47 protein-coding genes and 1 other RNA gene (2 of these 48 cut by a window edge) are annotated in these 57,671 nt (G+C 37.1%); 28 read left to right on the top strand and 20 right to left on the bottom strand.

The features are described from left to right. The 12 genes from QM524_RS11375 to trmD all read left to right on the top strand — a co-directional run. Positions 1–94: the 3' end of a four helix bundle protein gene (locus QM524_RS11375; protein ID WP_283344677.1), read on the top strand. Its footprint begins 269 nt before the window's first position; the window shows 94 of its 363 coding nt (coding positions 270–363); the start codon falls outside the window, past its left edge; it ends in the stop codon at positions 92–94. 52 nt (positions 95–146) lie between these two features. Next, complete coding sequence (gene leuD / locus QM524_RS11370; RefSeq protein WP_166577021.1) at positions 147–743, top strand: 3-isopropylmalate dehydratase small subunit; 597 nt, start codon at positions 147–149, stop codon at positions 741–743. A 117-nt stretch (positions 744–860) separates the two neighbouring features. Further along, positions 861–2,357 carry an alpha-isopropylmalate synthase regulatory domain-containing protein gene (locus QM524_RS11365; protein WP_283344676.1) on the top strand — a complete coding sequence of 499 codons (1,497 nt, stop codon included), beginning with the start codon at positions 861–863 and terminating at the stop codon, positions 2,355–2,357. Positions 2,358–2,452: 95 nt separating this feature from the next. Then, a complete protein-coding gene (locus QM524_RS11360) occupies positions 2,453–2,824 on the top strand; it encodes a four helix bundle protein (protein WP_283344675.1) in 372 nt (123 codons plus the stop codon). An 84-nt stretch (positions 2,825–2,908) separates the two neighbouring features. After that, positions 2,909–3,979, top strand: a complete 1,071-nt coding sequence (gene leuB, locus QM524_RS11355) for a 3-isopropylmalate dehydrogenase (RefSeq protein ID WP_095162714.1) — start codon at positions 2,909–2,911, stop codon at positions 3,977–3,979. Between the two features lie 128 nt (positions 3,980–4,107). After that, positions 4,108–4,992: a DUF2279 domain-containing protein gene (locus tag QM524_RS11350; protein WP_283344674.1), complete on the top strand. Its 885-nt coding sequence runs from the start codon at positions 4,108–4,110 to the stop codon at positions 4,990–4,992. 123 nt (positions 4,993–5,115) lie between these two features. Continuing rightward, positions 5,116–6,108 (top strand): Smr/MutS family protein, encoded by a 993-nt coding sequence (locus QM524_RS11345; RefSeq protein ID WP_283344673.1) that lies wholly within the window; start codon positions 5,116–5,118, stop codon positions 6,106–6,108. Positions 6,109–6,145: 37 nt separating this feature from the next. Continuing rightward, on the top strand, positions 6,146–7,558 hold the full coding sequence (locus QM524_RS11340) for a DUF4403 family protein (protein WP_283344672.1): 1,413 nt from the start codon (positions 6,146–6,148) through the stop codon (positions 7,556–7,558). A gap of 72 nt (positions 7,559–7,630) precedes the next feature. Continuing rightward, positions 7,631–8,027: RNase P RNA component class A (gene rnpB / locus QM524_RS11335), an RNA gene on the top strand. A 231-nt stretch (positions 8,028–8,258) separates the two neighbouring features. Then, entirely contained in the window at positions 8,259–8,780 is a 522-nt protein-coding gene (locus QM524_RS11330; RefSeq protein ID WP_283344671.1) for a 30S ribosomal protein S16, read from the top strand. Between the two features lie 129 nt (positions 8,781–8,909). After that, on the top strand, positions 8,910–9,437 hold the full coding sequence (rimM, locus tag QM524_RS11325; RefSeq protein WP_095162722.1) for a ribosome maturation factor RimM: 528 nt from the start codon (positions 8,910–8,912) through the stop codon (positions 9,435–9,437). A gap of 18 nt (positions 9,438–9,455) precedes the next feature. Next, complete coding sequence (gene trmD / locus QM524_RS11320) at positions 9,456–10,142, top strand: tRNA (guanosine(37)-N1)-methyltransferase TrmD (protein WP_095162724.1); 687 nt, start codon at positions 9,456–9,458, stop codon at positions 10,140–10,142. 523 nt (positions 10,143–10,665) lie between these two features. Here the strand turns inward: trmD and QM524_RS11315 are convergent. The 4 genes from QM524_RS11315 to QM524_RS11300 all read right to left on the bottom strand — a co-directional run bounded on the left by QM524_RS11315 (position 10,666) and on the right by QM524_RS11300 (position 15,092). Then, the gene (locus QM524_RS11315; RefSeq protein ID WP_283344670.1) at positions 10,666–10,926 is read right to left on the bottom strand and encodes a hypothetical protein; all 261 of its coding nucleotides are present in this window, start codon (positions 10,924–10,926) and stop codon (positions 10,666–10,668) included. 130 nt (positions 10,927–11,056) lie between these two features. Further along, positions 11,057–12,010: a PPC domain-containing protein gene (locus QM524_RS11310; protein ID WP_095162728.1), complete on the bottom strand. Its 954-nt coding sequence runs from the start codon at positions 12,008–12,010 to the stop codon at positions 11,057–11,059. Between the two features lie 288 nt (positions 12,011–12,298). Beyond that, on the bottom strand, positions 12,299–13,801 hold the full coding sequence (gene treF / locus QM524_RS11305; RefSeq protein WP_283344669.1) for an alpha,alpha-trehalase TreF: 1,503 nt from the start codon (positions 13,799–13,801) through the stop codon (positions 12,299–12,301). A 28-nt stretch (positions 13,802–13,829) separates the two neighbouring features. After that, positions 13,830–15,092, bottom strand: a complete 1,263-nt coding sequence (locus tag QM524_RS11300; protein WP_283344668.1) for an MFS transporter — start codon at positions 15,090–15,092, stop codon at positions 13,830–13,832. Positions 15,093–15,391: 299 nt separating this feature from the next. Here QM524_RS11300 and QM524_RS11295 point away from each other — a divergent pair, with 299 nt between their 5' ends. Continuing rightward, positions 15,392–16,237: an AraC family transcriptional regulator gene (locus tag QM524_RS11295; RefSeq protein ID WP_166577011.1), complete on the top strand. Its 846-nt coding sequence runs from the start codon at positions 15,392–15,394 to the stop codon at positions 16,235–16,237. Positions 16,238–16,241: 4 nt separating this feature from the next. Here the strand turns inward: QM524_RS11295 and QM524_RS11290 are convergent, their stop codons facing one another. Together QM524_RS11290 and QM524_RS11285 are read right to left on the bottom strand one after the other, a co-directional pair. Next, positions 16,242–17,339, bottom strand: coding sequence for a serine hydrolase domain-containing protein (locus tag QM524_RS11290; protein ID WP_283344667.1), 1,098 nt, complete (start codon positions 17,337–17,339; stop codon positions 16,242–16,244). A 3-nt stretch (positions 17,340–17,342) separates the two neighbouring features. After that, positions 17,343–17,567, bottom strand: a complete 225-nt coding sequence (locus tag QM524_RS11285) for a hypothetical protein (RefSeq protein WP_095162737.1) — start codon at positions 17,565–17,567, stop codon at positions 17,343–17,345. Between the two features lie 213 nt (positions 17,568–17,780). Between QM524_RS11285 and QM524_RS11280 the strand changes: the two genes are divergently transcribed. Beyond that, on the top strand, positions 17,781–19,079 hold the full coding sequence (locus QM524_RS11280; protein ID WP_283344666.1) for an acetyl-CoA hydrolase/transferase family protein: 1,299 nt from the start codon (positions 17,781–17,783) through the stop codon (positions 19,077–19,079). A gap of 68 nt (positions 19,080–19,147) precedes the next feature. Here the strand turns inward: QM524_RS11280 and QM524_RS11275 are convergent, their stop codons facing one another. The 3 genes from QM524_RS11275 to QM524_RS11265 all read right to left on the bottom strand — a co-directional run bounded on the left by QM524_RS11275 (position 19,148) and on the right by QM524_RS11265 (position 24,391). Continuing rightward, positions 19,148–20,419, bottom strand: a complete 1,272-nt coding sequence (locus QM524_RS11275) for a sterol desaturase family protein (protein WP_283344665.1) — start codon at positions 20,417–20,419, stop codon at positions 19,148–19,150. Between the two features lie 318 nt (positions 20,420–20,737). Further along, complete coding sequence (locus QM524_RS11270; RefSeq protein ID WP_283344664.1) at positions 20,738–21,490, bottom strand: DUF6515 family protein; 753 nt, start codon at positions 21,488–21,490, stop codon at positions 20,738–20,740. A 468-nt stretch (positions 21,491–21,958) separates the two neighbouring features. Then, on the bottom strand, positions 21,959–24,391 hold the full coding sequence (locus QM524_RS11265; RefSeq protein WP_283344663.1) for a zinc-dependent metalloprotease: 2,433 nt from the start codon (positions 24,389–24,391) through the stop codon (positions 21,959–21,961). A 153-nt stretch (positions 24,392–24,544) separates the two neighbouring features. On the opposite strand from QM524_RS11265, the gene QM524_RS11260 reads away from it, so the two are divergent. The 5 genes from QM524_RS11260 to QM524_RS11240 all read left to right on the top strand — a co-directional run bounded on the left by QM524_RS11260 (position 24,545) and on the right by QM524_RS11240 (position 31,612). Further along, positions 24,545–25,450, top strand: coding sequence for an EamA family transporter (locus QM524_RS11260; RefSeq protein WP_283344662.1), 906 nt, complete (start codon positions 24,545–24,547; stop codon positions 25,448–25,450). 443 nt (positions 25,451–25,893) lie between these two features. Next, positions 25,894–26,814, top strand: a complete 921-nt coding sequence (locus tag QM524_RS11255) for an alpha/beta hydrolase (RefSeq protein WP_283344661.1) — start codon at positions 25,894–25,896, stop codon at positions 26,812–26,814. A 96-nt stretch (positions 26,815–26,910) separates the two neighbouring features. Then, positions 26,911–28,095, top strand: a complete 1,185-nt coding sequence (locus QM524_RS11250; RefSeq protein ID WP_283344660.1) for a class I SAM-dependent methyltransferase — start codon at positions 26,911–26,913, stop codon at positions 28,093–28,095. Positions 28,096–28,273: 178 nt separating this feature from the next. After that, the gene (locus QM524_RS11245; RefSeq protein WP_283344659.1) at positions 28,274–29,863 is read left to right on the top strand and encodes a glycosyltransferase family 39 protein; all 1,590 of its coding nucleotides are present in this window, start codon (positions 28,274–28,276) and stop codon (positions 29,861–29,863) included. 75 nt (positions 29,864–29,938) lie between these two features. Continuing rightward, complete coding sequence (locus QM524_RS11240; protein WP_283344658.1) at positions 29,939–31,612, top strand: hypothetical protein; 1,674 nt, start codon at positions 29,939–29,941, stop codon at positions 31,610–31,612. A gap of 137 nt (positions 31,613–31,749) precedes the next feature. Here QM524_RS11240 and QM524_RS11235 read toward each other — a convergent pair whose 3' ends face one another. The 7 genes from QM524_RS11235 to QM524_RS11205 all read right to left on the bottom strand — a co-directional run bounded on the left by QM524_RS11235 (position 31,750) and on the right by QM524_RS11205 (position 38,608). Further along, complete coding sequence (locus QM524_RS11235) at positions 31,750–32,457, bottom strand: SDR family oxidoreductase (protein WP_283344657.1); 708 nt, start codon at positions 32,455–32,457, stop codon at positions 31,750–31,752. Positions 32,458–32,561: 104 nt separating this feature from the next. Then, positions 32,562–33,818 (bottom strand): serine hydrolase domain-containing protein, encoded by a 1,257-nt coding sequence (locus tag QM524_RS11230; protein WP_283344656.1) that lies wholly within the window; start codon positions 33,816–33,818, stop codon positions 32,562–32,564. Between the two features lie 259 nt (positions 33,819–34,077). Then, entirely contained in the window at positions 34,078–34,362 is a 285-nt protein-coding gene (locus QM524_RS11225; RefSeq protein WP_283344655.1) for a putative quinol monooxygenase, read from the bottom strand. 321 nt (positions 34,363–34,683) lie between these two features. Further along, on the bottom strand, positions 34,684–35,169 hold the full coding sequence (locus QM524_RS11220; RefSeq protein ID WP_283344654.1) for a YchJ family protein: 486 nt from the start codon (positions 35,167–35,169) through the stop codon (positions 34,684–34,686). Between the two features lie 177 nt (positions 35,170–35,346). Further along, positions 35,347–36,801 carry an APC family permease gene (locus tag QM524_RS11215; RefSeq protein ID WP_095163353.1) on the bottom strand — a complete coding sequence of 485 codons (1,455 nt, stop codon included), beginning with the start codon at positions 36,799–36,801 and terminating at the stop codon, positions 35,347–35,349. Positions 36,802–36,962: 161 nt separating this feature from the next. After that, on the bottom strand, positions 36,963–37,784 hold the full coding sequence (locus QM524_RS11210; protein ID WP_283344653.1) for a universal stress protein: 822 nt from the start codon (positions 37,782–37,784) through the stop codon (positions 36,963–36,965). A gap of 71 nt (positions 37,785–37,855) precedes the next feature. Further along, positions 37,856–38,608 carry an LOG family protein gene (locus tag QM524_RS11205; protein ID WP_166576994.1) on the bottom strand — a complete coding sequence of 251 codons (753 nt, stop codon included), beginning with the start codon at positions 38,606–38,608 and terminating at the stop codon, positions 37,856–37,858. Between the two features lie 320 nt (positions 38,609–38,928). Between QM524_RS11205 and QM524_RS11200 the strand changes: the two genes are divergently transcribed. Continuing rightward, on the top strand, positions 38,929–39,510 hold the full coding sequence (locus QM524_RS11200) for a murein L,D-transpeptidase catalytic domain family protein (protein WP_283344652.1): 582 nt from the start codon (positions 38,929–38,931) through the stop codon (positions 39,508–39,510). A gap of 38 nt (positions 39,511–39,548) precedes the next feature. On the opposite strand, the gene QM524_RS11195 is transcribed toward QM524_RS11200, so the two are convergent. The 4 genes from QM524_RS11195 to QM524_RS11180 form a co-directional block, all read right to left on the bottom strand. After that, positions 39,549–40,529, bottom strand: coding sequence for a PDDEXK nuclease domain-containing protein (locus tag QM524_RS11195; RefSeq protein ID WP_283344651.1), 981 nt, complete (start codon positions 40,527–40,529; stop codon positions 39,549–39,551). A gap of 344 nt (positions 40,530–40,873) precedes the next feature. After that, a complete protein-coding gene (locus tag QM524_RS11190; RefSeq protein ID WP_283344650.1) occupies positions 40,874–42,376 on the bottom strand; it encodes a L,D-transpeptidase family protein in 1,503 nt (500 codons plus the stop codon). 157 nt (positions 42,377–42,533) lie between these two features. Next, on the bottom strand, positions 42,534–43,838 hold the full coding sequence (locus QM524_RS11185; RefSeq protein ID WP_283344649.1) for an amidohydrolase family protein: 1,305 nt from the start codon (positions 43,836–43,838) through the stop codon (positions 42,534–42,536). Positions 43,839–43,987: 149 nt separating this feature from the next. Continuing rightward, positions 43,988–47,062 carry an amidohydrolase family protein gene (locus tag QM524_RS11180; protein WP_283344648.1) on the bottom strand — a complete coding sequence of 1,025 codons (3,075 nt, stop codon included), beginning with the start codon at positions 47,060–47,062 and terminating at the stop codon, positions 43,988–43,990. A gap of 324 nt (positions 47,063–47,386) precedes the next feature. On the opposite strand from QM524_RS11180, the gene QM524_RS11175 reads away from it, so the two are divergent. The 8 genes from QM524_RS11175 to QM524_RS11140 form a co-directional block, all read left to right on the top strand. Continuing rightward, a complete protein-coding gene (locus tag QM524_RS11175) occupies positions 47,387–47,968 on the top strand; it encodes an RNA polymerase sigma factor (RefSeq protein ID WP_229241877.1) in 582 nt (193 codons plus the stop codon). A gap of 361 nt (positions 47,969–48,329) precedes the next feature. Then, positions 48,330–48,596 (top strand): hypothetical protein, encoded by a 267-nt coding sequence (locus QM524_RS11170; protein ID WP_166576990.1) that lies wholly within the window; start codon positions 48,330–48,332, stop codon positions 48,594–48,596. A 94-nt stretch (positions 48,597–48,690) separates the two neighbouring features. Further along, entirely contained in the window at positions 48,691–51,714 is a 3,024-nt protein-coding gene (locus tag QM524_RS11165) for a SusC/RagA family TonB-linked outer membrane protein (protein WP_388045840.1), read from the top strand. Positions 51,715–51,772: 58 nt separating this feature from the next. Next, a complete protein-coding gene (locus QM524_RS11160; RefSeq protein WP_283344647.1) occupies positions 51,773–53,452 on the top strand; it encodes a RagB/SusD family nutrient uptake outer membrane protein in 1,680 nt (559 codons plus the stop codon). 290 nt (positions 53,453–53,742) lie between these two features. After that, positions 53,743–54,783: a DUF6807 domain-containing protein gene (locus QM524_RS11155; RefSeq protein WP_283344646.1), complete on the top strand. Its 1,041-nt coding sequence runs from the start codon at positions 53,743–53,745 to the stop codon at positions 54,781–54,783. Between the two features lie 451 nt (positions 54,784–55,234). Next, positions 55,235–55,681, top strand: a complete 447-nt coding sequence (locus tag QM524_RS11150) for a hypothetical protein (protein ID WP_283344645.1) — start codon at positions 55,235–55,237, stop codon at positions 55,679–55,681. 131 nt (positions 55,682–55,812) lie between these two features. Beyond that, positions 55,813–56,481 carry a 3-keto-disaccharide hydrolase gene (locus QM524_RS11145; RefSeq protein WP_283344644.1) on the top strand — a complete coding sequence of 223 codons (669 nt, stop codon included), beginning with the start codon at positions 55,813–55,815 and terminating at the stop codon, positions 56,479–56,481. 707 nt (positions 56,482–57,188) lie between these two features. Beyond that, on the top strand, positions 57,189–57,671 hold the 5' portion of the coding sequence (locus QM524_RS11140; RefSeq protein WP_095162778.1) for a glycosyltransferase family 2 protein. Its footprint extends 240 nt past the window's final position; only the first 483 of its 723 coding nucleotides appear in the window; the start codon lies at positions 57,189–57,191; the stop codon falls past the right edge of the window.

Genomic DNA, 57,671 nt, shown 5'->3' with positions numbered 1-57,671 from the left:
TAAAGAAAAGCATGAACTATTATTTTCAAATCTCACATCGCTGAAAAAACAGATTTTTAGTTTTATTACAAAATTAAATGCTGAAAGGATTTAGATGTTGGCCTTCTACCGAAAGCCGACAGCCCATACCCGACAGCCCTCAAAAAATGGCCTACGATAAATTTCAAATATTAACTTCAACAGCAGTTCCGTTGCCATTGGAAAATGTGGATACGGATCAAATTATCCCTGCTCGCTTCTTGAAAGCGACTAAACGTGAAGGATTCGGAGATAACCTTTTCCGCGACTGGCGTTATAATGGTGACGACTCTCTTAAGCAAGATTTCGTTCTAAACAACCCAACTTACTCAGGTAAAATCTTAGTTGGTGGTCGTAACTTCGGTTCAGGTTCTAGCCGTGAACACGCTGCTTGGGCTATCTATGACTACGGTTTTCGTTGTGTAGTTTCTAGTTTTTTTGCAGATATCTTCAAAGGTAATGCCTTGAATATCGGTATCCTTCCAGTACAAGTTAGCCCAGAGTTTTTGGACAAAATCTTCCAAGCTATCGAAGCAGACCCTAAAGCAGAATTAGTTGTTGACCTTCCAGCTCAGACTATCTCGATTGCTGCCACTGGAGAAAGCGAAAGTTTTGCTATCAACGGTTACAAAAAACACAATATGCTGAACGGTTTTGATGACATCGATTATTTACAATCAATGAAAGAAGAAATCAAAACATTCGCAGAGAAGAGTTTGTACTAATATAGCACATGGCTTTCGGCCATCAGCTATCGGCATCAGCATTAAATTTTTTTGCTGAAAGCCTATAGCTGATGGCCGAAAGCTGTTAGCCATCAGCTAATGAGACATATCGAAATTATGGACACCACTCTCCGCGATGGAGAACAAACCAGTGGTGTATCTTTTTCCGCTCCCGAAAAACTGACAATTGCACAACTTCTGTTACAGGAAGTTAAAGTCGACAGAATTGAGATTGCTTCTGCTAGAGTATCCGAAGGCGAATTCCAAGCTGTAAAAAAAGTTACAGAATGGGCTTCCGAAAATGGATTTATCGATAAAGTAGAAGTATTGACATTTGTCGATGGCGAAACATCAGTAAATTGGATGCTGGAGGCAGGGGCTAAGGTAATGAATTTGCTTACCAAAGGTTCCCTCAATCACCTAACCCACCAACTCAAAAAAACACCTGAGCAACATTTTTCAGATATTGCTAAGGTTATCGAACTCGCTGGTTCAAAAGGTATTGATTGTAATGTTTATCTCGAAGACTGGAGTAACGGAATGCGTAATTCTCAGGAATACGTATTACAATATTTAGATTTTTTGACGAAACAACCTATCAAAAGAGTCCTTTTGCCTGATACCCTTGGGGTTTTGACACCAAGAGAAACCTTCGAGTATATCGATTTGTTGGTGAAGCGCTATCCAAATACGCATTTTGACTTTCATGCACACAACGATTACGATTTGAGTATCGCCAATGTGATGGAAGCCATCAAAGCGGGAGCTCATGGCTTGCATTTGACAGTGAATGGTATGGGCGAGCGAGCTGGCAACGCCCCTCTCTCGAGTGCTATTGCTATTATCAATGACTTTATGAAGGAGGAGGCTACAACTTCTGTTAATGAAAGTTCATTGTATACCATTAGTAAATTGGTTGAAACATTCTCTGGTTTCCGTATTCCTGTGAACAAGCCAATTACTGGAGAGAATGTATTTACGCAAACTGCGGGTATTCATGCAGATGGCGACAACAAAAAGAATCTTTACTTCAATGACTTGATGCCGGAACGTTTTGGTCGTCAACGTAAATATGCATTGGGTAAAACCTCAGGCAAAGCTAATATTGAGAAAAATCTTCAGGAGCTAGGTATTAAATTAGATGATGCCGATCTCAAGAAAATCACTCAACGTATTATTGAACTAGGCGATAGAAAAGAGGTGGTAACGCGTGAAGATTTACCATACATTATTTCCGACGTTCTTGATAGTAATACTATTGAAGAAAAAGTAATTGTCTTGAATTATGTATTGACACATTCTAAAAACCTTAAACCTTCTGCGACAGTTCAAGTACAAGTTCGTGAGAGAATTTATGAGGAAAGTGCTCAAGGAGATGGTCAATATGATGCTTTTATGAATGCCTTAAAAAAGATATACTGTCTCAAAGGTGTTTCATTGCCAAATCTTACCGATTATGCCGTTCGTATTCCTCCAGGTGGAAAAACCGACGCCCTTTGCGAAACTATCATTACATGGGATTACAATGGCAAAGAGTTTAAAACCAGAGGTCTAGATTCAGACCAAACTGTATCCGCAATCAAAGCGACACAGAAGATGTTGAATATAATTTAGTAAGGTTCAAAGTGATTGAGGTACAAAGGCACAAAGTGTGTTGAGTGCGTGGAGTACTATCAATAATATTCTTAAGTTAGCATTTATTCTACACTATGACACAAATAAAAAGTTTTAGGGATTTATTGATTTGGCAAAAATCTATGAATCTTGTAACTGACATTTACCTAGTTACGAGAAATTTTCCTCAGGCAGAAATGTTTGGACTGACTTCTCAATTACGTAGAGCTAGCATTTCTATTCCAAGTAATATAGCTGAAGGTTATGGACGAAATACTTCTAAGGATTATCTTCGATATTTGCAAATTGCACTTGGGTCTTTATACGAAATGCAAACTCAACTTGAGATAGCCAGTAACCTGCATTTTCTCGAGATTTTTGATTTTAATAAGATGATAAGTTTGTGCTTAGAAATAGAAAGAATGTTAACGAGCTTAATCGCAAAAATAAAAGCTAAAATAGCTTGATATATAAATTAAAATTAAAACTAAATAAAGGGATTATCCACTTTGTGCCTATGTGCCTTTGCGACTTTTCCCTATAATTATAAAATGAAAAAGCATATCTTAGTCGTTCCCGGTGATGGCATCGGACAAGAAGTTACCGCTGTAGGTAAAAAAGTATTAGAGAAAATCGCTGAGAAATTCGGTCATGAATTTACTTATGACGAAGCGCTTATCGGTCACGTTGCTATCGAAGCTACAGGAGAGCCACTTCCTGCTGAGACTTTGGAGAAAATGCGTGCTTCTGATGCAATCCTTTTTGGTGCTGTTGGTCACATCAAATATGATAACGATCCACATGCAAAAGTTCGTCCTGAACAAGGATTGTTGAAAATGCGTAAAGAGTTAGGATTGTATGCTAACTTACGTCCTATCAAATTGTTTGATGAGTTATTAGAAGCATCAAGCATCAAGCCTGAAATCTTGAAAGGCGCAGATATCTTGTTCTTCCGTGAGTTAACAGGTGACGTATATTTCGGTAAAAGAGAACGTATCGAAGACGGAAATACAGCGTATGATACGATGATTTATAGCAAATACGAAGTAGAACGTATTGCTCGCAAAGCATTCGAAGCAGCTATGACTCGTGGTAAAAAATTAATGTCAGTTGATAAAGCAAACGTGTTAGAATCTAGCCGTTTGTGGAGAGAAACTGTACAAGCAATTGCTCCAGAGTATCCAGAAGTAGAAGTAACACATCAATTTGTTGACTCTGCTGCGATGATGTTAATCAAAGATCCAAAGCAATTTGACGTAGTCGTAACAGGTAACTTGTTTGGTGACATCTTGACGGATGAAGCTTCTCAAATTGCTGGTTCAATGGGTATGTTGGCATCTGCTTCAGTAGGTGACAGTACAGGTGTATATGAGCCAATTCACGGATCTGCACACGATATTGCTGGAAAAGGCTTAGCTAACCCAATGGCTTCTGTATTGTCAGCAGCATTGTTGTTGGATATCTCTTTCGGCTTGAAAGAAGAAGCAAACGTAGTGATCAACGCAGTAGACCAAGTTCTAAAAGCTGGTTTCCGTACGGGTGACATTGCTACAAAAGATACTCCTAAAGATATGATTTTGGGAACAGATGCAATTGGAGAAGAAATTTTGAATAGAATCTAATTCTAATCAAACATAATCTTTCTAAAAAAGGGGCTGAGTAATCAGTCCCTTTTCTTTTTATAAAAGTTTACTGATTTGGGAGAAAACTAAAAATCCCTGTAGCTTTGTGCATTATTAATGTTGAAACCATGGTTTTTCGCTCTCTCAAATATTTGTTCATTACCTTCTTCCTAGGATATTATCCACTTTTTGCACAGTCGGATACGCTTCATCATCAAAGATTACGGAATTTAATTTTGGCTGAATCAGTTGCTTACACAGGAGCAATTGCAGGACTAAGTTCGGCTTGGTATGGTGAAAAAGCACAAGGCTTTCGCTTTTTTGACGATAATTCAGAATGGCTTCAAATTGATAAATTAGGGCATTTTTATACCAATTATCATTTGACCAGAGTGAACTCTCAAGCCTTCAGATGGGCGGGCTTATCTCAGCAAAAAGCCGCGTTATGGGCTGGGATTTCTAGTTTAACTTTTATGACAACCATCGAAATATTGGATGGTACTCAGCCAGATTATGGCTTTTCTTGGGGCGATATGGCAGCAAATATCCTTGGACCAAGTCTTTATGTCGGGCAGCAATATTTGTGGGGCGAAACCCGAATACAGCCCAAGTGGTCATTTCATAATACCAGTCTTGCTAGTCAAAATCCTAAACTTTTGGGAAAATCCGCAAATGAACAATGGCTCAAAGATTACAACGGACAAACCTACTGGTTTTCTGGAAATATCAGTAGTTTTTTACCAAAACAAAATAAATTTCCAAAATGGCTTAACTTGGCTGTAGGGTATGGTATTCAAGATATGGTCAATGCAGAAGTCGCTAAGAGTCAGCAAAATGGGTTTTTTCCATACCGACAATATTATCTCGCAGTAGATTTTGATTTGAGTCATATAAAAACAAAATCTAAATTCTTAAAAGGTCTTTTATTTCTTGTAGACCAAATCAAAATTCCTGCTCCAACGCTTGAGTTTAGTGCTAAAAAAGGGATGATTTTTCATCCTATCTATTTTTAGCATGAACCAATATTTTAGAAATAGGATTTAAGAGAAAATAACATTTCGTTACCCAAATTGTCTGTAATATTGTATAAAAATAGGTAGCTGAGCTATCATTCAACCAACGAAAACAATTTTAAAATGAATATAGGAGATAGAGTTCGTCTTGTGCACGGGCGTGAAGAAGGAATAATAACTAAAGTCTTACCAAATAATATCGTAGAAGTAGAAATTGAAGACGGTTTTCGTATTCCAGTAAAAAGGAATGAAGCTGTAGTAATTTCGGAATTGGAACAAAAGGTTTTTAAAGCACCAGTTGCATCCTCGCCGACTTTCGAGCCTCAGCGTTCTATTTATGACCGTGTTGGTCCAACAACTTCCGATGTTTTATCGAACAAAGGCATCTATATGGCTTTTGTGCCTGTCAACGACCGTGAACTTTCTCAGTACATCATCAACAATACTGACTGGGATTTGCCGTTTATGCTATCGGTAGGTACTGATCCTCATCATAAAGGCTTGGCTTCAGGGATATTGAAACCCAAAACGCAGCAAAAAGTACAACATGTTTTAGTGCCAGAGTTCGAAAATTGGGGAACCTTTACTTTTCAAGCGTTCTACTATCGCCCTGCATTTATGCAGTTGAAGCAACCCTTGATTAAGTCGATTAAGTTCAGAATTAATACATTTTTTAAGAACAAACAAAAGGCACCAATTCTTAATCAAGATGCCCATTTGTTTCAATTAGATATTGAGGATTCTATAAATCCAGTTAAGATTGAACCAGAAAAGATTGTAGAGAAAATGTTTCAGAAATCATCATCTATGCCCACGCTGGTTATTCCACCCAAGCCAGCCAAAGTGGTAGATTTGCACATCGAAGAATTGTCAGATGACTATTTGTTCATGTCAAACAGACAGATGTTAGAATTACAGTTAAGTACTTTTGAGAAGCAATTTGAGGCTGCGATTGCTAACGGTATGGATGAAATTATTTTTATTCATGGCGTAGGAAATGGTGTATTGAGAAATGAATTACACAAAAAACTTTCTGGACATAAAAACGTCAAATATTTCGAAGATTCACAAAAAGAAAAGTTTGGTTACGGTGCAACCAAAGTGAAAATCAAGTAAGAATTAAAGACATTTTTCATTTAACCCTAATTTCACAATGAAAAAATTGATTGCTGCCTTTGCTCTAGGAGCCCTCATTTTGCAAGGTTGCGCAAGTTCAAATAACACAGGTGCCAGTACCGCAAACCCAACTGCACCGACTGAATCTTATAATGTTAAAGGGAAACAAGTGGAACGCTATTTATCTACCTTAGGAATACCTTTCGAGATTACAATGGCAGACGTATCTCGTCAGATAAATACCAACGTCAAGGATTTGGTATTTGAGGACAATAGCATGGACGACAACAATTATGATAATTTCATGTGTAAAGTCTGGAAGCGAGAAGATATTACGGTAACTGCCCAAAATGAGACTTTTAACTTAACTGTACCACTCAAAGTTTGGGTAAAAGTGGGCTATAAGGTGATGGGTATGCAACTGCCAGCACAAGAGTTACAGTTTGACTTTAATGTAAAATTTGGTTCAAAATTCTCTATCAACCCCAATTGGGAGGCCAATGTACAAAGTTTCCCGATGGGTTATGATTGGGTCAAAAAGCCAACCATTCGCATAGCTGGATACGATATCAATGTTACTTCTTTGGTCGAAAAAGCATTGACCTCCAAACAAGGAACAATCCTGAAGGCCTTGGATGATGCCGTGCGCAAAAATGTGGATATAAAGAAGTATGTTGTCCAAGCTTGGAATACTTCTATGCAACCTTATTTACTCTCAGACAAATATCGTACGTGGTTGAAAGTCAATCCTGTAGAGCTACAAATGACGCCATTGGTTACTACAGGAAATAGCATTAAATCAACCATTGCCATTAAAGCATATACCGAGACAGTTACTGGGGCAAAACCTACAGTTCAGCCAGTAACCTCTGTTCCAGACTTGAAGGTTGTACAGCAAATTCCTGAAGATTTCCAAGTAGGAATTATTGCCGAAATTCCATTTAGTGAAGCTGCTAGACTTACAGCTGATACGCTTGTGGGACAAAACTTTTCATTCAAAGAGGGTAAATATAATGTCGGTGTAACTGCCTTGGATATTTATGGTAGCAACGAAAAAGTAGTGATTAAAGCAGGATTGAAGGGCAGTGTCAATGGCAATATTTATTACAAAGGTATTCCAACATATAATCCCGAAACAAAGTCTGTTTATCTCGACCATTTTGACTACGATTTAGAAACAAAAAATCTATTACATCGTACGGCAAGTTGGATTTTTCAAGGAAAGTTTACCTCTGTAATGAAAAATGCCATGACATTTCAAATTGGAGGTCAAGTGGATGATATGAAGAAACAGATTCAAGCTAATTTGAACAAACAAGTTAGTAAAGGAATTAGCCTGAATGGAAATATTACAGACCTAAATCCCGACAAAGTTTATTTAACACCAAACTCAATTGTCGCTGTAATTTTCGCCAAAGGCAAGTTAAATCTTAAAGTCGATGGATTGTAGTATTTCGTAGCTAGATAGGCTCGTAATTCGAGCATATTGCAAACAATCCATAAATTTAGTTACCTTTGTGGCGAAGTAAGTCGTCTTATCGCCTCTGCTTTATGTAGGGGAGGAAAGTCTGGACAACACAGAGCATCATGCTTCCTAACGGGAAGGCACGGTTTTGGTGACGAAAACGTGACAGCTAGTGCCACAGAAAATTACCGCCTGTAAGGGTAAGGGTGAAAAGGTAGAGTAAGAGCCTACCGCCCGTTTGGTGACAAGCGGGGCAGAGGTAAACCTCATGAGTTGAAAGACCAAATAGGCTGGCGAGAAGAACTTTCGGGTTTGGAAAAAGGGCTGCTCGCCCGATGTCAGTGGGTAGGTTGATAGAGCGTATCGGTGACGATTCGTCGAGATAAATGGTAAGACAGCGCAAAACTGGACATTTTGTGACTGACAGAATCCGGCTTATAGATTTGCTTTAGGTCTTATGACTACTCGGAGCTTGCTTCGAGTAGTTTTTTACTACGTTTTGGCAAAAAAGGTCTTTGTGTGAGGTAATTTTGTATCAACATAATTATCTTATATAATTTTGAATACTTTTTTGAGATTTTTCCCAAAGAACCTTGCTAACTGCGTAATTTTGATTATCTTTGCACTCCAATTTACAAATACCATAACCGAGGGACGGGTTCCTTCACTAAAAAGTAAATAAAAAATGGCTGTTAAAATTAGATTAGCACGTCGTGGACGTAAAAAATTAGCGATTTTCGATATCGTAGTAGCAGATGCTAGAGCTCCTCGTGATGGTCGTTTCATCGAAAAAATCGGTACATACAACCCAAACACAAACCCTGCAAGCATCAATCTTAATGATGATAAAGCTTTACAATGGGTATTGAATGGTGCTCAGCCGACTGATACTGCTCGTGCGATTTTGTCATACAAAGGCGTATTGTTGAAAAAACATTTGCAAGTAGGTGTTAACAAAGGCGCTATTTCTCAAGAAACTGCTGACGCTAAATTCAGTGAGTGGAAGAATGTTAAAGATTCTAAAATCTCTGGAAAAGCTGATTCATTACTTTCTAAGAAAGAAGCTGAGAAAGCTGCTCGTTTAGCTGAAGAAACTAAAGTAAATGCTGCTCGTGCTGAAGCTATTGCAAAGAAAAACGCTGTAGTTGAAGAAGCTCCTGCTGCTGAAGAAGCATCTCAAGAAGCTGCTGAAGAGTCTGCAGAGTAATTCTCAAAAAGACATTACCTATATTAAATGATACAAATCTATTATTATTCTAGATTTGTATCATTTTTTTGTTTATACTGATACTAAGGCCACTTTTAAACAAAGTTGTCCCTACCATAAAATACTACAATGACTAAAGAAGATTGTTTTGAATTAGGTAAAATTACCAAAACTCACGGGGTAAAAGGAGAAGTTATTCTGTGGCTAGATGTTGACTTTCCTGAAGATTATGAGGAAATGGACAGCGTATTTCTTGAAGTAAGAGGTGAATTAGTACCTTTCTTTATGGATTCTTATCAACTGAGAGGAAACCGTGCTATCGTAAAGTTTGAGGATTGTGATACTTTTGAAAAAGCAGAAGAACTATTGAATCTTCAAGCATTTTTACCTTTGGAAGTATTGCCCGAACTAGATGGAGAGCAATTTTATTACCATGAAGTAATAGGTTTTCAGGTGATTGATGAAAAACTAGGGGCACTTGGTCTTGTGCAAACAGTTTATGCGATGCAAGCACAAGACTTATTAGTAATGTCATATCAAAACAAGGAGGTATTAATTCCTGTAGATCCAGAAATCGTTTTAGGTGCGGATAAAGAAGCGCAAACGCTACAAGTAAATCTTCCAGAAGGCTTGCTGGATGTGTATTTGAATGACTAAATCAAACCCTTACTAATCATGCGTATTGATATTATTTCGGTTGTACCCAAGCTAATGGAGAGCTTTTTTGCTCATTCTATTATCAAAAGAGGTGCAGAGGCTGGTCACGTAGAAGTGGTATTACATGACCTTCGTGATTATTCATTGAGTAAGCATCGTCAAGTAGATGATTATGCTTTTGGAGGTGGTGCAGGTATGGTATTAAGTATCGAACCAATTGCAAGATGTATTCGTCATTTACAAAGCCAAAGAACTTACGATGAGGTGATTTATATGACGCCTGATGGTGAGCCTTTTAATCAGCGTATTGCAAATACTCTTTCATTGAAAGGTAATTTGATCTTCCTTTGTGGGCACTATAAAGGTGTTGATCAGCGTGTAAGAGATTTGTTTATTACAAAGGAAATTTCGATTGGAGATTTTGTACTTTCTGGAGGAGAATTGGCTGCTGCTGTTTGTGCAGATGCTATTATTCGTTTGATTCCGGGAGTATTAAATGATGAAACTTCTGCGCTTACCGACTCATTTCAAGATAATTTATTGGCTCCTCCAGTTTATACTCGCCCAGCAGAATTTGAAGGACACCAGATTCCTGAGATATTATTGTCTGGTCACGAGGCGAAAATTATCGAATGGCGCTTTGAACAAGCTCTCGAGCGAACTAAGCAGCGTCGACCTGATTTATTGGATGATTCGGTTTTTTAATTAGCTGAAAAAGTTTAGCACGACTATTGCTATATAGATGATAGAGATTACTACTCAGTAGTAATACTGCCATCGATCTTCATAGAAGACGGATAACTATACTCATCAAAAAGGCTTCTTGGTAAAATCTATTAAATAATTACTAAAAATAAGTATGCTTTTTTGATTCTAACTTTAGGATATGGAGTAAGGATGTGAATGTGTAGAAGTATAAGTTATACCAATCTATCAAAATCTACTAATAATTCCGCATGTAGCATGATTTTTCTATGGTAATTCAAAAAATCATAAATAGGAGTGTATCCAGAAATTTTATAGGGAATTATTTTTATTTCATAGTTATTTAGTATATTGCATCGTAAATAATAGCAATTAGTGATACAGCAAGCATTTTTATGAGCTATATCACAGTTTTTCGAGGAATATAATTTTTTTTATATAAGATACTAAAAATAAACAAAGTAAGGATTATAATTCAGAAAGCTCGATGCTCGTAGTGTCGGGCTTTTTTGTTTGTGTTTTTTTAGGTTTTGCTCAAAAAATAGCTTGCTCCTAAGATGATATATATCATTAAGTAGAACCTATAAAAGTTTCTTTTCTGGATGTACTCAGGATTATTAGGATAAATATTTCCAACTAAACCCTTTAGCTCTTTTAGAAAGTAAGGCTTGATATTGATACTCCAATGATTATCTTGATAAACAATCTTTCTAAATTGACTTCTGTAAATCCCCATAGGTAAACTCCATGCCATCCAAATCCAAAATAAAAAGGTATTTATCATCTTTAAAGGTTGTTTTGCAACGGTTTTAAAATATATACGATTATTTATGTATTTTGGATTTAGCATAAACAAAAAAAAGGTAGAAAATCTACCTTTTTTTTGTTTTATCTCATTTTGGGTATGAAACAGACTAGTTTAAGCTGAAATTTAGCTGGTACAGTTTCTTCTTTTTCTTTTTATCCTCTGTGGAGCTAATATTTAAAGAAACCATATCTTGATCTGTCGAGGTGCTATAGCTAAGGTCAGTAGATGGTTGTTCAAGCCAACTTCTTGTTAAAATTTGAAATTGCTTGACCAATTGTTGAAACTGAGTTTTGACTTCTTCCTCGCTTTCAGACTCAATTAATACCGATTTGTAGCTTGCAGATTGTCCTTCATTTTCTAATACGATAATCCCAGCCTTTCCTGATATTAACTCTGCTTTGGCGTTATATTTATCTTGACCAGTCGCTTTGTCCATTGCTTTCTCCTTACGGGCTACCTTAATTTTTTCTCCAAGAATATCTTTAAACTTATTTTTCTTAGCATTTAGCAAGGCTTTAAAATTCTTAGACAAGGAGGCATCTACTTTCGATTCTAGTGCATTTGGGGCGTAAATCGTCTTCCGAATAGAATATTTTCCTGTCTGACCAGCATCCATTGAGGTTGCCAAGAGTGTATAGACTCCGGTACTTGGAGCCGTGAAGTGAAATTTGTTAAAGCTATTGCCTCCAAATGGGTTAGCATCGTAACTAAACTCAGTATTTACGCTTTTATTTGGGCTTTTTAAACCTAGCATTACTCTAAAATCACTTGACTGGTGTTCTAGAATCATTTCTTCGCCAGCTTTTAATGAGATTTTATAGGAGTCGTAATACTGCTTTTGACCATTTTTATTTGAGGATAAGTCTTTAGGTAATAAACTTGCCACTATATAATCCTCGGCTTGAGTTTGGTTAGGCTTCAGAGGATTTAAGTTTAACAAATTGGTAGAGTCAACAGCAACAGTGGCTTTGGAATTACCTTTTTTAGGAGTTTTCTTTTTCTGGGCAAATGTGGTTACAGATAGTAGCAAAAGACTACTAATAAAGAGTACTTTTTTCATTCTTAAAGTTTTAAAGTTTTTCCAATTTGCAAATAGTGACTTTCTGGACAAAGAAACAAGCAAAAAGTCGCTGATTTAGTCATGATAATCGAATTACAAATTCGATTGATAATTTACTAGCAAAACGGAATAGCAAAAAGTCTATTATAAACAATTATGTATGTGGTATCTCTTGAGGTTTGTAAATTAAACTTTTATACTTTTTGTCAAATAGGGTACGACTTAAATCGCACCCTATTTGACAAAAAGTATACAGAACAAAATGTATCTACAAGTAATTACTCGTGTTTATATGTCACTGAAAAGTTTTAAGAATACTCCATTGGTCCAGCCAAAACCATCTTGATTGGGATATTCGCCGCCTCCACCTAGTAGGGTAGTGTCTACAACATTGTACTTTTCTGTCATTTTGCCAGTTTGGGTGTAGACCTTCTTGTTGGTCAGAAGCCATGCCTCTCTAACTTTGGTAGCCAAAACATCATTATTATACAAACGAAGTCCTTTATAAGCTATCCAATGAAGTGGTGCCCAGCCGTTAGGCGAATCCCATTGCTGACCAGTCTTAAGTGTGGTAGTTAGGAGTCCTCCATCTTTCAAAAATTTAGTCTCTAAACTCATAGCCACCGAGTTAGCTTGTTCTTTTGTAGCAATTTCAAAGAAAAGAGGAAAAGTACTCGCCAATGATTCTACCTGTGTTTGTGTCTGTTGAATGAAATTGTAATCAAAAAAGAGTTGTTTTTGAGGGTTCCAGCATAGTTCCAAAATAGCATTTTTCCGTTTTGCTGCTCGAGTTGCATATTTTTCCTGTTGCTCTTTATCTCCTAGTTTAAGATAAGATTGTTCCAAAACTGTTTCGATATGATAAAGCAAACAATTTAAGTCAGTAGGAATAATTTGCGTGGTAACGATTTGTTCTAAATGCTTACCATCTGCTAGCCATCTACTACTAAAATCCCAACCTGATTCGGCAGCGGCTCTAAGGTCTCTGAATACTTCTGAAGATTTTCGGAGAGATAAGTGGGCTATTTCGATATCTTCTTTGTAAGCTTCAGGTCTAGGCGTATCCATGTCATCATAATAACGATTTAATAGTGCACCTTTAGGACCTTTGACAACGCGTCGATGTGCTTGCCATTCATTTGATAAGGAATCAAATCCACTCATCCAGAAATTATATTCCTTTTCGATAGCAGACAGATATTTTAGATATAAATCATCACTCGAATCTTCTTGGAGCAAAGCTACCATTAAGGTGAAAAAAGGTGGTTGCGAACGGCTGATATAATAAGAACGGTTACCGTTTGGGATATGCCCTAAGGTTTTGATGAGAAAAGAAAAATTATCAACCATATTCTCAATCAAATCGAAGCGTCCACTTACGGAAAGTCCTAACATGGTAAAATAGGAATCCCAGTAGTAAATTTCTTGAAAGCGTCCACCTGGGACTATGTAAGGATAAGGTAATGGAATTAAAGAACCTCCCACTTGGTCGGGTTGTCGTGTAAGAACCGTCCAAAGCCCATCTACATGTTGCTCGATAGGCTTTGCGGAATCACTTGTGTACTCAGTAGATTGATGAGTGGTTAGTATAAAGTTGGACTTGATAAATTCTTTTAAATCAAATTGTAGTAATTGTTTTTGGGCTCGATAAGTATTGAGAATTTGGTCTTTTTCAAACCGAGGTACACAATCGTTAAATGTTTTGGAATCGGGAAAAATCCCACTCAGTTGTACGTCTTCGAATAGCTCTTCGAACGCACTTAACTCCAGATACTCAGCGTGCGTATTCATTTTTAAAGGTATTGTTTATAAAAAATGGTTAATGGCTACCGCCACCTTTGCCAAAGTCAATGGGGTTGCTTTGGTAGCGAGATTGTATTCTTTTGAAAAAAAACAAAAGCGTTATGAGAATCCCCATTGGAATCAATGAGAAATAAAAGGCTGTCTGACCTCCAAAGGCCTCAAAGATATGACCAGTTATAAATGAACCAGTTGTACCGCCTAGCGCTGAGAAAATAACGATAAGGCCAGACATAAGCCCGTGTTGTTTTTGTGGTAAGGTACTTAGAATAATAGAATTGATTGCGGGATAGATAGGCGCGATTAAAAATCCAATGAGAGGAAAGACAAATGCTACTAACGGAGCATTTCCCCAGCCGGTAATGGCTTCATTTCCTAAATTTTGTGCAAGAGGTAATGCTAAAATAACAAGACTACCAGCTGCGATTATACATATAGTTAAGACGAATAACCAAGGGAATTTTCGTAATAAAATTCCAGCAAAAAAGCGACCCAAAGCTGCCGAAGCTGTGAGAATACTTGCCATTTGTACACTCAATGTTGCAGGTAAATGAAGTACTTTATTGTTGAAAGTCGGCAACCAACTCATAATACTTTGCTCGATAAGTACATAGATAAATGCACTTGCCACGAAGACTAGCACCACTGGCACAATTGCCAAACGAAACATTTCGCCAAAAGAACTGCTTTCGCTTTGAGAATCATTATTGGTAGTTTCTGAAACAGGAGTAGTGTACAATAACAAAAAAGCAATAATGGCCAAGCCTGCCAACCAATAATATACTTGTGTCCACGAACTTGAATTAGGATTAGTGTCATCGATAAAAAGACTAAAGATGAAGTTGCCTAGCAAGATACCAATCATAAAGAATGATTCGATAAAGTTCATAAAACTAATGTGCTCTCCTTCGTCTTTTGTGACCAAACCAATAGTGGCATATACGGAAACTTTTATTAAGGCGAATGAGATACCTACAGTGGCAAAAAGTAACTTGGTCATCCAAAAGGTATTCATCAAAGGCATAGCAATGCTTGCTCCTGCTACTAATGCCAAAGCCAATAACATGGCTTTTTTATAACCCAATCGACCAATAAATGACGCCATAACAAACGACATAATAGCGATACTCAAATCCTTGAAAGCTTCTAAAATACCAGCAGAAGATTCGGAAATATGGTAGGTAGATTGTACCTGTAAAATAACCGTACCCACACTGTTGAGTAGCATGGCAAATAAGAAGTAGTTAATAAAAAGGGAGAGTTTGAGTCGCCAGTGAGCCATCGGTGTTATTTGATTGAGAAATAAAAGCGGACTGGAGAGTCCGCTTTCTTAGATAAATTATATAAATGGTTAATGACGTACAAATTTAGCGTGTATTTTTAGCGGATAACTACTCTTTTATTACGCAGTATTAGCACTGTATTAATATTTTTATATATAATTTTGAGAAACAATGAATAATTAGGTTTTATTGCATGCATTCAATCTTCTCCTATTCCTAAAAAAATATTTCATTATGCTTTGGAAATGAGTGCATTAAAGACAAAAAATAAATTTTGTGTAACATTATCACTAAACCAATGAAGACAGGATACGAAAGAATACAGGCAGATGAAGGAAGTTCATTTAGGTTATTACACCAAAAAGTTAAAGCAGAGGATTTTGCTTGGGACTATCATTATCACCCCGAAATAGAGATTGTTTGTGTATATGGTGGTAACGGTCGACGCCACGTGGGCAATCATTTGAGTTATTACCAAGAAGGCGATTTGGTATTAATTGGGTCAAATGTGCCTCATGGAGGCTTTGGTTTTGGTGCAATTGGCGAGCACGAGGAAGTGGTAATCCAGTTTATGCCTGATTTTTTGGGAGAAGGTTTTTTGCACAAACCCGAAATGAAAAATATCAAGAAACTATTAGAGCGAGGCTTACAGGGTATCAAATTTGAAGGTGTCACCAAGCAAACAGTTTCAGAAGAACTACTTAAAATAAAAGAGATACCGCCTTTTCAGCGGATGGTATATTTATTGAATTTATTGGAATTTTTAGCGAATTCAAATGAGTTTGAATTGTTGAATAAAAGAGAAACTCGCTATGATTTTGGCATGCGAGATCAACTTCGATTACGCAAAATTTACCAATTTGTGGAGGAAAACTTTACTACAGAAATAGAAATTCAACAGGTGGCTGAACTAGCCAATTTGACTGTTCCTGCATTTTGTAATTATTTTAAGAAAAACCTCAATCAAACCTTCACAGACTTTGTGAATGAATACAGGGTAAATCATGCTTGTAAATTACTCAATGAGGGGCGTACAGTAGCCGATGCTTGTTTTGAAAGCGGGTTTAATAATGTATCTTATTTTGGACGAGTATTTAAAAAATTAAAACAAGTACAACCATCTCAGTTTGCTTTGCAGAAATAGGGCTCTATCGGGTAAGAGACAAGGCTTTGCGAAAATCGAAAGTGTTGTTTAAAATCTTATGTGTTTTAAGAACTTGCATAATTTTTTCCTCAATAACATGATTATCAGCAAGATTGGTTAGATATACCATTAAGATTTTTTTCTGGGGCAACCATAATACACCATTGCTAAAGCCCGAGGTACTGCCTGAATGATACAGCTCCCAAGTTTTATCTTGCTGGATAAAAAACCATCCCAAGCCATACTTTAAAGGACTATTGGGTAGAGCGTTTGCTTGAACTTTTTGAAGTTCTTCAAATAAATTAAACAAGGTGTTATTAACCAAGGATTCATTCCAAACTTGAAAATCTCTTATATTACTATAAATGCAACCATCTCCTTTGGTTGCGCTTGTAACACTTTGATCTGCTAAAATTACTTGATTGCTCGGGCTAAGTGCATAACCCAAAGCACGAAGGGGCATTTTTGAATAAATATTATAATAGTAAGTATTTTTGAGCTTTAGGGGCTTGAAAATATTTTCTGTCACAAATAATTCGAAAGGCGTGCCTGTAACTATTTCAATAATTTGTGACAACAGACAATAACCAGAATTACTATATCTAAACTCTGTCCCTGGTTCAAAGTAAAGTTTGTTTTCTGTAGCCAATAAACTTACCACATCTGCATCCTTGATTTGTACTTGACGACTAGAAGGAATCAAACTTTCATAGTCTAAAATCCCTGAGCTATGAGTTAGCAAGTGTTTGATTTTGATGCGATTAGAAACTACTCCGTCGAATTGGGGAAAAAATTTACTTATTTTATCATCATAACTTATCAAGCCCTTTTTTTCTAATAACACTATCGCCGCAGCCGTAAACTGTTTGGACATTGAGGCTAGTCGGAAATTGGTGAAAGGAGTGTTAGCGAGTTTTTGAGATATATCAGCGAAGCCAAAACCCTTTTCATAAAGTAGTTTAGTATTCTCAATAATCAAGAATGCACCGCCCGCCTCTTTTCCTGCAAAATGATGAGAAATCGTCGAATCTAAGCTTTTTTTTAACGACTGCCCCAATATATCTTGAGTCAAAAATATACATAGAAGTAGAATAAATCTCATAGGCTATCGCTGTTGTTTAATATTTCGAATTAAGGTTTCACAATATTGAATATCGGGTTCTGGTATTTTTACTTCTCCACGCATGATTTGGTAGAAGTATTCATCAGAAGTTATTCCCAAATGAAGCTTATACATTTCCCTAAAACGATTTCTTTTTCTTCTTGAACCTTGACCAGCAATATTCTTCCAAAGGCGAGTGATATGTAGGGGCATGTAATTGGTTTCCATGTCAAATTTACGGTTTCTTGGTTATTTATTGATAAGAAATTAGCGAATGGGTTTAAAATTAAGCTGTTAGGTAAAGTAAATATCGGAATTGTACAAAAAGTAGCTGATAGAAAAAGGTATTTTAAATGATCAAAGTCATTCTGAAGATCAAACTATTCCTCCAACTTGCCGTCACAAAATTAATTTCTATCCCAACCTCAAAATTACATACTTATGTCGATTACATCTGCTGAACACGCTCTCAAAGTTATTAAATCTGGTGATAAAGTCTATGTGCATAGTGTGGCAGGAGCGCCACAACACCTACTTCAAGAAATGGTGAAATTGGCCGATCACCTTCAAAATGTTGAAATCTATCATTTGCATACCGAAGGCGATGCACCCTATACGAGACCAGAATTTGAAGGGATTTTTCATACTAATGCGTTCTTTATTGGAAAAAATGTTCGCAAAGCTATTGCGGAGGGGAGAGGTAGTTATATCCCTGTTTTCTTGTCTGAAATTCCTCGACTATTTCGCCAAAAAATCATAAATCTTGATGTGGCACTCATTACAGTGTCGACACCTGATAAAAATGGATTTTGTTCATTAGGGACATCTCTTGACGCAACTTTAGCTGCTCTCGAATCTGCCAAAATTGTCATTGCTCAAGTCAATCGCTTTATGCCTAGAACTTTAGGCGATAGTCAAATTCATGTGAGTAAAATTGATTATCTGGTGCCTTTTGATCAACCTTTGCATCAAGTAACGTGGGGAACACCGTCTGATATCGAACAAAGAATTGGAAATAATGTAGCCTCTTTGGTTGAAGATGGCGCAACGCTTCAAATGGGTATTGGAAGTATCCCTAACGCTGTTTTGGCAGCGCTAGAAAATCATAAAGACTTAGGAATTCACACCGAAATGTTCTCAGATGGCATTATTCCATTGGTTGAAAAAGGTGTTATTACAGGTCGTTTTAAGAAAAAACATCAAGGAAAAATAGTGTCGACCTTCCTTTGTGGTACTCAGAAACTATATGATTTTGTGGACGACAATCCTTTGATTAATATGTTGCCTGTCGATTATGTAAATGATACCGCCATTATTCGTCAAAACCCTAAAGTTACTGCTATTAATAGTGCCATTGAAATCGATATTACTGGACAAATCTGTGCAGATAGTATTGGTTACAGAATGTATTCTGGTGTAGGAGGGCAGATGGATTTTATGCGTGGAGCTGGTTTGTCGGAAGGAGGAAAACCTATTATTGCCATGGCGGCAGGGACAAAAGATGGCGATTCTAAAATTGTATCACATTTGAAAGAAGGTGCTGGTGTGGTAACAACACGTGCGCACGTACATTATGTAGTTACCGAATTTGGAATTGCCTATTTGTATGGAAAGAATTTGGTGGAAAGAGCGAAAGAATTAATTAAAGTAGCCCACCCCGACCATCAGGAACGTTTGGAACAAGAGGCTTTTAAACGTTTCAAACATCAATATTCACAAGGGGTATATATGTATGTATAGTTGAGTATTGTCTGTCAGCTTTCGGAAAAGGTATTACTAGCCGAAAGCTCACAAACAATACCTGATAGCTAGTTGGTATAGATTTTCTGTTGAAAAACCTTTTTCTCGGAATACACCAAGTAAGCCGTTATAATGGTTGATAAGACGAAATAGATCCCTACAAAATATCCAACTCCGACCCAATATTGATTCATCCCAAACCAATCTCCCAAATAGGCTATGAGTCCTAATCCGATAATATTTTTAAATAACTCATACCAAAAAGAATGTGGATTTAGGTCCATCATTTCGGTGTAAGCATATACGCTTAGGAAAATAAAGCCTCCGTACACAAAAATCAAAGGCGAACCTATTTGTGCCAAATGCCCAAAGAAATATACAATCAAAGCAAAGGTGAAAAAGAACTGGATAAAAGACCAAGTCGCCAGTTTACTCGAGGTCTCAGGGGTATATTTTTGGAAATGATAAACATCTTCGATTTTAGCCAAAGGAAATTTGTCCTTCACATCTTCTGGGCGCCAGCCAGTTGGCATAAACCAAATTCTAGCCTTGTCTACCCAGCTTTTTGTATGCCAAGCATCTTGTATTAAAATCCAGATATGATGGAAGTTAATTTTGATAGGATTCCACGTTCTTACAGGAACAGTGATGCCATAAACACATGGCACTGAAGGCAACTCTTCTTGAAAGGTGCCAAACATTTTGTCCCAAATGATAAAAATCTGTGAATGGTTTTTATCAATATATTCGGGATTTATAGAGTGGTGAACTCGGTGATGTGAAGGCGTTACCAAAATATGTTCTAACCAGCCCATACGATTGATATACGTCGTGTGATACCAAAATTGAGCAAATAGATGTATTGGTGCAACGGTAGCAATCACAATACTTGGTACACCTAATAATGCGGCAGGTAATAGGAATATGGTAAAGAAATTGATAAAGGTAGAGATACTTTGACGCAAAGCACAAGCCAAATTGAACTCCTCGCTGCTATGGTGAATCAGGTGTTGATTCCATAGAAAATTAATCTGATGACTCAAACGATGCCCCCAATATCCCGTAAAGTCTAAAGCAATAAAAGCCGTAACATAAATCGCCCAAGTAGATTCTAAATGATAAATTGCCCAATGGTTTACCATCCAATCATAAGTAATGATGGAAATGCTGATTCCCAAAACATCTTTGATGATGTTTGTATAGCCCGAACTTAAACTCGAAAGCATATCCATGGGCTTGAAGGTATCCTTGTATTTGAGCCAACCATAGGTTTTTTCAAGTAATACCAACAATAAAAAAATGGGCATCGCAAAATTGAGAATCTGACCATACCTTTCCATAATCTATACTATTTAGGGAGTTGATGAACGATGTTTAGTGAATAAACGCTAATTTATTGAATAGTTAAATTTTTTCATAATATTTTACTATTTATTGAATTGTTGAAAAAATGAGGTTTAGATAAATAAAAAAGGCAGCCTCGAAAGACTGCCTCGTTATATAATGTATTAATGATGAATTATGAAATATAGGATTCCAATTTTCAACACTTTGATTTTACCATCACTTAATTTTTATTTTGCACGATTACTTGAGTGTTTGGGCTTCTTTAGAACTTTTTGCCTACTGCCTAAAGCTTATAGCCTACAGCATCATTCTTACATGATTTTGATTACTTCGTACCAAATTTCACCACGGTTTAATACCGCTCTGTATTGGATACCATCTACTACATAGTAAGTTTCACCGTTAATCATCAGTTTTTCATATCCACCAGGAATACTCTCCACCAATGCACCAATTGGAGGAGCTACAGTTGCGTATTCGTTTCCATAAGGACGATAATAGGTTCCGTTATAATAGTAATAATCTACATTTCGGATCACAACTCTACGGCAATCACGAGGTAATACGTTGACACGAATCCCTACGGGAGCTTGGCATACCACATATTCGGAGTTGTAAGGTTTGTAAAAAACGCCTTGATGATAAGCAAAGCGAATACCTCCAAAGTTGATACTTAAATGTCCTGTAGGTAATGCATTGTAATGGGCATTACGACTAGGAATATTAGCATATTGCCAGTTTGGACGAGTACGGTCAACTACAACAACACGGTCGGGACCTCTGCGGTCATCACGACGATATTCATCGCGACGATTGTCATCGCGACGATTGTCGTTTCGGCGGTTGTCGTCACGTCTGTCATTTCCGCGATTGTCACGATCTTTTTTGTCGTAGCGATAATCTCCGTCACGACCTCTCTCATATCTGTCATCATGACCGCGCTGTGCCTGTACATTTGTAAAAGTGCTCATTAAAGCACCAGCTATGAAAAATGTAAAAATAGGTTTCAAGAAAGATTGCTTACCTACTGTAGGTTTTGCAATGTTAACAAAGTTTGGAGTCATGGCTTTATAAAAATTATGGATTATTACTTGTTTTAATTTTGAGATATTTAGCTCTCTAACGCTGTATTTTGTCTCTTTGATATGTGAAGAAGGCTAGGGTTTAGTAAATAACCCAACGTTAACAATCATTAACAAAAGTGGATTTTCTGCGCTTAAAGGAGTGATGGGGAGGTTCTTTAGGATTTATATGATTAAATGGGCAAAGAAAAAGCCCTAGCAATCTTGCTAGAGCTTGGGGTAATTTTAGGGAAACAATATTAGATTTGAGTTATGTGTTTAGGCAACAGGCACAAGACAAAGAGTGTTAAAATGCTTTTTTCCAAAGTCCACCGCCGAAAGCCGATACCTGAAAGCCTAAGTCTCAAAAATTAAATGCTATTTTGCCCACTAACTTAAAGATTTATAGAAAAGTGCTGGATTAGAAACTCTAATTCAGCACTTTAGTTTAATACTCAGTATTTATTAACCTTATTCTTCATCACAACCGATTGGAGCACCAGGAGCCATTTCTTTATGAGTAGCTACTTTTGCTGCCGAAGGATTTTTCATTCTTTCAACAGCATAGTCCAAATGCGCAGCATAGTCACTTTCTTTGGTATTCTTCTGAGACTCAATATATGCTTTCAAATCTTTGATAGCTTTGCCACAAACCGCACGAACTTGATAATTAGCGGCTTCGTTTACACTCAATGCTAACAAATGCGTTAATACGATTTGTTCAGTTTGAAACTGCACTTTACGAGCCAAGCCTGTGGTTTTAGGAGCTTTCCAAGTTTTTTCAATTAATTGAGTCAACATTTCTTCCAATCCCAAACTACTATATCTTGCTTCGTATTCGACCATACGACTAGTACGTTCAGGTTGTAGTAAGAATTGAAGTGGAAAATCTGCTGCTGATTCTGCTGCTGCCAATGGGTCAAAAGCACGACCTGTACGTTTTTTGAATAATTCACGACTTGGCCAATAACCAGCAGGACGTGCAGGAATCAATTGGATAATCGATTCAGGAATTGTCAAGGTTTCTGATGAAAGAGTTTGTAATACGGCATCCAAGGCTTTTTGTTGTGTTTCTTTACTAACCAAAGTATTAGGCTTTTGTCCGTCACCACGTAAAGCATAACGGTAATCTACTGAGCCAATAATCTTTGCCGCAGCCTCTACTTGGTAACGATGGTAATTGTAAATTGGCACCAAAACATCTTCTAAGTGTGACATTGGCATTCCTTTACGGATACTATTTTCTCCAAAAGAACTCAAGGCTTTTTGACGTACAGCTAAGGTATTATTTAATTCATCAACTGGATTTTTACCATTATCCCAGAGGTGAGCCGTTGAGCTGTGGCTTCCTGCAGGACGAGCGTCAATATCTGTCAAAAACAATAAACCTTTTGCATTAGCCTCGTCAATAATTTTATTCAGAGCAGCCTTCTCATCTGTGCCTTGTGGAAAATCTTGGTAGCCGAAAGTAATCGAATATTTATCCCAGTCACCGATGCCCAATGCGTAAGCATCAGAAAGGTCTACCTCTCCTTTGCTGTTGAGTTTTACCGTTGGGTGCGGATAATCCATCACCGAAGCTCTGTTATTGATACTTGCCGAATAGTTGTGCATTAATCCCAAGGTATGTCCTACCTCGTGAGCAGCCAATTGCTTTAAGCGAGTCAATGCCATTTTGAGCATTGGGTCTTTTTCTGGGTCTAGTTTTTCACCTTTTTCAAAAGGAGATAACAAACCTTGTGCAATCAAATAATCCTGACGAACACGCAATGAGCCTAATGTTACATGACCTTTGATAATTTCGCCCGTACGAGGGTCAATAATTGATGCGCCATACGACCAGCCACGTGTACTACGGTGAACCCAGTTAATGACATTATAGCGTGCATCCATTGGGTCGGCATCGTCTGGCAATAATTTTACTTGAAATGCATTTTTATAACCAGCCGCTTCGTATGCTTGATTCCACCATTGTGCACCTTCCATCAAGGCAGAGCGAATGGGCTCTGGCGTACCGTTGTCGAGATAATAAATGATTGGTTCAACTGCTTCTGAAACCTTAGCTTTCGGGTCTTTTTTCTTTAATCTATGACGAACTATATAATACTTGTCGATAGGCTCGGATACTGGAGTCGAGTAATCAAAATAAGAAATAGCATTAAAACTAGAACGAGGATCAAATACTCTTGGCTTATAGTCAGAATCAGGTAATTGTAAAAAACTATGGTGCACACGCAAGGTCAAAGCTTCCTGACTTGGCGCAACCGAGCGAACGTATTCACCTGCATCATCGCCACCTACGAATGTCAATGTAACTTCAAATTCGGCATTTAGGGGAAAGTTTTTCGTGTTTGCCAAATACATTGCCGAACGAGACTTGTCGAGCGAATAACTACCTTGTTTCATGCCTCTGATACGGTCAGCAATTCCCGAAACATCGCTCATTAAGAAATCTGTTGCATCAACCAATACTTTACCATCTTCTTCTGCCTCAGCAGCAAATCCCCAGATAGTGGAAGAAGCAAACGATTGTTGCACAGCACGTTTTTCATTGGCATCGTTGCTCAAAGCACGGTATTTATAATTGGGTTGCGTAAGCAGAATTTTTCGACCTATTTTCTGGAAAAATACTACTTTTTCTTCGCCTAACAATCCACGGTCCAAGCCAATATCATTAGAGCCTAAACCAGCAGGTAACGAAGAATAATACAAAAACTCTTTGTCAAATTTGTCAATTTGTAACCATATTTTTCCAGCATCTTCATCCCAGAAGAAAGGAAAGAAACCCTCATATTTTTTGAGTCCTTTAGTTTTTTCAGAGATACTTGGAAGTTTTTGAGCAAGAGACGAATAAGTAAAACTTACTAGAAACAATAAAATACTCAATAGTGAAATTTTTTTCATACGAAAGGTAGTTTGTTGAAAAATACAATTTAGCAGGTAATGACCAAGTGAATCTTTTTTAGAAATAAGGTTCTTGAAAAAATTCATTTGAGTAAATATAAACACCGAGGTAAGAATTCACAAACTTTCCAGAAAAATCGCCAACTTCGTAGGATGAAAGAACAAAATCAACAGCTAAAAATTTGGGGAGGTTTAGGTATCCTTTATTTTGTTTGGGGCTCTACCTACTTGGCCATTCGTTTTATGGTGCAAAGTTTTCCGCCTGTCATGGGGTCTGGAATTCGTAATTTAAGTGCAGGAACCATTCTTTTAATCTGGGCGATGGTCTCCAAAAAATATATTACACCTAGTAAAAAACACTTACTCACCATGACACTTACGGGTACATTAATGATTACCTTGGGAAATGGATTTTTTACAATTGCGGGCAAATGGATTCCGTCGAGTTATGCGGCGTTATTCTCGGCATTAGGTCCTGTGGTGTTGGTGCTGATGCTTTGGTTTTCGAATATTGAAAAACCACAACCAAAAGTGATTTTAGGGTCATTATTGGGAATTATTGGCGTAGGTATTTTGATTAGTTTAAAAAAGTTGGCGCTCAAGGGATACGAGCAATACTATATCTATGGCGTGGTTTTAATGTTAATTGCCACTATTGCATTCAATGCCAGTATGGTTATTCTCAAAAAAGCTAGATTACCTTATTCGACTCCTCAATTATCAGGTATTCAAATGATAATAGGAGGAGGTTTATCGTTAATCATAAGCTTCTTTTTGGGTGATTTTCAGCACTTTGCTCAAATAGAAGTTAAGGCAACGGCTATTTTTGCCTTACTATATTTGATTGTTATTGGCTCAATTGTGGCTTTCAACGTATTCAATTGGCTTATTAAGGTGGCTCCGCCAACTTTAGTATCAACCTATACTTATGTCAACCCATTGGTAGCGATGTTGTTGGGCTGGTTATTGGCTGGAGAAGAGTTACATCCCTTGATGATTGTCGCAGGAGGTATTATTATCGCCGCAGTGGCGTTGATTACTACTTCAAAAAAGAAATAGATTCTACTTACTGAGGTCAACAAATACGAGTAGATTTTATATGAAATTTAGTTTAAAATACTGGTAAAGATAAGTTGCTGTGCAAAATGCTATTTAATTGATTTTGAATGTAATGTATTGATAATAAAGTTTTTATGTTTTGGGGGATAAATAGTTTTATTGATTAATTCTTCGTCTTACTTTTTGTCTTGAAACAAAAAGTAACCGCAGCGGCGGCCGCAAAAAATTCAAGAATTTATAAACTCGCTTCGCTCAAACAGTATAAATTCATTGCCTACGCCAGCAATTTTAAGAAAGTTTAAACAGGTTCAATTTAAAATTTATATTTTCAATTCACTACCAATTTAGAACTCATAGTTCAGCATTATTACTTAAAATCGAATACCGTTTTCAGCTCTTTGTGGCTTTACCACTGTTTCCTCAAACATTTAATCCTTTTACCTATGATCAAAAAAGTCTTATTTTCTATTTGTTTAGCGACCATGATGCAAGTAGCTCAAGCACAAATTCAAGAATATCCTTTATATGAAGGAAAAGTTCCTAATACAAAACCGCATAAAAATACAGAATCATCTGCGACGGATGCCAATGGTATTTTGAGAATTTCTGAGGTTTCAATTCCTTCTATTACGGTATATCCTGCGCCCAAAGAAACTGCCAATGGTACTGCTGTAATTGTTTTTCCAGGAGGAGGATACCGTATTTTGGCCGCTTCACACGAAGGTTCTGATGTGGCAAAGGAGTTAAACAAAATCGGCGTGACTGCTTTTGTGTTAAAATACCGTATTCCTGATTCAACGAAGCAAGTCGACAAAACAATTGCACCCTTACAGGATGCTCAGCAGGCACTGAGATTTGTGCGTGCTAAAGCAGAATCTTTTGGTATAAACCCTAATCGTGTGGGCATTTTGGGCTTTTCGGCTGGTGGACACTTGGCTGCAACTACAGCGACTCATTTTGCGCAACCAGTGGGTGAATTGGCTGATAAAAGCAACGTTCGACCTGATTTTGCCGTGTTGTTGTATCCTGTTATCACGATGAAACCTTTTGGTCATAGAGGCTCACAGGAGCAATTGATTGGTAAAAATCCATCAGAAAGCTTGGTGACTTTGTATTCTAACGAATTGCAGGTGACGCCACAAACACCTCCGTGTTTTTTGGTACATGCCCAAGATGATGGCGGTGTTCCTGTCCAAAACTCTTTGAGATTTTATGATGCTTTGGTAGAAAAGAAAGTGCCAGCCGAATTACATATTTACCCTAAAGGTGGTCATGGATTTGGTCTGAATAATAAAACTACTCCAGATAAATGGTTTGAACGTTTGAAAAGCTGGATGGATTCGAATGGCTGGTTGAAAAAATAACCATTTACCAAACAGCTTCTTTGATAAGTACAAAAATAGCCTCAATCCGAGGCTATTTTTGTATCTTTGCACTTTGAAAGTTTAAAGGAGATTCTAGTGAAAAATCAAATAGCACAATTTTGTGAACAAATTCAACAGTCAGTCGAACAAAAGTCATTGGTAAAAGTCTCTTTGGGCAATTATCAGGGTAATGAACCTGCGTTGAAAAATATTTATATACGTTTAGTTTTAATTAAAAATATTGAAAAACTGGCGTTTACTTTTCGATATAAAACTAAGGATATTGTCAAAAACTTTGATTTGCCAGAGGGGTATAAGTCCATAGCTGAATGGTTGGAAGAGGGTTTTAAAGTTGCGACACTCATGAGTACTGAGTCTGATTGGCAATATGAAGTTTTGAAAAATGGTAAAGTTATGCTCAAACAAAAAACGGCAAGTGCGAAAGCAACACCATCGTTGGAGCATGATAAAGAAAAGAAACGATTGATAAAGCCAACAGAAAAAGCCTACTTGGTAGATTTGAAAATTACGGATGAGCAAGGTAATGTTTTCAAAAATGCTCAAGACAAATACCGCCAAATCAATCATTATGTAGAGATTTTAAGCTCTTTGATTAAAGATTCAGCCATTGAAAACTTACATAAAGTAGTAGATATGGGCTCAGGGAAAGGCTATTTAACTTTTGCTTTGTACGATTATTTGCACAATACTTTAGGTTTAAAAACCCAAGTTCAGGGAGTAGAATATCGTCAGGATATGGTTGACTTGTGTAATCAATTTGCCCAGAATGCAAGTTTCGATGGTTTGAGTTTTACGCAAGGAACCATTTTGGATTATGAGCAAAAAGACATAAGTATGTTGATAGCTTTACACGCCTGTGATACTGCCACTGACGACGCTATATTTAAAGGTCTTCAATCTGATGCCGAGTTGATTGTGGTGGCGCCATGTTGTCACAAGCAAATCAGAAGAGAAATAGAAAAGAACAAAGCGCAAAATGAATTGAAGTTTTTGACCAAATACGGCATATTTCTCGAACGACAAGCCGAAATGGTTACAGATGGAATTCGTGCATTGATTTTGGAATATTTTGGTTACAAAACCAAAATTTTTGAATTTATCTCAGATGCACACACGCCTAAAAACGTTTTGGTTGTAGGTATTAAATCTGGTATTAATCCAAAACGTCAAGAAGAAATTTTGCAAGAAATAGCTCAAACCAAAGCCTATTTTGGTATCGATTATCACCATTTAGAAAGGCTTACGCAATTGAGTTTATAGACATTAATGCAAAATAAAATTGCATTAATATGCTTTAGGCTTTAAGCCGTAGGCATTAGGCAAAAAAGCTTAAATTATTTCATGAGAAATACTTTTCAACTTTTAGCCTACAGCATTCCTGTGTTATTAAATATATTACCCATACAATTAAAACTCATTGACCTCAAAATAGAAATAAATGTCTAAGAATACTGCAAATATCGCCTTCCTATTCATTTTTGTTTTCGCAACAGTACTACGCTTTTACCATATCAATAACTATGGAATTTTTGGCGATGAAAAGCAAGGAATCATGGTGGCCGTCGGAAATGTAAACATTGGCGGAAAAAAAGCCTTGATGGCTCCTGACAAAACCTTTACGCCGAGAGATTTCTGGCAGCCCAAAACCATTGCTGAATTATTGGATGCCAACGCCCGTGGCGATACTAGTGGGAATGCAACCGTTCATTTAATTACAATGAATATCTTTGGGCATTTGTTCGGTCATTCGGATGGTGCTTTAAGAAGCGTTTCGGCTATTTATAACTTACTCACAATTGTGTTCATCTTTTTGATTGGTCGCAATATTTTCAAGAATGCTAAAATTGCTTTGATTGCAGCATTTTTAGCTGCTACCGAACCGTTCTATATTATTTTTAGTCAGCAAGCTCGCTTTTATACAACTTGTATTTTCTTCGGAACAATGGCGTCTTATTACTTTTTACAAATTATGGTAAATGGTAAAAGTTCCCTGAAATATTATGCTGCCTACACGGTTTCTATTATCCTAACTATATTTTCTAACTACCTCACTTTCACCGTATTTTTGGTGCATGGCTTGTATTGGCTTATAGCTGATCGTACGTGGTCTAAGCTTCGTAGTTTTATGATTTGTTATGGTATTATGGCTATTCCTTTCGGACTTTGGATGACCAAAGGACCTGGGCAATATGCACTTTTGTATATCAAGGATGCCACTAATTTGTACAATTCTATTTTGAAAAATCCTAAGCTTGCGGCTTCCTATCAAGGATTTATTGATTTGGCTTCTGCCAAAAATCTGTTTATTCGAGGAACTTCCATTGTGTCAGACTATTTTATTTTTACGAATGGTTGGTATGAAAAATTTGGTAATAAAATAGCATTCTTATTGGTTATAGGATTCTTACTGGTTGTGACATTTGTCGTTTTACAAAAAGCAAAAAAGTTTGAATATCAGTTGTTTACCTTTGTGGTGCTAATTGTATTTATTCCTTTTGTTTTCTCTGTAGTTTCTGCCTACAAAGCTGGTGTAATGACAGGATTTTATTTTAGATATACTAGTTTTGGTTTACCATTTGTGTCGATTTTGATGGCTTGGTTTTTAGTCAAAATGTTTGAAAACCATAAAATACTATTTACAGGCTTCGCAGTTGTGTTACTCATCCAGTTCTATTCATTTGCCAAAATTATCAAGCATTTTTATGCTGATGGTCAACAAAAGTACACGAGTTCACGCAATCGTGGAGCGAATCCGTATATCATGGTAGCAGATAAAATCAAGTCGATGTATATGCCTGGCGACACCATTGTGTATCCTTCTGTTTATGCAAATGGTTTTAGTAAAGCCATTGATCGTCCAAAAGGCGAGTTCGATAATCATGATGCCCAGTTGGTCAACTTGTATCTCCCTAAAGACGCAACCTATATCCAGCGAATTGCCTTTGAAGAGACAGATCGAGTTTTGCTAAGAAGAAATGGACAAACCATCGTATTGTTCAATTTTGAGGGTATGAAATACCGATACTAGATGTAATTATTGAATTGTGAATGATTCATCACTCATACTTAGAAAGCATTTTCAAAATATTAAAATTTATAGATAGTGAAAGAACAAAAAGTCCTGTCGAAATTTTGGTTTTGGGGTTTACTCATCTTACCCATTTTACTTTATTTCCTATTGATTGAGCTTTATGGCATGAATATTCCTTACGTGGATGACCACGGACTGAAAGGTTTTTTAGTAAAATTTCAAGATAGTAAAACTTGGACGGAAAAAATCGCTACCATTTTTGCACAACATAACGAACACCGAATAGGGCTTACGCGCATTTGGTTTTTGTTTGTTTATGGGATTTATGGAAGTATTAATTACAAATGGTTGATGTGGTTTGGCAATATCCTGTTAGTAGGTGTGTTGGGGATATATGCTGCTTATTTCAAGAAAAATAAAATTTCACTTTTATACTTTTTACCACTTCCTTGGATTCTACTGACCTCAATTAATCAGGAAAATACCTTTTGGGGAATGGCTTCTATTCAAAATTTTGGAATTGTATTCCTAAGTCTCTGGGCATTTTGGGAATTAGAGGAGGAAAGACTTATCAATGCGCTGGTTTTAGTATCCATTGCAGTGTTTACGAGTGGAAATGGCTTTGTTACCTTAGCCATTATGGGTGGTTTTTTATTGTTGAAACAGCAGTGGAAAAACTTAGGAATCTTGGTTTTGTTGGGTGTCTTGCTTGCATTCCTCTATTTCGTAACTTACCAAAAACCTCCAGCAACGCCTTCAGCAACTTTGGCAGATTTGAAAAAAGTACTTTTGGCTTTTGTCTCTTTTGCAGGAAGTGCCGCCGATGTCTCTCTTGATACTGCGATTTCGGTACGAACCATAAAAGCGATATTCTTGGGGGGGATATTACTCATTTTAGCACTTATTTGTGTTGTTAGAAATATTCCTTTTGATTTTAGATTGAAAAAATATTCTACTCCCAAAAACTGGCCTGTTTTTATTTTGGCAACGATATTGTTAATTGTATTGTCATCTTTTATGGTAGCATGGACAAGGGTTGTAGGGTACGGAATGCCAACTATCTTGACGAGCCGTTACAAGATTTACAGCCTTTTGTTTGTGATTACGATGTATGTTTGGCTGTTGCGAGTGCTAGAAGAAAAGCATCGTTGGCGTATGTTTTTGTTTACGCTACCATTTTCAATTTTGACCTATTTCAATGGATTTTGGCAGAGCATTTCACAAATTGATTACCATTATAAAGGCTTGATTTGTAATATGTTCAATTGGACGTATGAAGATTTATCAGGAAAAACTAATAGTCCCACACAGTTTAGGTACAATAACCCAGCGACAGTATTTGGTAGTTTGACGCCTATTTTGTTGACCAACGATTTTAGTCATGATCCGCAAATCAAATTAGAAGAAGCAAAAGTGCAGGACGGCAATGTTGTGATTCGTGGGGTTGGCGATTTTCATTTTCCTTGGCTCGACCCTGATAATGGGGTATACTTGATTGCTAAATCTGAAAAACGAGTTTATGTTTTCCCACTGCGTTCAGTGAAAGCTGGTGTAAGATTATTGGTTGGAGGGCATGCCGTTTTTGGACCGTATTTCGAAAACCAAATTCCAACCTTTGAATTTGATGCAGGTACTTATAAGCTAGCTATTTTGGCTGTTGAAGATACTCAAAAGCGTATTTTGAATACTCAACAAACAATCACGATTGAGGTAAATACCAGAAAAGCCGTGGAGACGAATTGGTAAATGGTGAATTGTGAATGACGAATTGTGAATCGTCCTTGCTTGAAACTTAGGGTATTTGATTTTAGACGAGGATATTTTGTTCATTTTCTTGATTTCTCAAAATTCACAATTCACAATTCATCATTCACAACTCACAATTACTTTGGTGACGAAGGTCTTACTTCGATTTTACTTGGTAAAGTGCGTGCTGGAAGTTTGATGAGGTCTGCAACGATTTGACCAATATCTTCTGGTTGAATTTTCCACGCATCTTGTTCGTTTGGTGTGTGACCGTTGAAATAAGTTGCTACCGAACCTGGCATAATGGTCGTAACCTTGATGCCTTCGCTACGCACGTCCATCATAAGTGCCTGCGTAAATCCTACTAAACCAAATTTGCTGGCATTATAGGCTGTTCCTTTAGCAAAGAAATTGGTACCCGCCAAACTCGAAATAGAGATGAAATATCCTTGTGTAGCTTTAAGAGCCTCAAGCGTTGCTTTCGTAGTGAAAAATACGCCTGTCAAGTTGATATCAATCGTTTCGTTCCACTGTTCTTCGGTCAAGTCCTGAACAGGAGCAAAGTGACCCACGCCAGCATTAGCAACTACGTAGTCAATTCTTCCCCACTTTTCTAATACTTTTGCAACAGCAGCTTCTTGCGAGGCAAGGCTTCTTACATCTGACTCCAAGCCTAAGGCATAACCTTCTTTGATTTCGTTTAGTTTTGCAGCAGCTTCCTCAGCACCAGCCAACGAACGACTGGTGATAGCAACTTTGATACCTTCTTTGATTAATACCTCGGCGATTCCGTAGCCAATACCTTTCGAACCTCCTGTAATAAATGCAGTTTTGATTTCAGACATAATTTTTGTTGGGATATAGATTTTTGGGTAGCTTTTCGTAAAAAATCACTACCCAATAACCTTGTGTGATAACCCTTTTAGAACTGATATTTTGACAAAATAGTTTAGTCAATAATCGACTGATAGATCATTTGTTGTACCTGTTTTTCAATTCCTCCGTCTTTTTTCGGCCAAACTTGGAACATTACTACCAGTAATAAATCCTCTTTGGGGTCGATGGTATAGTGCGTGTAATACATACAGCCCCATTCGAAGGCTCCTTCCGAACTTGGTAAAGAAGCTTTTCCTTTTTGGGTATAAATTTCAAAACCTAGACCAAATTTATTGGTATTATCCCTGATATTGAGTTCACCAATTTGGTTAGTCGTCATTAGCTCGACGGTCTTACGACTCAATAAACGGGTATTGTTAAAAGTCCCGCCATTCAAAAGCATTTGGCAAAGTTTGGCATAGTCCAAAGCCGTAGAAGTCAAACCAGCACCGCCAGAAAAGTATTTTCTTTCGCACGAAATAGGATAATCCGTCCATGGTGAGCGAGGCTTTGGTGTAATACCTTTTTCTTTTCCTATTTCTTCATAAACTGTCACCAGTCGATTTTTCTTGGCATCGTCGATATAAAAACCTGTATCATTCATGCCTAGTGGCTCGAATATTTTTTTCTTGAGAAATTGGTCAAATGGCATTCCTGAAATGACTTCTACAAAATAGCCCAAAACGTCGGTGTTGAGTCCGTACGTGAATTTTTCGCCCGGCTCATGAAACTTAGGTAATGCTCCTAAACGGTTCATTGTTTCGGCAATCGTTTCATTTTGAGTAGAAAAATAATAAGGAATTTTCGCCTTACCATATAAAGCATTTTGATAAGGGATACCAGCCGTATGGCTCAATAAATGACGAATGGTAATTTCTTTTTTAGCAGGATGTGAGGTATAAGTACTATCCTGCGGATTGATTTGGTCAACGATTTGTCCATTTTTAAAAGCAGGAATATATTTAGAAATAGGGTCGTCCAAACTAAATAGACCTTCTTCGTAAAGCATCATGACCGCCACCGAAGTAGCCGCTTTGGTCATAGACATGATACGAAAAATGTCATCAGTTTTTTGAGCTTTTTTTGTTTCAATATCATTCATTCCATAGGCTTTATGTAATACCAATTGCCCATGACGAGCAGCTAATACTACGGCTCCAGGAATACGCTTTTCAGCGATTTTACGATTGAGTAATTGCTCTATTCTATTCAAACGCTCGGTAGACATTCCTACTTTTTCGGGAGCTACGCCTGAAGTAAATTGTTGGGGTTTTTGAGCAAAAGCGGTTATGGTAAAGAGAAATAGGTAAAAAAAGAAGAGCTTTTTCATGTTATAGTATCGAGAGATTAAGTTAGTGCGCAAAATAGAATTTAATTTTTGTGTTTAAGGCTTTCAGGTATCGGCTTTCGGCGGTGGGCTTTGGGAAAAGCATGTCTTTCGTTATTAAAAACAATTTGAAACTCTTTGCCTAGTGCCTGTTGCCTAATGCCTCAACACATAGCATAGATCTTATTTTGCATGATTGCTTATGTGTTTGATTTAGGTAGAGGTAAGTAGGTCAAAGAGAAAAATCTCTTTGACCAATAAATTATAGTTTTGTAGCTAAAATTAACTCGGCTGGACCTGCCAAAAACTCTCCAGAAGTTTTGCCAAATTCTACTAAATGGGTATTTGCCAAGTGTTTATCTAAATGCTCTTGACTTTCCCAGTTTTCGTAAAAATAGAAAATCGTAGCATCTTCGATAGATTGGTGCAATACATAATCAATACATCCTTCCTCTGCAACAGTAGGAGGAATCAGTCCTAATAAAGCTTGTTTTGCAATTTCTTCTTTGCCAGCTTGTGCGGTAATTTTTGCGATAACGGTTAACATACGTTGGTTTGTTTTTTAGTAAAATTGTAATTCTATGCTGTAGGCTTTAAGCTTTATGCCCTAAGCCAAATGCTTAAAAGTGTTCCTGAGAAAAGAGTGGGAATATTTTGCCAAAAGCTTAATCAGACAAAAATCTCATTACTGGACAAAACGGCTAATGGGCATTCAGATGTGTGGACTTTGTCATTGATTTTTGTAAAAACAGTTTTAAACTGTTGAAAAAAGTAAGTCCAAGACTAAGTCTTGAACTAGGAACTTGTTGTGAATTAAAAATTCAGATTCAAAATTCACAATTCTCAACTCATAATTCAGCACTACTTCCTACTTCCCACAGCATTTTTTGTATTTCTTGCCACTTCCACAAGGACAAGGGGCGTTTCGGTCAATTTTTTGATTAGCTGGCGGTTGGAATTTTCCTGAGACATAATACCAGCGATTTTGCTCTTTTACAAAACTTGAATATTCGTAATGGGTACGAGCAACCCCGTCTGCATCTTTAAATGAAGCTCTAAATTCAACTTCTCCTTGAGTATCAGTTTCTTTCCCATTCTTAGTAGAAAGTACTTGAAGTTGAGTCCATTCATTTTCAGTAGCCCACTCACGAATTGATGAAGTATCAAAATCACTTCTTCGGCTCGGATAGGTAGTTTCAACAAGATAATCAACTTTGATTTTGCTGTAGGCTGTGTATCGTGAGCGCATCAATTGTTCTGCAGTTGAGGCAAATTCTTTTCCCTCGATAAAAGGCTCACAACATTCTTGAAATGATTCTTTAGAGCCGCAAGGGCATAATTCGGCTAGTGACATTGGGGCAATGGGAATATGTTCTGTTTATATACAAAGATAGTATCCCTCGAGGTTTTATGGCTAAGGAGAATGATGTTTTTAGTATTACGAAAAACGCCATAGATATTACAAAGCACAGAATCAACTGTATTTTGTCATATCTACGGCGTTTTTATTTTCTTCGAAAAGATTTTTAATCTACTCTTCTGTATTCTTTTCCATCTTTTTCCAAATATAGAAAACAGGAATTCCTAATGCCACAATTCCTACACCAGCCCAAGAAGGAATAGGCTTGTAAATCAACAAGTTGATGCATAGTCCTGCTGCAAAAATCAAGTATATCGCAGGAATCAAGGGGTAACCAAAAGCTTTGTATGGGCGTGGAGTATCTGGTTGTTTTTTTCTGAGAATAAATACACCGCCAATAGTCAAGATATAAAATACCAAAATCGAGAATACGGTATAGTCTAATAGGTCTCCATAAGTGCCTGATAAGCATAATAATGATGCCCAAACACCTTGAATGATCAATGAAAATCCTGGCACGCCATTCTTATTGATTTCACCTGCTTTTTTGAAGAATAAGCCATTTTTTGCCATGGCGTAATATACGCGAGCGCCTGAAAGGATAATACCATTGTTACAACCAAAGGTCGAAATCATGATAAATACTGCCATGATAATAGCCGCAGGATTACCAAAAATCATTTCGGCAGCTGCCGTACCTACACGGTCGTTGGTAGCAAACATAATACCTCTCGAAAGTGTGTCAGGAGCATTTGGATGACCTTGCACTGGTAGCAACATTAGATAAGCTACATTGGCCAAAATATATAAAGCACTTACCGTCAACGTTCCATATAGCAAAGAGAGCGGAATATCTCTTTTGGGATTTTTCATTTCGCCAGCGATATAAGTAACGTTGTTCCATGCCGAAGATGAAAATAACGGACCAATCAATGCTAAGCCCACAGCCGACCAAAGACCGATACCCGAAAGGTATTCATAATCCATGATTTTGCCTTTTTCCCAAATAATTTTAACTGGACTCCAGAAGTCGATGGCATTGATAGCCCACACGCCTTTGTCTGGATTGAGTCCGACGATTATACCTACAACGGCCAAGCCAAGCAAGGCGCCGATTTTAGTTACAGTGAAAATGAGTTGAACGATTTTAGCATTCTTAACGCCTTTGAGATTGATAAAGGTAAGAAAAGCAATAAGTGCAATAGCTAAGAATTGTTGTGTGCTAAAGAATCCTAAGAAAGGCTGGTCGTTGATGAGGTCGGGTAGGAGTACGCCAGTATATTTGGCAAAAGCCACTGCTACGGCTGCAATCGTACCAGTTTCGATAACCAAAAAGGTAGTCCAACCAAACAAGAAACCTACCAAAGGGTTATATGCCTCACGGAGGTAGACATATTGTCCGCCTGCGTTGGGCATCATACCTGCGAGTTCGCCATACGATAGGGCAGATATGAGCGTGATAATACCCGTAATAATCCAAGTAAGGAGGAGGTATCCCGGCGAACCAAGGTTGCGAGTTACATCTGCTGAAACGATGAAAATTCCCGAACCAATCATAGAGCCAATCACAATCATACTGGCATCTAGCAATCCAATTTCTTTCTTTAGTTGTTGATTTTTTTCCATACTCAAAGAAAAGAAAAAACCTTCAACCAAACAAGAGGGCTTGCACTGACAAAACGTATAGTTAGGTGTCTTATTCGACAAAATAAAAGCTCATTCCGACAAAAATGCCAAAATGAGCTATAGATTTTATATGAACAAAGTAAGGAAATGCAAAAAATGAATTATTTGGGTAATACTAGCAAAGGCATTTTAAAGTCCTGAATAAAATGCTTCGTTACGCTAGTATGAAAAAGATTGTCGAAGAAAGCTCGATCTTTCATGGCCAACACCAGTAAGTCTCCTTGATTTTTTTGTAGATACTTTTCGATACCTTCTATGGCGTTGCTTCCCAAAGTAATATGACTTTCGATATTCTCATTTTCAAAAAAAGTCAATAACCAATCTCCTAAGGTTTCGTCATCTGCCAAGTTCGGTTCTTCTACATCGTGAATATGAAGGATATTAGTTTTTGCTTTAAAACGGTCTGCTATATCGACGATATTTCTAACAATTTTGACTTCGTTGTTGGTATAGTCAGAGGCATAAATAATATTCTTCATGTCTTGAATATCGGCAGTATCTGGAATAACAAAAACTGGACAAATTGAATTTTTCACAACCTGATAGGTATTACTTCCCATGATGTTGCTCCAAATATCTTTGGCACCTCTGGTACCCATCACGATAAAATCGGCTTTTACTTGCTCTGATACTTGCACAATAACCTCAGAAATAACGCCATAGATACTTAAAAGCTTTACTTCATTTTTGAACTCAGCCAGACACTGATTTTTGAGTATGGCTAATTGTTTATCCGAAGCTTTTTGTGCTTCATAAATCTCCTGTTCGATTTGCGAAGGGGATTCATAAGGCAAAGATCCAGTGAGATTAAATACATGCAGTAACACCAAGTCAAGATTGAGGTTTTGAGCCACAGTACTAGCAAATACAAGTGCTTTTTTTGCAGTATCACTAAAGTCGGTAGGTACAATAACTGATTTCATAGAGTTTGTTGTTTTGTTGATACAAATTTGGCAAGAATTTCATGGCCTATGAATGAGGCTCGTTAGGAGCGTTACTGTTTAAGGTCATGATTTTTTATGCGATTAACTCTTTTTTCAAGCAGTAGTCTCCAAGGTGTTAGGTGTTTGTAGTCATTTAAGCCAAAAGCTTCTACTGCATTTTTATGAATATGTTGTTGAGCTTCCTCCAAAGAATCTGTAATTAAAAAAAGAGAAAGATCCTCTGCTGAGATAGTTCCAGCTTTTTCCATTGCTACAAGTTGTTCGTAGAGTTTTTGATAAAATTCTTTGCCAAATAAAACAATCGGAAAAGGACTCATTTTACGAGTTTGGATCAACGTTATTGCTTCAAACATTTCGTCGAGCGTTCCAAAACCTCCCGGCATGACGATAAAACAATACGAATACTTACTTAAAAGAACCTTTCGAACAAAGAAAAAATCAAACTCGACAACCTTATCGAGATAAGGATTTGGGGCTTGTTCGTGAGGCAAAATAATATTACAGCCTACCGACAAACCACCCGCTTCTTTAGCTCCTCTATTGGCTGCTTCCATAATACCGCCACCTCCGCCAGTCATGACGGTAAAGCCCATGTTGGCTAACATTACGCCAATTTTACGAGCTTGTTCATAAAATACAGTACCCTCTTGCAGACGAGCAGAGCCAAATACAGTAGCGCATGGACCTACAAAATGCAGTACCCGAAAGCCTCTAATAAACTCGGCGAGTACTTTCAATACATATTTCAACTCATGCCAACGTGAGTTTTTGTGGGTCATAAAATGGTGTTCAGATTTTGACATGGGATTGTTTTTTGTTAGTGAAATAGCCAATTGAGGGGTTAGGGTTCAGGCATCAGAGTTTAGTTTTTTTCATAGCCTTCAATCAAAAATATCTTAATCTCTCAAGCTTGTTCTTGATGGGCGTCAATAGTTAAGTTGATTTATATCATTAAGGGTAGAAAAACTTTGATTATTATAGATGAAAAGTAGTGTGTTACCGTTATAGAAGGTAGTAATTGAGCAAAATTGAGATTTTCTAATTCTGATTAAACAAAAAGAAGGTAGTGTTGATTTAATCTGTTGATAATCAAATTGGTAATAATTGCCTAAATGACACACTCATGAATATTTTCTTGTTAATATCTTTACTTTTTTCTACCGAAAAAGTTGATGCCAGAAAGGAGGAAACTCCTTTTTTACTTCCTAAAATGGTTGCCGAAAAACTGCATCAAATGCAAAAGTCTGATACTAGATTTCGGGGAAAGAAAATAGCCTGTATGGTCGATTTTTCACAGCCTTCTTTCGAGAAAAGATTGTATGTGATTGATTTACAAAAACAAGTGTGTTTGATGAATACGTGGGTGGCTCACGGAAAAGGTTCAGGCAGAAACGCAATGGCTGAGTATTTCTCGAATGATTCGGGAAGTTTGTGCTCGAGTTTGGGTGTATTCGAGCCGATTGGTCAATTTTATGGAAAGCATGGGTTAAGTATTCGACTCAAAGGATTAGATAAAGGAGTCAACGATAATGCGGTTGATAGAGGAATTATCGTGCATGCTGCTGATTATATTTCTGAAAAGAATGCAAGTTTTTACAAGCGTCAAGGCAATTCGTTTGGTTGTTTTGCCGTCATGCCAACAATGATTGAGCCTTTGGTCAAATTAGTCAATCAACCAGATGCAGTGATTGTGGCTTTTAAATGAAAAATTGAGAGTAATGAAGTTAAAGTTTTAATTATAGCTTATTCTTCTATTATTTTTTTCAACTCTTCTACCTTTGGCAGATACAATAAGTATTTACTCGCAAATATCTGTTTGTTATCTTTTGGTAGTGTGATTTCTACCATGGCATCTTTCTTGTCTTTGCACAAAATGATTCCTATGGTAGGTAATTCATCTTCTGTCTTAACAAATCGGTCGTAATAATTTACATACATTTGCATTTGACCTAAATCCTGATGTTTCAATTTCCCAATTTTTAGATCAATTAGGACAAAACATCGCAAAAGTCGATTATAAAAGACTAAATCTACTCGAAAGTGCTCTTCATCAAATGTAAATCGTACTTGCCTTCCAACAAAAGTGAATCCCTTTCCGAGTTCAAGTAAAAAATGCTCTAGACGGTCTATTATTGCTTGCTCAAGTTGTGTTTCAGAATAATTGGACTGTTCCTTTAAATTCAGAAACTCTAAAATATATGGGTCTTTTAAGGTCTCCAAAGGGTTAGTGACATTTCTTTCTACCGAACGGTCTTGGTTATTAGCGTTCTTCGAAATCATTAAACGATGGTATACAGCGGAGTTAATTTGCCTTTCTAATGTCCTAACGCTCCATGAGTTTTGTTCAGCTTCTTTTTGATAATAAGCTCGTTCATTTTCATCCTCTATACGCATTAAGTGAATGTAATGTGTCCAGCTTAAGTTTTGCGAAATCGGTGATTTCGCATTCTTGAAAATAATATAAAATTTACGAATGAGCTCAAGGTTTCTTTTAGAATAGCCCTTGCCAAATTCAATAGTTAATCTTTCAGATAGCTCTGAAAGAATAAAGGTTCCGTAGTCTGCATAGCTTTTCCCTTTTTGCTCTTGTTCAACAATTTGTTTTCCCAATTCAAAATAGGTATAAACCATAACGGAGTTAACTTGCTTTAGTAAAGTATCTTGAGCTTTACGTAAAAGCAACCTAATATTCTCAAAAAAAAGATTATCTAATTTTGTGTCCATCTTCAATGTGAAAAGCTAAAGTGACTTAAAACTCTATCCTCGTAGAAATGAAAATTATGTATTTGGAGTAGTGATCTTGTACTTAAGTAAGTTAAGCTCATTTTAAGTGTAGGTACATCACACAGAGGCAAATATAAGTAAATGTTAGTGTTTATCACGGTTTATTTATATTTGGATGGAATAGTAATCGGAATTTATTTTGGGTGAATATATAAATATGCCTAGTTCAAGACTTTGTCTTGGACTTATTCTTTCAACAGTTTGTAAACTGAAGCAAGAGTAAGCCCGAGACAAAGTCTCGAACTAGTGATTACACTTTTAAATAACGAATTAAAGAGTTTCCTCTACCTCACTTTCTGATAAACATCTGAGTAAAAAATCAAATCGCCTTTTTCATTAATTCCAGAGCATAAATAGCTAATCAATAAAGGTACGTTGGGTTGAACTTGAAAATAAATAGGCTTTAAATCTGGCTCATACTGTTGGGTAACTAGCTTCTGAATCAAAGAGGGGTTTCCTAATAGTTTCTCAGCTAATTCCGTTGGTTTTTCTAAACGAATACAGCCGTGGCTCAACCAACGATTACCTTTCTGGAAAAGCTTTTTGGCATTGGTATCGTGCAAGTATACCGTAAATGGGTTATCAAAATTAAATTTTACAATGCCTAAAGAATTATCACATCCTGCCACTTGTCGTAATTTATAAGGAAAGTTTTTGGCATTAAAGCTCGACCAAGGAAGTGTTGTTTCATCAATTACATTCCATTTTTGGTCAAGTACTTGTATGCTGTTATTGCTCAAATAATTGACATCTTTTTGGATTTGGGGCAACATTTCTTTGATAGTAATGCTCGACGGAACAAACCAATAAGGGAAGAAAATACATTGCTTAATCGTACTTATCAAACTAGGAGTGGGTGTTTTGGGATTGCCAACAATCACTCGCATTGATAAGGTTTTAGTTTGTGCTTCAATCATCGAAAACTCAGCAGAAGGGATATTGACCCATAAATAAGTTGGGAATTTCCATGCATTCAAGAAACGAATATAATTGAGGTCGTACTTAAGTTGGTTCAGTAGTTGTGATTTGCCTAAGTTTAAGGCTTTAAGGGTGTTTGTTCCTAGTTTTCCATCTGATTCTAAGTTGAATTTTTCTTGAAACTGTTTCAGCGCTTCGGTCAAAATGATCTCGCTTTCATAAGTGCTCAGCGACTCTATACATTTCCAAAAGACTAACTTTTGCTGAAGACCCTTATTTTCGACAAAGGTTTTTGACAAGTTTATAGGAATAAATAGACTATCTGGTGCATTTAGTAATTGTTGGAAGACTTCTAAAGTCTTCCTGTAATGTTGACTTGATACCTGATATTTCTCAAGAAGCTTGGCAAAAGACCCATATTTGATATTTTGATGAAGGATTTGAGGAGTGTTTATTGACCGATTTTGGTATTCGATTCCATTAAAAGCTAATGTTTTTGGTTTGCATCCAAACGTAAAATCGCTGAAATAGGTTAGCATTGCATGAGTACACAACAACTCATATTCAAGCTGGTTGATGTTTGGTTGAATAAGATAGTCGAAGTGATAGTCTGGTGGATTGAGACCATATTGTGTGGCTTTGCGTAGCTCCTCTATAAAACTTTCTTGAAATGCTTTATTTTCATGCCAAATAGGTCGAAAGTTATTGTCTTTATAAAAGTCCTGTAACTCCGAGGGTTCAGTAATGCTGAGTTGTTTGGCAAAAACAGGATCTTCACATAATTGCTTTAGTAGACTTTCAATGTTTTCTTGCGCAAAGGTGGTTGCCGAAACAAGAAGTAATATAATTGAGAAATAGACCTTTTTCATAAAACAAATAGCTTGTTGTGGAAGACTTTTACAAAGGTCGCTTGGAAAGGAGAGGAGAAAACTGAGTAGTTCAGGTTGAAAAAATGATAAATATCATTCATCAAAAAAGCCATTCCCGAAGGAATGGCTTTTATACTATTAGCAGATGATACAGCGCTTATTTTGTTCCGTATTTTTCTGAATACTTTTTGTACAAACGTTTTTGTTTGTCATCCAAGTCGATTTTCTTTCCTTGAATAAATGCGTGTTCTACTTTTGCCGAACGCATGTCTAACAAATCGCCTTGTGACACTACCAAAGTAGCTTGTTTGCCAACTTCCAAAGAGCCTACATATTTGTCGATGCCTAAGATTTTAGCGTTGTTGATTGTTACCAATTTCAAAGCATCGTCTTTTGACATACCGTGTCCAGCTACTGTACCAGCCAAGAAAGGCAAGTTACGTGTACGCCAGTGCATACCAATATAAGCCAAACCAACAGTTACGCCTTTTTGAGCCAATAATTGAGGCAATTTGTAAGGTAAATCTGTGTCATCGTCAATGCTATTTGGCAAGCGGTGCGTACCTGATACAATCACAGGAACGTTGTTCTCACGCAAGAAATCTGCTGCCAAAAGAGACTCTTCACCACCAATAATTACGATGCTTTTTACGCCTTTTGATTTAGCAAACTGTACAGCTTCGATGATTTCTTTACCATAATCAGCCGAGATATACAATTTTTTAGTGCCATCAAAAAGACCTTTCATAGCCTCCAATTTTACATTGATTGGATTAGGGTTTTTGATTTGTCCATAAGCTGTCGCGTCGTCAAACAACTGGGCCAATTCACGGATTTGCTCTTCTTTCTTATCGTTTTTCTTTGTTGTAGAAGAAAACGTTTCGAAGTTAAATTCACGTTTGAAATAGCCTACCCAGTTAAGGTGAATACCATCATCTTTCTTCAAAACGGCATCTTCCCAGTTCCAGCCATCCAAATTCATGATAGAAGACATACCCGAGATAATTTCACCTACTGGCGTAACTTGAGTAATCAAAACACCGTTACCACGAACTGTAGGAATTAATTCTGAGTCAGTGTTATAAGCAATCAAAGCACGTACATGAGGGTTGATTGCACCTACTTCTTGTTGGTCGACTGTAGCGCGAACTGCTTCGATTTCTACCAAACCTAGTTGATTGGCAGGAGCAATCAAGCCAGGGAAAACGTGTTTTCCTGTTACGTCGATGGTTTCGGTGCCAGTTTTATCATAAGTTGTTCCTGCAGGACCAACTTTAGTGATAACTCCTTTATCAAAAACAATTATACCATTTTCAATCACAGGACCTGCTGCCGTGTGAATAGTGGCACCCGTCAAAGCAATAGGCTTAGACTGAGGGGTAGCTGCCGCTTGGTTTTGAGCGAAGGTCGTCTTCACACCCAAAAACAAAGCTAGCGTATATAATAATGCTGATTTTTTCATTTTGTAATAAAATTTTAAGTCATGAAAAATGTTTGAACTTGACATTTTATCTTAAAACATGTACTGAATTTGAGACAAATGATGCTTTGCTAACTTAGCAGAGTAGTAAATGGGAATTATTCACCATTCACAACTCACCATTCAACACTCTATTTGTCACAGTTGTCTTGTAACTGTAATGTACCAAATGCACGAGTTTCGCCTTCTTCTTCAGTTAAACCACCCAAAGAGTTACAAACGAACAATCTTGGTTTGCGCATTTCTGGTCTAGCAGTAGGAGCACCACTTGCTTTTGAATTCAACATTTTTTGAATCAAACGGTTACGTTCAGCAGCGATATTAGCACGCAATTCTTTGTCTTTTTCGATGTCGAAATACACTGCACCTTCAATGATAGTTTTTTCTGGTTTTGCGTAAACCGAAAGTGGGTTTTCGTTCCAAAGTACAACGTCAGCATCTTTACCAGCTTTGATACTTCCCAAACGGTTGTCAAGGTGCATCATTTTTGCAGGATTCAATGTAACCAATTTCCAAGCCTCTTCTTCAGTAAGACCACCATACATGACTGTTTTTGCAGCCTCTTGGTTCAAACGGCGAGCCATTTCAGCATCATCAGAGTTGATTGAGGTATTGATACCAACTTTTGTCATCAAAGCAGCGTTGAAAGGAATCGCTTCTTTTACTTCCATTTTGTATGCCCACCAGTCAGCAAAAGTTGAACCACTTGCACCGTGTGCCTTCATTTTGTCAGCTACTTTATAACCTTCCAAAATGTGAGTAAATGTATTTACTTTGAAACCTAATGAATCAGCTACTTTCAACAACATATTGATTTCTGACTGTACATAAGAGTGACAAGTAATAAAACGTTTTTTGTTCAAAATCTCAGACAATGCATCTAATTCCAAATCACGGCGTGGAGGAGTCAACGTAGCTTTGTTTGCTGCTTTGTTGTATTCTGCCCATGATTTATCATATTCTTTTGCACGCAAGAAAGCATCCATCATGATTTGCTCAACACCCATGCGAGTTTGAGGGAAACGGATACGAGCACGGTCACCCCAGTTTGCTTGTTTTACGTTTTCACCCAAAGCAAACTTGATATATCCATCCGCATTTTGAATTTTCATTACTTCTGGTGCTTCACCCCATTTCAATTTCACGATTGCCGACTGACCACCGATACAGTTAGCTGAACCATGTAGCAATTGTGATGAAGTTACACCACCTGCCAATTGACGATAGATATTTACGTCTTCTGAGTTTACTACATCTTCCATACGAACTTCAGCAGTAACTGACTGAGAACCTTCGTTTACAGAAAGCAATGCAATATGAGAGTGTTCGTCAAAAATACCATTGGTCAAGTGTTTACCAGTTCCATCAACCACTTTTGCACCAGTTGCAGACAAGTTTTTACCCACCTGAGCGATTTTACCATCTTTCAATAATACGTCCGTATTTTTCAAAATACCATCTTTCTCGTTTGTCCAAACGGTAGCATTTTTAATCAATAAAGTCTCAGCTTTTGGTTTGGTTTCTGCACCATAACCATTGAAAGGATATACGATTTTGCCTATTGTTGGAACAGGTTTCTTAGTAGTATCTGCTTTTGCAACAGCTTCTTTGAAAGCTTCTTTGAAAATAGCATCAAATTTTACAGGAGTACCTGCTGCGTCAAAACCATCTCCTTTGATGTTTTTGCCATCATAATACGCACTAATACGAGTATCACCTTTGTCTTTTTTAGCATCTAATTTGAATGATAAAGTCAACAAATCGCCTGTTCTAGTCACTTTTGGAGAAACTTTAACAGAATCTGATACTTGGATTTGGAACTCTGGCTTATCTACTTTACCTGTTACATTCAATTTCAAACCTGATTTACCTGCTACGCTCAAATCGTAAGTAGCACGCATATCAGTAATGTTCATGTTATTCACTACATAGCGCTTGCCTTTTACCCAGTTTTCATAAATTACATTACTTTCCTTGAAAAGATTATCAGATGTAATCAAGAAGTTTGCCAACATACCAGGTTTCAAGCTACCCACCAAGTTATCTACTTTGTTGAATTGAGCAGGAACCGAAGTCAAAGCTGCCAAAGCAACTTTTTCATCCAAACCATATTCTACAGCTTTACGCAAGTTTGCCCAGAAATCTGATTTACTTCTTACGTTAGAAGTAGTAATAGCAAAAGGAACACCCGCTTTTGCCAAGATAGCTGGGTTGGCAGGAGCCATTTCCCAGTGTTTCATATCCGATAACGAAACTACGCTTGCATCAAACGGATCTTCTACGTCAGGAGTTGTTGGAAAATTCAAAGGAATAATCAAGGAAACACCAGCCGCTTTTACTTCATCAAGACGTTGGTATTCGTCACCGCCACCTTTGATGATGTAATTAACACCAAATTCTTTTCCGATTTTGTTAGCTCTCAAAATACCCAATTTGTCAGATACCTCAAATACCTGTGGTACTGATTGGCTGTTGTTGAAAGACTCTAAAGAGATATTATATTCTGTATGATTCTTACTTTTTTTGTACCAATCAGCATCCAAATACGTTTGACGTAACAATGCTACTGAACCCATTAATGAGTTTGGATAGTCTTGAGTTGAAGACCCTTTAGATAGAGAGTAATGTGCTGAAACATTAGTTTTCAACAAAGCCTCTTGGTCACGACCGTCGATTAAGGCAACCAATGCCGAAGTACCGCGAACGATACCATCTTGTACGTGTGTGATAGCAGCCCCAAAACCAGCCTTACGTAACTCGTCAGCTGCGGTAGGATTACTTGCATAGATAGCTGCTGCATTTACTTCTGGCAAAACAGCTTGGTTCCAGTTGTAAGCGCCTTGTTTTTTCGATTCGAACTGAGGATCACCTCTAAAGCTACGACCTTCTCTTTTTAATTCAGGCATACCATAGCTACTATACGCTTCTACTAAAGAAGGATAGATGCGTTTGCCTTTTAGGTCAATTACTTGCGTACCAGCAGGGAGAGTAATGTTTTTGCCTACTGCTTCAATCACAGAACCTTTGATTACTAAGGTTGCGCCTTCTAAAACTGTATTAGCATCTGAAACGATAGTTGCATTGACAAATGCATACGTGTTTGGACGCTCATCTTGCACCCCGTTTCGAGGAAACGTGGTGGTTTGAGCTCTAAGCACCGTTCCAAACATGATGATGTTGATGAACGTGTAAAGAATCTTCTTCATAAAAAGAAATTTAGATTAAAGGTAGTTTGTGTAAAGTGATATGGCAAACTAAAGGATTTGCCCAATGAAATATTACATCATGTAAAAATTGTATGATAATCTCGAACTTCCAACAAGTTTTGACCAAATTTAGACCAAGTCAGGAATTCTATCGCTTAAATACAAAGCCGTAATTTTTTGGGTAGGATAATAAATAGTTTTTATGATATTTTTCTCGTAAACGTTTCCGTAAACGTTTACGGAAAAATATTCAATAAAACCCTTGAAAAGTGCTATTTTGTTTGTATATCTTTAGGAAAGAATCTCAGAAAACAACTCATTTTTATGATGACTGCAAAAAGAATTACGGATGAAGTAGCTTTGTGGAACGCATTTCGTGGAGGGGATCACGACGCATTTACATTAATATATCGTAGCTATGTAAACCTCTTGTACAACTATAGCACTAGCATTACCCAAGACCGTGAGTTAATCAAGGACTGTTTGCACGATTTGTTTGTAGAGCTTTGGAAAAATCACCAGAATTTAGGTGAAACGACTTCTATTCGTTACTACCTGATGGCTTCTATAAAAAGAAAGTTGGTTCGTCATTTGGAAACCCAACAACGTCAGACCTTGCATCATGAAGGTTACTATGTAGAAAATCCAGATTTTGTGGGATCGCATGAAAATCGTTTAGTGGCTTTTGAAGAGGAGCAAAAATTCAATCATGTTCTTAGTGAGTCTTTTCGTTTTTTGACAAAAAGACAAAGAGAAGCACTTTCTCTTAAATTCTTTCATGATATGGATACCGACCAGATTTCAAATAAAATGAACATCAATCCTCAGTCGGTGTACAATCTTATTTTTGGTGCTTTAAAGACTTTAAAACAACACATTGGTGCCGAACAAATAGCTTTTGCATAGGGAGTAGATTAAATACATAAGATTACCAAAACCTGTCACAAAAAATTGTGCAGGTTTTTTTTATTTTTTTCAGTAGAAAAAACGCTTATCTGTCTTATGTGGTTAAAATTCAAAAAATAAGTAAAATAATCATATATATTTTTTCCGCTCTACCTCATAGAAAATATTTCTTTTCTAATACCTACAATTGCCTCATTATATCCCTATTTTATTATTAATATACGGAATTAAGTATTTAATAATCAATATGTTAAAATTAAATTGAAAAAACTGTCCTTTTTCGTCTGTAAAATCGAGTAGAAAAAAATAAATTGTGTCTTGTGTAGTAAAATTGCAAAAAATACTTTCAAAAGTTCAATTTATGGCACGCCTCGACAACATTCTAAAATATGAGTTTTTTCATGCTGAAGATTTTATCTCAGATACCTTTTTTTTAGAATGGGTAGCCTCACCAAGTAATCAGGAATATTGTGCTTTTTGGAATCAGTTGATAGATATATATCCTGATAAATACTTTGAAATAGAAACAGCAAAAGAAATTCTTCAGAATAGTTGCGAAGGTCAGGGCCTGAACCCATTTGAAGAAGAAGAACTTTGGCGAAAAATCAATAAATCTTTATTATCCTAATCAATCAGTTTCATTTTAAAACCAATAGACTATGCAAAGTAAACCTTTACAATTGAAAAGAGGGTTATTTGGAATGTGTGCGGTGCTTACCTTTATGTTGTTAAGCTTCACAGGACTAGCCCAACAAGCAATTACAGGGAAAGTGACTTCTTCGGAAGACGGACAGGGTGTTCCAGGAGTTAGTGTTATGATTAAAGGTACCAACAAAGGTACAACCACAGATGCAAACGGTTCTTACAAAATTAACTCATCATCCGCTAAAGATGTCTTATCATTTTCAGCTATTGGTTACACGACTTCAGAAGTAGCAGTAGGTTCAAAAAATACTATCAATGTTGTGTTGAATGTTGAAAATCAAGCTCTATCAGAGGTTGTAGTAGTTGGATATGGTACTCAAAAGAAAAGCCAATTAACAGGTGCTATCTCGCAGGTATCGGCCAAACAAATTTCAGAAATGCCTATTACCAACTTAGGTCAGGCACTTCAAGGTAGAACTGCTGGGGTAGACGTGTCTCAATCAGGTTCAAAACCAGGTCAAACAGCTAAGATTTTGATTCGTGGTCGTCGTTCATTCAATGCTGGAAACGATCCATTATATGTAGTAGATGGTATTCCATTGTCGGCTGGTTATGAGGATTTTAATCCAAATGATGTTCAGTCAATGGAAGTTTTGAAAGATGCGACAGCTACAGCAATTTATGGTGCTAGAGGTGCTAATGGTGTTGTTTTGATTACTACAAAAAGAGGTGCAGTAAAAGGAAAAACTACGGTTACGTATGATATGTATGTTGGTCAATCACAAGTACTAAACAAATTGAGATTGTTCAACGGAACTGAATTTGCAGAATATGTTCGTGAAGCTTACAGAGCAACAGGTATTTACAAAAACGCAGCAGGAGCAATTGTTCCTACAGGACAATCAGACCCAATAGCTGATGGTAAAGTTGCGGTATTGGGCGGTGACCCTAACGTTGTGGAGGGCTTAGCTCAGGGAAGAAGCACAGATTATCAGGATTTGATTTTGAAAAATGGCTTCCAACAAAACCACTCTATTGGTATACAAGGTGGTAACGACAGAACACAATTCTATATTTCTGCTGGATATTTTCTAGACAAAGGGGTTTCTGAAGGTTTGGATTACTCTCGTTATTCTTTGAGAGCCAACATTGATCATGAAATCAACAAATGGTTGAAGGTAGGTATTTCATCATATATGATGTTTAGTGATCGTAATGGCGAAAACCTAAACCCATATAGCTTTACGATTAACCAAAACCCACTCGGAGCACCTTACAAGGCTGATGGTTCTATTAACTTTACTCCTACAAACGATGCTTTGTTGACAAACCCATTGGCAGAAATCGTGCCTGGTGCGCAAGTTGACAACACGAAAAAGTACCGTATTTTCAACAGTATTTATACTGAGGTAAAATTGATGGAAGGTTTGAAATACCGTGTAAACTTTGGTCCTGACTTCACATTATCCCGTTGGGGTAGATTCATCGGTGCTCAAACAAATGCAAGAAAAGGTGGTGATGCTCAAGCAAGTACACAAAGTAATTTCGGTTTTAACTGGACTTTGGAAAACATTATTAATTACTCAAAAACTATCCAAAAGCATAACTTTAACGTAACGTTACTACACTCAATCCAAAGAGATCGTTACGAAAATTATGCTTCAAACGTTCAAGGTGTTCCTGCTGAAACTCAACAGTTTTATAATTTAGGAAATGCCAGTTCGGTATTAGGTGTTGGTAGTAACTTGACAGAGTGGACAATCAACTCTATAATGGCTCGTATCAACTATGATTACAACGATAAATTCTTGGTAACATTGACAATGCGTCGTGATGGATCTAGCCGTTTTGGTGTAAATAGTAAATATGGTAATTTCCCTGGAGTAGCTGTAGGTTATAACATTAGCAACGAGCCATTCTTGAAAAGCGTACAATGGTTAGACTTATTAAAAGTAAGAGCAGGTTGGGGTTCAGTAGGTAACCAAGGGGTGTCGCCTTACCAAACGCAAGGTTTGTTGAACCGTACTGCCTATGCTTGGGATAATACTTCTGCTTTTGGTTATAGACCAAATACGATTGGTAATCCAGATTTGAGATGGGAGTCATCTGCTACGAAAAACGTAGGTATCGACTTTAGTTTCTTAAAAGGAAGAGTGCAAGGTTCATTGGAATTGTACCAAACTAACACAACAGACTTGTTATTGTCTGATCAGTTGCCAGGCTCAATCGGCTTTAGTGCTGTTACGAAAAACGTTGGTGAAACACGTAACAGAGGTATTGAACTAGGTGTATCTACTATAAACGTTGATACTAAAGGAGGTTTTAGATGGACTACTGATTTCCAGTTTACTAAAAACAGTGAAGCCATTGTTTCTTTGTACAATGGAGCAAAGGATGATGTTGGTAACAGATGGTTTATTGGTCAGCCTTTGAATTCATTCTTCGATTACAAAAAAGTGGGTATTTGGCAAGTAAGCGAAGCAGAACAGGCAAAGAAATTTTACCCTGGTGACAACGCTAACGCCTTGGGTGCGGGTGTAGGTCAAATCAAAGTTCAAGATACAAACGGTGATGGTGTAATCAATGCTAATGACCGTGTATTACTAGGCTCAGACGTTCCTGATTTCTCAGCAGGTTTAACTAACAGATTTACTTATAAAAACTTTGACTTATCATTCTTCTTATTCGGGCGTTTTGGACAAATGATTGTGAGTGGTTTCCATCAAGACAACAATGCTTTGGCTGGTCGTTACCAACAAATCAAAGTAGACTACTGGACTCCAAACAACCCAAATGCTGATTTCCCTCGTCCATTCAGTAACCAAGAGTTCCCTCAGTATAGACAAACGTTGATTTACTTTGATGGTTCATTTATCAAACTTCGTAACATCAACTTTGGCTACTCATTCAACTCAACAGTTGCCAAAAAATTAGGCATGGAATCATTGAGAGTTTTCTCAAGTATCCAACAACCGTTCATCTGGTCTAGCTTTATCTCTAAGTACAATGGCGTAGACCCTGAAACTTCAGGTACATCTGTAAACAATGGTATCACACCAGCAACAAAAGTATTTACAGTAGGTATCAACGCTAAGTTCTAGTAATGACTTAGTTGAAATTTCTTAATGATAAACAGTCTAACGAAAAATGATTAATACGATGAAGATTAACAATATATTAAAACATGCAAGAGTACTAGGGGTAGCAGCATTGATGTTGACCGGTCAGTCTTGCTCAGATGTCTTGAACGAAACAGTTGTATCGGGTATCGGTAACGACTACATGAATACAACCAAAGGGTATGAAGATGCAGTAAATGCAGCCTACTCTTCTCTTCGTAACTATTATGCCACGCAGCCAGGTCTTACTATGACCGAATATGGTACTGACATTTATGCTACGGGAGCTGATGGTTCGTATAAAGGTTTTCATTTTTATGATACTCAGTTGAACCCTACGGTAGATTACCTAGCTCAAATTTGGGATGAATTATATCGTGGTATCAATACTTGTAACGCTATCATTGAGCGTGCTCCAAAAGTAACTTTAGCTGATGCTACCAAAAAAATCAGAATTGCTGAGGCTAAGTTCTTAAGAGCGCACTATTACTTCATATTATTCCAACAATATGGAGGTGTGGATTTGAGATTGACAGAAACATTGGCTCCTACGAAGCAGACCAAAAGAGCTACGGATGCCGAAATGTATGCTGCCATTATCAAGGATTTGACAGAGGCTATTCCTGATTTACCAAACTCATCAACACAATATGGTCGTGCTATCAAGCCAGCTGCCGAAATGTGTTTGGCTAAAGTGTATCTAGCAAAAGCTTACTCGTCGGTAAAAGCATCAGATGATTTCTCAAAAGCAGCAACACTTTGTTCAAGCGTAATTTCTAATTATGGGTACAAATTGCTGGATGATTTTGCCAGTGTATTTGATGAGAATAACCAAAGAAACTCAGAAATCGTTTTTGCAGTACAATATACTTCAGACCCACTGACTAACCTTACTAATAATACAGGTGCAGTTAATGGCGGAAACAACTTACACTTGTTTTATGGTATGCAGTATGATGTACAGGCAGGTATGCAGCGCGATGTTTTGAATGGTCGTCCTTTCAAACGCTTGCGTCCTACGACTTACTGTACAGATGTGGTGTTTGGAGAAAGAGTAAACGACTCTCGTTATAAGAAAACTTTCAAGGATACTTGGTATAGCAATAAGCCAGGTACTTATGTAACAGCTTTCGATGATTCAAAGACTTCGGTAACTTTTGCAGCAGGAGATACAGCTATTTTTATTCCAGGCTACGAAATGTCGAAAGAAGAACGTGCTAAGAAAAAATATCAGGTATTAGTGCCAAGCAAATACTCAGAGGCCTTATTCCCAACTTTGAGAAAATTCTTCGATACCAAACGTCCTGATATGACTTACGAAGCAGGTAGCCGTGATTTCTTTGTGTATCGTCTAGCTGACACTTATTTGATGTTGGCCGAGGCACAGATTGGCTTGGGTAATAAGCAAGCTGCAGCAGATGCTCTTAATATGGTTCGTCGTCGTGCAGCTTGGGCTGGTAAACAATCTGCTATGGAAATTACAGCTGCCCAAGCTACTTTTGACTTTATGGTAGAAGAAAGAGCTAGAGAATTAGTAGGCGAGCAAACTCGTTGGATGGACTTAAAACGTTGGGGAATCTTAGTAGATCGTGTGAAAAAATACAATCCACAAGCGGCTGCTAACATCAAAGATATCCACAATGTGCGTCCAATTCCTCAAACACAAATTGACCGTACAGAAGGAGGTAATACTACATTCCCTCAAAATGCTGGGTACTAATAGCTAGCTGGGTTTTAAATAATGAAGAAGATGAATGGCTCTTAGGACTAGTTCATCTTCTTTTACCACTAAAAGCATAATTATATACTTGACCCTAATACCAAAACCAAGGGGCGTTTCGCGAGAGACGCCCCTCTTTTTGTTAATATATCCAACTCAAGCAGCCTAATCAATGCAGGATAGTCTCCATTTTTTGAAAATTTTGAGTAACTTTTGGATTTTAAAGGCTTTTATATCAAAATTTAAGACGAGATTGTGCAAACAATCCTATTCGACTAGAAAACCAAATTATGAAAAAAAGTATCATCATGATGGGGCTAATGCTTATGAGTGTAGGCATTTTTGCTCAACAAAAAACAGATAAAGTACAACTTGTGGTAAAGAAAAATGAAAGAAAGGTAGATGTACTTGTCGATGGGCAACCCTTTACTTCTTACTTCTATCCGAGTGATTCTATCCTAAAAAAACCAGTACTTTTTCCTATTCGTACCGCGCAAGGAACTATGATTACGCGTGGCTATCCTTTCATCAAAAAAGCAGGAGAACGTGTGGATCACCCACACCATGTAGGTATGTGGCTCAATTACGAATCTGTGAATGGGTTTGACTTCTGGAACAATTCAACAGCTATCAAAGACCGTTCGAAATACGGAACTATTCGCCATACAGGTATTGAAAAAGTAGTGGGTGGACATGGAAAAGGCGAATTGCAAGTAACTGCCGATTGGATTGATACCGATGGAAAAGGGAAAACTCTTTTGAAAGAAGAAACAACCTACATTTTCACAGCCAAAGGCAATCAACGTATCATTGACCGCATTACCACACTTACAGCTGTTGAACCTGTAACATTTGCTGACGTAAAAGACGGAATGTTTGCCATCCGCGTGGTTCGTGAATTAGAACATCCTTCAGATAAACCAGATGTTTTTGTAGATGCCAATGGTATCGAAACTAAGGTTGATAAACTAGATAACACAGGTATTTCTGGCAAATATCACGGCAGTAATGGTGTAAATGGAGAAGAAGTGTGGGCTACACGTGCTAATTGGATGAACCTTTCTGGAAAGATTAAAGATGAGGATATTAACATTGTGATTATCGATCACCCTAAAAATGTCAGCTATCCTACCTATTGGCATGCACGTGGATACGGCTTGTTTGCAGCAAATCCGCTAGGAGTAAATGTGTTTTCAAAAGGGAAAGAAACTTTAAACTATAAATTAGCTCCTAATCAATCAGTAACTTTCCGCTATCGTACAGTAATTACTTCAGGAAAAGTAACAGATAAGGAATATGATGACTTGGCAAAGGATTTTGCTAATCAATAGCATTATTGAATTTTGCGACCCAAGAGAAAATATTGGATAATATATAGATGGTGTACTTTGATAGTGTCCATTCTGATGTCTTAACTGATATTATTAACAAGTAAAAAAGCTCAACTATCTTACCATAGTTGAGCTTTTCCTATTTTAACCTATTGACTTCGGTCTTTAAAAATCGTTGTTTGGCGTAATAATATCCATAGAGATATGAAATTATTACGGATGAGAATGCGAGTAAGCCCATGATTAGTAGCTTAAGAGTAACGTTTCTTTTCATGATAGGTATAAATGGTTGATTTTAAGATAGAAGAAGCAATTTTATTCAAAGATATATGCTTTTGTTTTACAGCGTATATCTTATTTTTTTAATTGCATAAACGGTTGTGATATTATAGGTTCGTTTTTTTTCATAACTTCGGAAAACCAATTTCTATAAAAGCCCAATTTATTTAACATGAAAAAACTTCTCTGCGGAATCTCGATAGGATTCTTTGCGCTAGCTTGTACGACTAAATCTCAAGAAGCATCTCCAATTATTGGTACTTGGCAACTAATTTCTGGAACGACCATCAAAGGAAAAGACACCACTTTCACGGATTACACCAAAGGACAAGAAATGATTAAAATAATCACTCCAACTCATTTTTCGTTCTTGCGCCATGACCTCAATCACGGAAAGGACTCCACTGCCGACTATAGTGCAGGAGGAGGTAGAGTCAAGATTGAAGGGAAGAAGTATAAAGAATATTTAGATTATTTCAATGTACGAAAGTGGGAAGGAGGCGAGTTTGAATTTGATTATGAGGTCACGGGAGATACTTTAATTATTAAAGGAGTCGAAAAGGTAGAAAAACTTGGTATCAACCATATCAATATCGAAAAATACCTTAAGAAAAATTAGAATCAACCATTCTGGCAGTGTTAGTCATATCAAACTATGGCTAACACTATTTTTTGATAGGTAAAAAATTGAATGAATTGTCTTTTATGGCTACGGTACATCATTCAATCAAACACTAAACTTATCATTTCATGAGTACACATTTGAAATACATTTTTATCTTCCTGTTGATATCGACAACCAGTACGATCTTACGTGCTCAGAATAAGCTCTTTAATGGTAAAAATCTAAAAGGCTGGTATGCCTACGAACCTAAAACAGGTAAGCATTCAAATGCAGCTGATATTTTTCGGGTGGAGGATAAAATGATTCGTTTGTATGGAGACAAATTAGGGTATGTAATGACAGAGAAGTCATTCAAGAATTTCCAACTAACTGTAACTTTTCGATGGAATACTGACACCACTATTACCCGTAAAAGTACTAAAAGAAACAGTGGTATAATGTATTTAGTGCCTACCTCAACCAAAGATACCCTTTGGCCCAAAGGAATTCAATATCAAGTAAAAGAAGGTGGGACAGGTGATTTTGTACTGTTACAAGAGGTGACTTTATTGGTCAAAGGTAAACAAACCGAACCTGGAAAAAGTGTAACATCAGCAAGGTTTGCAGATGCCGAAAAACCAGTCGGTGAATGGAATACAGCTGTTATTACTGTAAAAGAGGGAATCGTCAAACAAGAATTAAATGGAAAGCTAGTGAATGAAGGCACTTTAACAGAGCCTATTGAAGGCAAAATTCTACTACAATACGAAGGTTTTCCTATAGATTTTTCAAAGATTGAGTTAAGAAAACTATAGTAAATCCTTGTGATAAGATTTTTGGAGAAGGTGTACGTGGCAACGTACACTTTTTTACTTTTGGGGAGAAATACTAAAATTTAGAGATTGGGTTTGCTTAAATCTAAAACGGCGTTGATCAATTGTATTTTGTCTTGGGAAGAAATTGCTCTATATTTGTTCTTGAATTGATTGGTTCATTTAGTAAAAATCCTCCTAAGCGATAGTATGAGCTATTTTGAAATGGATTAATATTCATTATATTAAGACTAAACCTTTCAGATTCACGCTCCCAAAAGCTCTGTTTTAGTACTTTTTAGGGTTTTGGTAATAGCCTAATTTTAGTCGAGTTAACTTTGGTAAGTATTAGTGCTAATTAATGAATTGTGAGTGTAAAATTTCAATTGACAACATCTTACATCTTCAATGGATTAAAGATTATTTTGCATGAGCACACTATGTGCTTTAAGTCCAAAAGCTTGTTTGAAATCATTGGGAATATTTTGCCGAAAGCCTATTGCTGAAAGTCGAATGCCCCTAAGGTGAAATTTATTTTGCTCACTAACTTGTACTAAAATTAAGAAATTATTGATCTGGTTCTTTTTATAAAGCCAAGGTGTCATAGCGTATTTTTTTGCTTTAAATTCCTACTTATCATTCAAATAGCTAACAGCACCCCTTAGAACATAGAGCGATAAAGAAAAAAAATAGTTAAACTAAACAGTCAAATGTATCTTTTTCAGAAACTATCAGTTGTAATTCCTGCCTATAACGAAGAGAAGACGATTAAAAGTGTCCTAACCAAGCTTACCACGGTAGAACTTATCAAAAATATCCAAATGGAGCTTCTTGTTGTAAATGATTGTTCAAAAGACAACACCGAAAAAGAAGTTGAATCTTTCATTAAAGAGAACCCATCCGTTGATATAAAGTACTTTAAGCACGAAGTAAATAAAGGTAAAGGTGCGGCACTTCATACAGGAATCAAAAATGCAACTGGACAATATTTAATTGTACAAGATGCCGACTTAGAGTATGATCCAGAGGAGTTTAATATTCTGATAAAACCAATAACTGATGGTCACGCAGATGTTGTTTATGGATCTAGATTCATGGGCGGCAATGCGCATAGAATTTTATTTTTCTGGCATACAATTGGAAATAAGTTTTTGACATTTCTATCCAACATGTTTTCTAATCTAAACCTCACA

This window comes from Flectobacillus roseus (assembly GCF_030056595.1).
In the GTDB taxonomy this organism is placed as follows: domain Bacteria; phylum Bacteroidota; class Bacteroidia; order Cytophagales; family Spirosomataceae; genus Flectobacillus; species Flectobacillus roseus.
The sequence above is the reverse complement of the archived record's forward strand: the minus strand, read 5'-3'. Positions and strand labels throughout refer to the sequence as shown.

Coding starts and splice junctions, on each gene's coding strand:
- QM524_RS11330 (WP_283344671.1), top strand. CDS start 8,259: ATGGCTGTTAAAATTAGATTAGCACGTCGTGGACGTAAAAAATTAGCG.
- QM524_RS11275 (WP_283344665.1), bottom strand. CDS start 20,419: ATGGAAAGGTATGGTCAGATTCTCAATTTTGCGATGCCCATTTTTTTA.
- QM524_RS11150 (WP_283344645.1), top strand. CDS start 55,235: ATGAAAAAACTTCTCTGCGGAATCTCGATAGGATTCTTTGCGCTAGCT.
- QM524_RS11200 (WP_283344652.1), top strand. CDS start 38,929: ATGAATATTTTCTTGTTAATATCTTTACTTTTTTCTACCGAAAAAGTT.
- QM524_RS11365 (WP_283344676.1), top strand. CDS start 861: ATGGACACCACTCTCCGCGATGGAGAACAAACCAGTGGTGTATCTTTT.
- rimM (WP_095162722.1), top strand. CDS start 8,910: ATGACTAAAGAAGATTGTTTTGAATTAGGTAAAATTACCAAAACTCAC.
- QM524_RS11155 (WP_283344646.1), top strand. CDS start 53,743: ATGAAAAAAAGTATCATCATGATGGGGCTAATGCTTATGAGTGTAGGC.
- QM524_RS11285 (WP_095162737.1), bottom strand. CDS start 17,567: ATGGAAACCAATTACATGCCCCTACATATCACTCGCCTTTGGAAGAAT.
- QM524_RS11205 (WP_166576994.1), bottom strand. CDS start 38,608: ATGTCAAAATCTGAACACCATTTTATGACCCACAAAAACTCACGTTGG.
- QM524_RS11190 (WP_283344650.1), bottom strand. CDS start 42,376: ATGAAAAAGGTCTATTTCTCAATTATATTACTTCTTGTTTCGGCAACC.
- QM524_RS11280 (WP_283344666.1), top strand. CDS start 17,781: ATGTCGATTACATCTGCTGAACACGCTCTCAAAGTTATTAAATCTGGT.
- QM524_RS11235 (WP_283344657.1), bottom strand. CDS start 32,457: ATGTCTGAAATCAAAACTGCATTTATTACAGGAGGTTCGAAAGGTATT.
- QM524_RS11180 (WP_283344648.1), bottom strand. CDS start 47,062: ATGAAGAAGATTCTTTACACGTTCATCAACATCATCATGTTTGGAACG.
- QM524_RS11350 (WP_283344674.1), top strand. CDS start 4,108: ATGGTTTTTCGCTCTCTCAAATATTTGTTCATTACCTTCTTCCTAGGA.
- QM524_RS11265 (WP_283344663.1), bottom strand. CDS start 24,391: ATGAAAAAAATTTCACTATTGAGTATTTTATTGTTTCTAGTAAGTTTT.
- QM524_RS11260 (WP_283344662.1), top strand. CDS start 24,545: ATGAAAGAACAAAATCAACAGCTAAAAATTTGGGGAGGTTTAGGTATC.
- QM524_RS11175 (WP_229241877.1), top strand. CDS start 47,387: ATGATGACTGCAAAAAGAATTACGGATGAAGTAGCTTTGTGGAACGCA.
- trmD (WP_095162724.1), top strand. CDS start 9,456: ATGCGTATTGATATTATTTCGGTTGTACCCAAGCTAATGGAGAGCTTT.
- QM524_RS11245 (WP_283344659.1), top strand. CDS start 28,274: ATGTCTAAGAATACTGCAAATATCGCCTTCCTATTCATTTTTGTTTTC.
- QM524_RS11160 (WP_283344647.1), top strand. CDS start 51,773: ATGAAGATTAACAATATATTAAAACATGCAAGAGTACTAGGGGTAGCA.
- QM524_RS11345 (WP_283344673.1), top strand. CDS start 5,116: ATGAATATAGGAGATAGAGTTCGTCTTGTGCACGGGCGTGAAGAAGGA.
- leuD (WP_166577021.1), top strand. CDS start 147: ATGGCCTACGATAAATTTCAAATATTAACTTCAACAGCAGTTCCGTTG.
- QM524_RS11340 (WP_283344672.1), top strand. CDS start 6,146: ATGAAAAAATTGATTGCTGCCTTTGCTCTAGGAGCCCTCATTTTGCAA.
- QM524_RS11270 (WP_283344664.1), bottom strand. CDS start 21,490: ATGACTCCAAACTTTGTTAACATTGCAAAACCTACAGTAGGTAAGCAA.
- QM524_RS11230 (WP_283344656.1), bottom strand. CDS start 33,818: ATGAAAAAGCTCTTCTTTTTTTACCTATTTCTCTTTACCATAACCGCT.
- QM524_RS11185 (WP_283344649.1), bottom strand. CDS start 43,838: ATGAAAAAATCAGCATTATTATATACGCTAGCTTTGTTTTTGGGTGTG.
- QM524_RS11295 (WP_166577011.1), top strand. CDS start 15,392: ATGAAGACAGGATACGAAAGAATACAGGCAGATGAAGGAAGTTCATTT.
- QM524_RS11215 (WP_095163353.1), bottom strand. CDS start 36,801: ATGGAAAAAAATCAACAACTAAAGAAAGAAATTGGATTGCTAGATGCC.
- QM524_RS11300 (WP_283344668.1), bottom strand. CDS start 15,092: ATGGCTCACTGGCGACTCAAACTCTCCCTTTTTATTAACTACTTCTTA.
- QM524_RS11210 (WP_283344653.1), bottom strand. CDS start 37,784: ATGAAATCAGTTATTGTACCTACCGACTTTAGTGATACTGCAAAAAAA.
- QM524_RS11145 (WP_283344644.1), top strand. CDS start 55,813: ATGAGTACACATTTGAAATACATTTTTATCTTCCTGTTGATATCGACA.
- QM524_RS11225 (WP_283344655.1), bottom strand. CDS start 34,362: ATGTTAACCGTTATCGCAAAAATTACCGCACAAGCTGGCAAAGAAGAA.
- QM524_RS11360 (WP_283344675.1), top strand. CDS start 2,453: ATGACACAAATAAAAAGTTTTAGGGATTTATTGATTTGGCAAAAATCT.
- QM524_RS11165 (WP_388045840.1), top strand. CDS start 48,691: ATGTTGTTAAGCTTCACAGGACTAGCCCAACAAGCAATTACAGGGAAA.
- QM524_RS11170 (WP_166576990.1), top strand. CDS start 48,330: ATGGCACGCCTCGACAACATTCTAAAATATGAGTTTTTTCATGCTGAA.
- treF (WP_283344669.1), bottom strand. CDS start 13,801: ATGAATACGCACGCTGAGTATCTGGAGTTAAGTGCGTTCGAAGAGCTA.
- QM524_RS11255 (WP_283344661.1), top strand. CDS start 25,894: ATGATCAAAAAAGTCTTATTTTCTATTTGTTTAGCGACCATGATGCAA.
- QM524_RS11195 (WP_283344651.1), bottom strand. CDS start 40,529: ATGGACACAAAATTAGATAATCTTTTTTTTGAGAATATTAGGTTGCTT.
- QM524_RS11290 (WP_283344667.1), bottom strand. CDS start 17,339: ATGAGATTTATTCTACTTCTATGTATATTTTTGACTCAAGATATATTG.
- QM524_RS11220 (WP_283344654.1), bottom strand. CDS start 35,169: ATGTCACTAGCCGAATTATGCCCTTGCGGCTCTAAAGAATCATTTCAA.
- leuB (WP_095162714.1), top strand. CDS start 2,909: ATGAAAAAGCATATCTTAGTCGTTCCCGGTGATGGCATCGGACAAGAA.
- QM524_RS11310 (WP_095162728.1), bottom strand. CDS start 12,010: ATGAAAAAAGTACTCTTTATTAGTAGTCTTTTGCTACTATCTGTAACC.
- QM524_RS11315 (WP_283344670.1), bottom strand. CDS start 10,926: ATGATAAATACCTTTTTATTTTGGATTTGGATGGCATGGAGTTTACCT.